This is a genomic window from Streptomyces sp. GESEQ-35, from assembly GCF_017948485.1.
GTDB lineage: Bacteria > Actinomycetota > Actinomycetes > Streptomycetales > Streptomycetaceae > Streptomyces.
Window position 1 is genome coordinate 1 of the sequence record NZ_JAFFSX010000030.1, and the last position, 57,671, is coordinate 57,671.

Consider the following 57,671-nt stretch of genomic DNA (forward strand, 5'->3'; position numbering starts at 1 on the left):
CTGGTCGGAGTTCTTCAGGTCGTCCGGCACCCGCTCGGGGTTCCGCACGCCGACCACGACATTGTGACCGCCGGCCAGAGCGGCACGGGCGATTTCCGCACCGATACCGCGGGAAGCGCCGGTGACAAACCACGTAGCCATGAGAAAGCCTCTTTCGTCGATTCCCCATTTCGGGGAATTCCTGTTGACGTGTTTGAGTCTGCCTGTCGGCTACTGCGCTATGAAGGCCGCGATTTTCCTGGGAGTCCCATACCTAGGAACGCGAGGTGCCGTCCGCGGGATTCTGCTGATGAGGGATCTCAGGTGCGCTGATGGAGCCCAGCAGGGCGAGGCCGTCCGCGGAGGGGGAGCCCGGCTCTGCCTGGAGGATGACGAGCTGCTGTCCCGGAGCGCTGCGGATGGTGAGAGCCTCGTGCCGCAACTCCAGGTCGCCCACGACGGAGTGGCACATCTGCTTGACGTCGTAATGCGGGACCCGGGTGTACTCGCGTGCCCACAGGGAGCGGAACTCGCCGCTGCGCACCGACAGTTCGCCGACGAGCTCCAGGACGCGGGGATCATCGGGGGTACTCGCGGCGGTCTGCTGAAGGTCGGCGACCGCGCGATGCTTGGCCGGCTCCGCGTTCCGGTAGAAGGACTTCGCCGCGGGATCCAGGAAGAGCATGCGCAGTACGTTGTCGTGGAGCGCGAAGTCACGGTAGAGGGCGTCGGCCAGTGCGTTGGTGGCCAGCAGATCCTGGGCGTGGCCGACGATGAAGGCCGGCGTCCTGGTCCAGCTCTCGATCAGTCGCCGCAGATGCGGGCGGACACGCTCGACCCGGCCGGGGGACCTGGTGCGGCGGCGACCCGCCGGCCGGGCCAGCCGGAAGAGTTCCCGCTTGTCCTCTTCCCCGAATCGCAGCACGCGGGCCATGGCTTCCAGCACCCGGAGCGAGGGGCCGAGTTCGCGGCCCTGCTCGAGTCGGCTGTAGTAGCTCACGCTGACACCGGCCAGCGCCGCGACCTCGTCGCGCCGCAAGCCGGGCACCCTTCGGCGTCCGGCGCTGGGCAGGCCCGCGTCCGCGGGACTGAGGCGTTCCCGGCGGGAGCGGAGGAACTGACCCAGCCCTTCAACCGGGTCAGGGCGCGCGTCGTCGTCCATGCTGCTGAGGCTAGGCGGAAAACGCCCGGAAAGGCTCGGCCGACGGTGGGTGCGTCACACCCAGGATTACGACTCCCCTTTTACTCTGCGTGAAGGGCGTGCGTCCTCACGCAATTTTGCGCGACCGACACTACTCATCGGCCGGAAACCATCTAGTCTTGCCCCATGAGCAATGGAACGCCTTTGGGTGATTTCCTCAGAGCCCGCCGCGAGGCCCTCAAGCCTCAGGATGTCGGTCTGCCCGAATACGGCCGACGACGAGTGCCGGGGCTGCGCCGAGAGGAAGTCGCGCTGCTCGCCGGCGTCAGCTCCGACTACTACGTCAGGCTGGAGCAGGGGCGCGAGAACAGTCCGTCCCCGCAGGTCCTCGAAGCCGTTGCGCAGGCGCTGAAACTGGATGCGGAGGCCGCCGACCATCTCAACCGTCTCTGCCGTACGGCCCCGCAGCGCCCGCGCGACTGGGGCAAAGCGGACGTCAGCCCGCAACTCCTACAGCTCATGGACGGATGGGAGCACACCCCGGCCTTCGTCGTCGGCCCGGCCCTCGACATCATGGCGGCCAACTCCCTTGCCACGGCCCTCCACAGCGGGTTCGACCAGTTCGACAACCTCGCCCGCATGGTGTTCGTCGACCCGGCAGGGCGCGAGTTCTACCAGGAATGGGAGCGGGCCGCGCACTCCTGCGTCGCCGAGATCAGGGCCGCGTACGGCCACGATCCCGAATCGGCCCGCATCGCCGAGGTCGTGGCGGAACTGTCGGCCCAGAGCGAGGAGTTCGCCCAGATCTGGCGGATGCACGAGGTGAAGAGCAAGTCCCAGGAAGGGAAGCATCTCAAGCATCCTCAGGTCGGAGACCTGAACATCAAGTTCGCGGCTTTCACGGTCAACGGGGCGCCGCATCAGCAACTGGTGGTCTACCAGGCCGAACCGGCCGGCCCGACGGCGGCCGCCTTCGAGACGCTGAGGGCCATGGCCGCCGAGCCGAAGCATGCTCAGCCGGCCGATCTGGCCCGGGAGTAGCAGCGGCGCAGGCGCAGTTCCGGCAGTTCTCCGGGCGTGACCGGTGGCGGTCAGGACTTGGCCCTGACCAGCCCGGCGTCGTACGCCATGATCACGGCCTGGATGCGGTCGCGAGCCCCGATCTTGGCGAGGACCCGTCCGACGTGCTTCTTCACCGTGGACTCGGTGAGCACGAGCCGTTCGGCGATCTCCGTGTTCGTCCAGCCCTGGCCGATGGCGATCAGCACCTCACGTTCGCGAACGCTGAGGGTCCCCAGCCGGGGATCCGCCGGGGCGGGGGCGTCGGCCGGTGCGAGGACCTGGTGGGCGTAGGCGTCCAGCAGACGCCGGGTCAGGCGGGGGGCCACAACGGCGTCGCCGGTCGCGACGGCGTGGATGCCGGCCACGAGTTCCTCGGGGCGGGCGTCCTTGAGCAGGAAGCCGCTGGCTCCTGCGCGGAGGCCGTCGTAGGCGTATGCGTCGAGATCGAAGGTGGTCACGATGAGCACGCGGGTGCGGCCCCCAGCGGCGATGATGCGGCGGGTGGCCTCGATGCCGTCCATGCCGGGCATGCGGATGTCCATGAGGACGACGTCGGGGCGCAGTTGCGCGGCCATGCGGACGGCCTCGGCGCCGTGCTCGGCCTCGCCGACCGGGGTCAGGCCCGGCGTTCCCTCAAGGAGCATGCGGACGCCCATGCGCTGGAGGGGCTGGTCGTCGGCGATCAGAACGGTGGTCATGGCAGACTTTCTCCTGATGCCGACGGGGCGGGTGCGGAGGACGCGTCGAGTGCGACGTCCACCATCCAGCCATGTCCGGTGTCGCGTGGGCCGATGGTGACGGAGCCGCCGTACATGGCGGCCCGCTGACGGATGCCGACCAGGCCGTGGCCGGGGCCCTCGGTCCGTGGTTCAGCCCCTGTCCGTACGGATGCTTCCGGCGGTACACCCGTGTCGGCGACCCTGACGCGCACCGTAGTGGCGTCGACCGCTACGGAGACCTCGGCGGTGGAGCCCGTACCCGCGTGCTTGAGCGTGTTCGTCAGCGCTTCCTGAACGATGCGGTACACGGTGAGCTGCACACCGCCGCTCAGCGAGTCGAGATCGCCCACGGTCCGGTAGGCCACTCGCAGGCCCGCCGCGCGCACCCGCGCCAGGAGGGCGTCCAGATCACGGATCCCCGGCTGCGGGCTGAGCATCGTCACGTCGTCCTGCTCCTCGCGCAGGACGCCCAGCACCCGGCGCAGTTCGCTCATGGCCTGGCGGCCGGTGTCGCCGAGGATGCGCAGGGTCTCGGCGGACTGCTCGTTCCTGTTGGCGGCGAGGGTCGCGGCGCCGTCGGCGACACTGACCATGACGGAGAGGTTGTGGCCGACGATGTCGTGCATCTCGCGTGCGACCCGGGAGCGTTCGGCGGCGGCGGTGAGCCGGACGCGTTGCTCGTGCTCGATCTCCAGGCGCCTGGCACGGTCCTCCAGCGCCGCCAGATACATCTGGCGGATACGGAGCGTCAGGCCGATGGCGGTGGCCGCCGTCACCGTCCCCAGCAGGAAGAACAGGCCGCGCAGCGGATTGTCGACCGGCACCAGGACCCAGACGCACAGAATCAGGTTGGCGGCAGCTGTCGCTACGGCCCAGCCCAGCACCCGCAACGAACCCTGCCGAGCCAGGGTGTACAGGGCGATGAGGAGGCTGACGCCGGCCGGCTGCCAGACGCCCAGCGATCACTGGGCCAGGGACACCAGCGAGATCACGAAGAACGTGACGGCCGGTGCCCTGCGCCGCCACCACAGCGGAACGGCGAGTGCGGCGGTGAAGGCGAACAGGACTCCGGTCGGCACCTGGGCAGGGGAGTCCGTGTCCCCGAAGGGTGAGTTGCCGCCGCCCCCCAGCAGGTCGGGGAGGCTGACGAACACGACGAACAGCACCACCGCGGTGTCGAGCAGCCACGGATGCCGGCGGTCCAGCCGGTGCCGGTCCTGCTGGCCCCGCCACATGCGGCCCAGGACCGGGTGCGCCCAGGCGGCGTCGAAACCAGGGGGCGGCGGGAGCGCCGCCCCCTGGCGGGTGTCCGCGGCGGCTGCCGCGCGTTCCGCGCTCATGGACACCATTGTCCTCGTGCCCTGGTCAGGCGTCGGTCCGGACGAGCCGGAAGGCGGCCCCGGCGAGGGTCAGCGCCACCCAGCCGGCGAAGACCGCGAGCCCAGCGCCGGGTGAGAGGGCGTCGGAGGACTGTTGCACGGTGTAGATGGCCGACCCCGCGTTGCTGGGGAAGTAGGGGCTGAGCGTGTCGTACCACGAGTCGGGCAGCAGCGAGGCCAGGCCGGGCAGGATCAGCAGGACGCCGACCAGGGCCGCGATGGCCCCGGCGGAGGAGCGGATCAGCACGCCCAGGGCCACACCGAACACGGCCACCAGACCGAGATAGACCCCCGCGCCGGCCAGACTGCGCAGTACGCCGTCGTCGCCCAGGGTCAGCGCGATCTTCTCGCCGTCCAGACCGGGAGTGCCCAGCAGGAAGGCGGCCAGCGCGCCGACGGTGGTGAGGACCAGGGCGATGGGCCCGATCACGGCGGCCTTGGACCACAGGACCGGCAGCCGTCGCGGAACCGCGGCCAGCGTGGACCGGATCATGCCGGTGCTGTACTCGCCCGCGGACAGCAGCACCCCGAGCACGCCGATGGCCAGCGACGCGAAGGTCACGCCGGTCAGGGCCAGACTGACGGCGTCGCTGTCACCGCCGGACCCAGGGCCGGGCGGCCCGTCACCGGCGACGGCGTCCGGACTGTATGTATAGCTGGCGATCGCCCCGAACAGGATCAGCAGGAACACGGCGACGCCCAGAGTGATCCAACTGGAGCGGAGCGACCAGAACTTGGCCCACTCCGAGCGGAGCACCCGGAGGCCGGTCACTTTGTAGTTCGTCGTGCGGGCAGGGGCGGGGGCGAGGCTGGTGACAGTCATCAGGCGGCCTTTCGCTCGGCGTCGGCCGGAGCACTCTGGTACTCGACGGCGTCGCGGGTGAGGTCCATGAAGGCCGCCTCCAGGGACACTGACTGCGGGGTGAGTTCGTACAACGCCACCCCGTGCTGAGCGGCGATCGCTCCGATCTCACGGGAGTCACGTCCGCTGACCAGCAGTTCCTCGTCGGAGGACGAGCTGATCGTGACGTCCGGGCCGGCCAGCAGCGAACGCAGCCTCACGGCCTCGGCGGTGGCGACCCGCACACCTCCGCCGCCGGCCTCCCTGGTGAAGTCGTCGACCGTGGTGTCCGCGAGCAGCCGGCCGCGCCCGATGATCACCAAGTGGTCGGCGATCAGCGCGGTCTCGCTCATCAGGTGCGAGGACAGCATCACGGCACGGCCCTCGTCGGCCAGTTGACGCAGCAGGTTGCGCACCCACAACACACCTTCGGGGTCGAGGCCGTTGACCGGTTCGTCGAGCATGACGATCGCCGGGTCGCCGAGAAGGGCCGAGGCGATGCCGAGCCGCTGGCCCATGCCGAGCGAGAAGGCGCCCACGCGCTTGCCGGCCACGCTGGTCAGTCCGGCCAGTTCGATGACCTCGTCCACCCGGCGCCGCGGAATGCCGTGGGTGTACGCGAGCGCCATCAGGTGGTTGAACGCGCTGCGCCCGGGGTGGACGGACTTGGCCTCCAGCAGGGTGCCGACCTCGTGCAACGGTGCGGCGTGCTGGGCGTAGGACCGGCCGCCCACGGTGACCGAGCCCTTGGTGGGGGAGTCCAGGCCGACGATCATGCGCATGGTCGTGGACTTGCCCGCGCCGTTGGGGCCGAGGAAGCCGGTCACCTCACCGGGCTTGACGGTGAAGCTCAGGTGGTCGACGACCGTCTTGTCGCCGTACCGCTTCGTCAGCTCACGCGCTTCGATCATGGAAGTGGGCCCTTCTCGCCTCGAACTCGGCCGCGGACGTACCGCGGTGTCTGCATTCGAAGCTAAGAGCGCCACACGTCAGGACTCTGGGACCACAGGGGAATCCTCGGCGCCCGAGTGGTACCCCGGTACCACTGGGACCACGTCAGCGCTGCCCGAGCGGAGCCGGCGCCTCCTGGACCACCCAGCCGTTGCCGTCGGGGTCGTTGAAGAAGAGGAAGGAGTTCCAGGTCTCCCCGCCCCTGCCGTCCTCCCAGCCGGACGACCCCACATGCTGGACCGCGCTCACGACTACCTCAAGGGTCCATTCCATACCCGGCACGCTACAACGCGCCCCAAAGGGGCGCGGGGAACTGCGCGACCAGCCACGACGGCGCCGCAGCGACCCGACGGCCTCTCGCGGCACTACCCAGCGGAGCGATCCGGCATCGCCGCGACCTCCTCCACCGCCCGCGTCAGCCACCCCGTCCAGAAGGTCTCCAGGTCGATCCCGGCCCGCAGCACCAGATGCCGCAACCGGTCCTCGGGACTGTCCTTACCCGGAGGGAAGTCGCGCCGCTCGATATCCTCGTACTCGGCCAACTGCCGCCGGTGCAGCGCGAGATGGCGGCGCAGGTCGGCCTCAAGCCCCTCCGTTCCGACCACGGCCGCGGCGCGCAGCCGCAGCAGCAGCGCGTCGCGGTGCGGCTTGGGGTCCTGGGCGGCGGCCGTCCAGCGCGCCAGCTCGGCGCGACCGGCGGGCAGGACCTCGTAGCTCTTCTTCTGCCCGCGGGTCGGCTGCGCGGAGGCCAGCGCGCGGATCTGGCCGTCGGCCTCGAGTTTTCCCAGCTCGCGATAGATCTGCTGATGCGTCGCCGACCAGAAGTAGCCGATCGACCGGTCGAACCGCCGGGTCAGCTCCAGCCCCGAGGAGGGCCTTTCCAGCAGGGCGGTCAGGATCGCGTGCGGCAGGGACATGCCGCACATCCTAAGGACGGCCGTACGACCGTCAGAGCGCCGCCGCCAGCTCCGTGCCCTGCTTGATGGCCCGCTTGGCGTCCAGTTCGGCGGCAACGTCGGCGCCGCCGATGAGGTGCACGCTGCGTCCGGCGGCGACCAGGGCGTCGTACAGCTCCCGCCGCGGCTCCTGCCCGGTGCACAGCACGATCGTGTCGACCTCCAGGACCGTGCTGGTGTCGCCGACGGTCACATGCAGTCCGGCGTCGTCGATCCGGTCGTAGCGCACGCCCGGGACCATGCGCACGCCGCGGTGCTTGAGCTCGGCGCGGTGGATCCAGCCGGTGGTCTTGCCGAGGCCCGCGCCGACCTTGGACGTCTTGCGCTGGAGCAGATGCACCGTGCGGGGCGGGGCCGGGCGTTCGGGTGCGGTGAGTCCGCCGGGGCCTTCGTACGTCATGTCGACGCCCCAGTGGCGGAAGTACGTCGCCGGGTCCTCGCTCGCCTTGTCGCCGCCGTCGGTGAGGTATTCGGCGACGTCGAAGCCGATGCCGCCCGCGCCGAGGATCGCGACGCGGTCGCCGACGGGGGCGCTGTCGCGCAGGACGTCGAGGTAGCCCACGACGCTCGGGTGGTCGGCGCCGGGGATGTCCGGGGTGCGGGGGGTGACGCCGGTGGCGACGACGATCTCGTCGTAGCCGGACAGGTCCTCGGTGGCGACGCGGGTGTTGAGGCGTACGTCGACACCGTGCGCGTCGAGCTGGTGGCGGAAGTAGCGCAGCGTCTCGTCGAACTCCTGCTTGCCGGGGACCCTGCGGGCCACGTTGAGCTGGCCGCCGACCTCGCTCGCGGCGTCGTACAGCGTCACCTCGTGGCCGCGTTCGGCGGCGCTCACGGCGCAGGCGAGTCCGGCCGGGCCCGCGCCGACGACCGCGACGCGTTTGCGCAGCCGGGTGGGGGACAGCATCAGCTCGGTCTCGTGGCAGGCGCGCGGGTTGACCAGGCAGGAGGTGATCTGCCCGCTGAAGGTGTGGTCGAGACAGGCCTGGTTGCAGCCGATGCAGGTGTTGATCGCCTCGGGGCGGCCGGCCGCGGCCTTGGCGACGAAGTCGGGGTCGGCGAGCATCGGACGGGCCATCGACACCATGTCCGCGCCGCCGTCGGCGAGCAACTCCTCGGCCAGTTCCGGGGTGTTGATGCGGTTGGTGGTGACGAGGGGGATCGAGACCTCGCCCATCAGCCGCTTGGTGACCCAGGTGTAGGCGCCGCGCGGCACGGAGGTGGCGATCGTGGGGATACGGGCCTCGTGCCAGCCGATGCCGGTGTTGATGATCGTCGCTCCGGCCGCCTCGACGGCCTTGGCCAGCGTGACCACCTCGTCGAGCGTCGAGCCGCCCGGCACCAGATCCAGCATCGACAGCCGGTAGATGACGATGAAGTCCTCGCCGACCGCCTCCCGCACCCGCCGGACGATCTCGACGGGGAGCCGCATGCGGTTCTCGTACGAGCCGCCCCAGCGGTCGGTGCGGTGGTTGGTCTGCGCCGCGATGAACTCGTTGATCAGATAGCCCTCTGAGCCCATGATCTCGACCCCGTCGTATCCCGCCTGCCGGGCGAGGCGGGCGGCCCGTGCGTAGTCGTCGATCGTCCGCTCGATGTCCTCGTCGGTGAGCTCGCGCGGCGGGAAGGGGCTGATGGGCGCCTGGAGGGGACTCGGGGCGACGAGGTCCTGGTGGTACGCGTACCGGCCGAAGTGCAGGATCTGCATCGCGATCCGCCCGCCCTCGCGGTGCACGGCCTCGGTGATCACCGTGTGCTGCGCCGCCTCGGCGTCGGTGGTCAGCTTCGCGCCGCCCTCGTACGGCCGTCCCTCGTCGTTGGGCGCGATGCCTCCGGTGACGATCAGCCCCACACCGCCGCGCGCCCGGGCGCCGTAGAACGCGGCCATCCGCTCGAACCCGCGCTCTGCCTCCTCCAGCCCGACATGCATCGAGCCCATGAGCACGCGGTTGGGAAGCGTGGTGAAGCCCAGGTCGAGCGGGCTCAGCAGGTGCGGGTAACGGCTCATTGGGGGTCTCCGGGTGCTCCGGTGCGGGGGTCGTCCTCACTGTTGTAGAGGACGGCTCCCCGATTATGCAACTAGTTGCACAAGTGGCCTCGGCCACGCACCCCGGGCTACTTGAGTGCCGCCAGGACGATCCGCTCCGCGACCGGGTTGATCGATTCGTCCTTGGCGTTCGTGTCGTTGATCGAGTAGACGATGGTCCGGCTCAGGCCGCGGGTCGCGCCGATCGCCGTGCTGTAGCCGTACCGGGCGCCGGTCTTGATCCAGTAGACCTTGCCCCCGAACTCGTACCGCTGGAGCCCCGCGCTCATCGTCGCGTCCTTGATGCGCGGCACGGTGAACATCTCCCGCAGCTGCGGCTGCGGCACGATCCGCCCCCGGAAGAGCGCGTCGATGAGCCGTTCCAGGTCGGCGGTCGTGGAGATCATGTCGCCGGCCGCCAAGCGGTCCGCCTGGTTCCACTCGGTGACGTCGACCAGCCGGGTCGTCCCGTCCGGCTGCTTCATCGCCTGGTAGCCGCGGTTGTGCGGGCCGAGGATGCGCGGATCGGTGCCGGGGAAGTACGTGTCCCGCATCCCGGCGGGGCGCAGCACAAGCCGGGATGCCTCGGCGGCGTACGAGTGTCCGGTCACCTTCTCGATCAGCAGGGCGAGGACCGTGTAGTTGATGTTGAGGTAGCGCTGCCGCTTCCCGGGGCGGAACTCCGGCCCCTTCGCCACCGCCGATGCCACCACCTGCCGCGGCGGCAGCGTGTCGAAGCGGTGCGCATACGGATCCGCGAAGCCGTCACCGGGCTGGATACCGCTGGTGTGGTTCAGCAACTGCCGTACGGTGATGGGCTCGAAGCGCCGGTCCAGCAGGCCGGGGAGGTAGTGCTGGACGGTCCGGTTCAGGTCGACCCTGTCCTTGGCCGCGAGCCGGAGGACGACCGCAGCCGTCACCACCTTCGTCGTCGAACCGGCCCGGAACCGCGCGTCCGGGTCCGCCGCCCGGCCGCTGTCCAGGTCCCGCACGCCCGCGCTCCCGCGCCAGCTGCCGTCGGTGCCGCCGATCCGGACCAGGGCCGCCGTCGCGTCCGCGTCCGGGAGCCCGGCGATCGCCGCGGACAGGGCCTTGGCGTCCGGGCTCGTCGTGGCGCGGGCGGAGGCGGACGGGGGCGCGGACAACGCGGGGGCGGCCAGCGGGCCGGCGGTCAGGGCGACGGCGAGCGAGGCGGCGAGGACAGCTGTGCGCATGGGCTGCTCCTGAGGTGAGGCCGGGGTGTTTGTGACGATCCTCCGGGTGTACGAGGGTGACCGGATCGTCAGCGAGGAGGGCGCCCACCCTGATGGAACCCCGAGCAACTCTCGTGTGTATCAAGGGAGTTGTCGGGGATCGCCCCTACGGGAGCCGCACCGGCGCCGAAAAAGTGTTATCGGTGTCGCCTCCGCCCCGTCTCCATATCTGTGATCTTCCTCATGGCGAGTCACGCGGTCGCTGCTGAGAAGGTGCGTACGGACACGGAATGACACATGAGAGGACGGATGTGGAAGGGCGGCAGTGGCGCTCCACGATCGCGGCCGCGCAGGCCGGTGACCGGCAGGCGCTGGACGAGCTGGTCTCGGGCTGGCTGCCGCTGGTCTACAACATCGTGGGCCGCGCCTTGAACGGTCACGCCGACGTCGACGACGTCGTGCAGGACACCATGCTGCGCGCCGTCGACAACCTCGGCTCGCTGCGCGACCCGGACAGCTTCCGGTCCTGGCTGGTGGCGATCGCCATGCGGCAGATACGGGACCGGGCACGCCGCAGGCAGCCCGACCGACTGGACGAGTCCGCCACGCACGAGGCCGCCGACTTCGCCGAACTCACCGTCCTGCGGCTCCAGTTGGAGGGACAGCGGCGCGAGGTCGCGGAGGCGGCGCGCTGGCTCGACGACGAGGACCGGCAGTTGCTGTCGCTGTGGTGGCTGGAGGTCGCGGGCGAACTGACCCGACGCGAGCTGGCCTCGGCCGTCGGCATCAGCCGCCGGCATGCGGCCGTGCGCGTCCAGCGGCTGAAGGAACGTGTGGAGACCGCGCGCGGCATCGTGCGCGCCCTCGACGGCGCCTGCCCCGAACTGCGCGAGCTGACCGCCCGCTGGAACGGCCGCCCCGACTCCGTCTGGCGCAAGCGGCTGGCCCGGCACCTCCGCGGTTGCGGCTACTGCGGCGACGCCCGCGAGTCCGTCGTACCGGCCGAGCGGCTCCTCGTCGGAATCGCGCTCGTGCCGCTGCCGGTCGGCTTCACGCTGTCGCTGGCCTTCGGCGGCAAGACGGCCGTGGCCGCCACCTCCGTCGGCTGGTCCGCCAAGGTGCTGGGCGCGCTGACCAAGCCCGCCGTCGCGATGACGGCCGGCGCGAGCATCGTCGCGGGCGGCGCGTACGTCGTCACCCAGCCCCCGGACGACCCGCCCCCGCGCGCGGCGGCACCGACCGCGGCGAGCACGGCCCGCCCGCCGTCCCCCTCCGCGTCCGCCTCGCCGACGCCGTCGCCCTCGCCGTCCCCGACGAAGAAGCCCGAGCTGTACGGCACCGTCGTGGACGCCGTCGACACGGCCCCCGACCCGAACACACCGCCGGGCGCCTTGCCGCACCGCCCCGAGTCGGGCATCACCAGCACGGGCGGCCGGCAGGCCGTCATGCAGCACCGCGGCGAGAGCGTGACCCTCAGCGGTCAGGGCTACGTCCTGGTGCGCTGGCAGATCGCACCGGACGACCGGTCCGGCGGGCTGGCCATGCCGACCTGGACCGGTCTGAAGGGCAAGCTCTTCCACGTCGCGTCCGGGGGAGGCCGCCGGATGGACGACGTCATCGGGGACGGTTCCGACCGCGGCTACGTCACCGGCATGGGTGGCCCCGACATCGGCTACACGGTCCTGCCCGACGGCACCCAGCAGATGTGGCAGAACGAGTACTTCTACGTCGACGGCACCGTCACCCTCAACCAGAACGAACGCGGCGCCTCCTACGGCCTGACCGTCTTCCCATCGAGCTGGGACAAGGCGAACGAGGACGTCCGCTACGGCCCTCCCCAGGGCGCCATCCGCTATGGCCTCGTCCGCGACAACGGCAAGGACACCGCCCCCGTACCGCAGTACGTCACCCGCACGACCCCGGCCGACCCGGCGACGGTGGCTCAGCGCTCGCGCGTGTAGTTCCCGCGCAGGGCACAGAGGGCGTCGACCCGGTTCGTCGTGATCGAGTCGACGCCCATGTCGAGGAGGCGGCGCATGGAGCGGCGGGTGTCGGGGGTCCAGACGGAGACCAGGTAGCCGTCCGCGTGGATGCGGGTGGCGAGATCGCGATCCACCAGTGGGAAACGGTAGTTGAGCCACCGCGGCCGCACCGCGTCCAGCAGCGCGGGGCGCGGTGGCGCCAGCGTCGTCCAGGTGAGCGCGATCTCGGCCGCCGGGTCGGCGGCGCGTACGGCGAGCATGGCGGGGGCGCCGGCGCAGTAGTACACGCGGTCGGCCGCCCCCGACTCCCGTACGACGTCCACGACCCGGCGCGCCGCCTTCTCGCTGGGCTCGCCGGGCAGGTCGAGCATGATCCGGCTGCCGTTGGTGGCGGTCAGGGCCTCCGCCAGCGTCGGCACTCCGCCGTCCGTGAGGCCGTGCACCTCGGCCGCCGACAGTGAGCCGAGCGGCCGGTCGTGCTCCCACAGCCGCTTGAGCGTGTCGTCGTGCAGCAGCACGGGCACGCCGTCCCGGGTCAGCCGTACGTCGGTCTCGACGGCGTCCGCACCTCGTCTGATCGCGGACCGCAGCGAGCCGAGCGTGTTCTCGCGGAGCCGGTAGGGGTCGCCGCGGTGGGCCACGGCGGTCACGTTCTGCATGGGCCTCATTGTTCTGGAGGTCAGGGCGCGAGCCAGGCCGAGGTGAAGGTGTCGATCTCGTCCTTGATACGGGCCTTGCCGGGCTCGTCGAGGAAGGACGCCTCGACCGCGTTCTTGGCGAGGCCGGCGAGGCCGCGCTCGTCGAGTTCGAGGAGCCGGGCGGCGACCGCGTACTCGTTGTTGAGGTCGGTGCCGAACATCGGCGGGTCGTCGGAGTTGATGGTGACGAGGACCCCGGACCGCACGAACTCCTTTATGGGGTGCTCGTCGAGGGTGCGGACCGCGCGGGTGGCGATGTTGGAGGTCGGGCACACCTCCAGCGCGATGCGGTGCTCGGCGAGATGCGCGAGCAGCTTCGCGTCCTGCGCGGAGCTGGTGCCGTGCCCGATGCGCTCGGCCCGCAGCTCGGTGAGGGCGTCCCACACCGTCTCCGGGCCGGTCGTCTCACCGGCGTGCGGCACCGAGTGCAGCCCGGCGGCCAGCGCCCGGTCGAAGAACGGCTTGAACTGCGGCCGCGGTACGCCGATTTCGGGCCCGCCGAGCCCGAACGACACCAGCCCCTCGGGGCGCAGCCGGTCGTCGGTGGCCAGCCGCGCCGTTTCCTCGGCGGCCTCCAGACCGGCCTCGCCGGGAATGTCGAAGCACCAGCGCAGCACGGTCCCGAAGTCGGCCTCGGCCGCCTTGCGTGCGTCCTCGATCGCGTCCATGAAGGCACCCTCGTCGATGCCGCGGCGGGTCGAGGAGTACGGCGTGATGGTCAGCTCGGCGTAGCGCACCTGCTGGCGGGCCATGTCCCGGGCCACCTCGTACGTCAGCAGCCGTACGTCCTCCGGTGTGCGGATCAGGTCGACGACGGACAGGTACACATCGATGAAGTGGGCGAAGTCCGTGAAGGTGAAGTAGTCGGCCAGGGCCTCGGGGTCGGTCGGGACCTTGGAGTCGGGGTGGCGGGCGGCCAGCTCCGAGACGATCCGCGGGGAGGCGGAACCGACGTGATGCACGTGCAGTTCGGCCTTGGGCAGTCCGGCGATGAAGGCGTGCAGGTCGCGTGGTGCGCCCGCGGCTTCTGCGGCTACGTGTCGGGTCAAGGTTCCTCCCCGGAACGGCGTCCCCGGCCGGTGTCCGGCGGGACGCGGGTGATCGGCTGATCGATGACTCGGGGATCATCGTAGGCCGGACCCACGCGGTCGTGGCACGGGCCGTAGCATGACGGCACGCTCGACAGAGGGGATCCCGCGCATGTCCGACGACGCGCAGACGCCGGAAGCGCGTGACAACGCCGCCGCGCACTGGCCCACGCCGCCCGACGACACCGGCGACCCCTGGGCAGCAGCGGGCGGCGCCGCGGCCGACGCCGCCGAGGTGCCGCTGGCCGAGGGCGCGGACCCCGAGGTCGACCTGAAGAAGGGGGACCGGGCGGAGTCGGGGAGCGAGACCGTTGCCGACGCCCGGCCCGAGCCGAACCCGTGGGCGCCGCCCGCGAACGACACCCCGCCCGCACCCGGACCCGGCGGTCCCGGTACCACCGTCGCGTCGGGCGAGCCCATGGCGTGGCCCGCCTCTTCGGCCTCCCCCTCTTCCCCTACGTCGTCCCCGTCCGATCCCTCCGTTCACGATCGGCAGACAGCCACCTGGACGCCGTCGACGGGCGCGCCTCCGGCGACGCCGGACGGGAACCAGGCGTGGGCGAACCCGGTAGCTCCGGACGCCGACCAGGGGCAACCGCAGGCACCCCAGCCGTCCCAGCCGTGGGCGAACCCCTTCGCACCCCCGACCCCCACGCCCCCGGCGAACGGCTCCGCCAACCCCTTCGCACCGCCCGCACCGGCGTCCCCGTACGCCGCCCATGGCGAGCCCGTCCCTCCGCCGCCCATAGCCCCCGACGGTCCCGGCCAGGTCCCGTACGGCTACCCGGCCGGTCACGGATACCCGGCAGGTCCGGGATACCCCTCCCAGTCCGGCGCGGGCTACTACGGCTGGCCCGGTGTGCAGCAGACGCCGGCCAACGGAATGGGCACGGCGGGCCTGGTGCTCGGCATCCTGGCGGCCGTCGTCTTCTGTCTGTGGCCGGTGGCCATCGTCCTGGGCATCCTCGCCGTGATCTTCGGCGCGCTCGGCCGCGGAAAGGCCCGCAGAGGCGAGGCCACGAACCCGGGCCAGGCCCTCGGCGGCATCATCTGCGGTGCGGTCGGCATCGTCCTGGCCATCGGCGTGTTCGCCCTGGTGCTGGCAATCTGACCGGACGACGAATCCGAGGGCCGCCGTCTCCGGGCCACCGGCCCCCAGGTGCTTTCCGGGTCGCCGGGTTCGGGTGCTTTCCGGTCACCGGCTTCAGGTGCTTTCCGGGTCGCCGCGTTCGGGTGCTTTCCGGGTCGCCGCCCTCAGGTGCCTCCCGGTCACCGCCCCCACGCGCCTTCCGGTTCACCGCCCCCGGCGCCCCTGGCCGCCACCCCCGCCGCCCCCAGGGCCGCCGCCCCCCCCTGGCCCCACCCCCTTGCCGCCCCCACGTCACCCCCCGCCCGCCACCAACCTCTCCCGCGCCCCCATCAACGCAAACCCGAGCAGATTCGGCCCCCGCCACCGCTCCGGATCCATCGCAGCCTGATCGTCCGCCGCCAGCCCGATCCCCCACACCCGATCCACCGGGCTCGCCTCGACCAGCACCCGGTCGCCCGTGGCCAGCAGAAACTCACGCAGCTCGGTATGCGTGGCGAACTTGTGCACGCTGCCCGTGCGGACGATCTCGAACCGCTCGCGCTCCCATGTCGCCTCGTCGAAGCCACGCACGAGACGCCCGGCCTTCTTGGCCTGGGCCGGACTCCCTGCGGCCAGCACCTGCCGCTCCGCCTCCGCGTCCCCGAACAGCCGTGCCTTACCGGCCATCATCCAGTGCTCGGCGGTCGCATAGGTCACGCCGTCCACCACGAAGGGCGACGGCCACCACTGACTCAGACAGCTCGCGTCGACCCGGCCGTCCCGCCGCGCCCGGTGCCCCCAGAAGTGCAGGTACTTCACCCTCGCCCCCGCGCGGACCTCCCTGACCAGGGCTTCCCAAGAATCGATCTTCCCCATACATGCGAGTCTGGCAGCCACCACTGACAACCCGTCCCCCGTTTTCCATGCCGACTCGACACCTGGTCGACAGATTCCGTCGCGTAACCAAAAGGAAACAACGGAATCACTTGTTGGACGCCCTTAGCTCTGTCAGGATCGGCACTCAAATCGAGCTGAAGCTACGCCACCCACCCCTTGTCACCGGGGACGACGGCGGAAGAGAGCGACGACATGCACAACCCGGGAACCCCGGACCGATTCCCCGCACAGGAGCGCCTCGCGGCCGGCGCGCAGTACATCGCGGGCCGTCTGACGAAGGGCACCTCCGGCCGTACGCATGCGGTCGTCGACCCGGCCACCGGGGAAGACGTCTACACGTACGAGCTGGCCGGCGCGGACGACGTCGACGCGGCTGTAGCTGCCGCCCGCGCAGCCTTCCCGGGCTGGGCAGCGACCACCCCCGGTGAGCGTTCCGACGCGCTGCACCGCTTCGCCGCCGTGCTCGCCGACCGCGCCGAGGAGTTCGCCCGCGCCGAGTCCCTCCAGTGCGGCAAGCCGCTGAAGCTCACGCGCGAATTCGACGTTCCCGGCACCATCGACAACACCGCGTTCTTCGCGGGCGCGGCCCGGCATCTCCAGGGGCAGTCGGCGGGCGAGTACTCCGGTGACCACACGTCGTACATCCGCCGTGAACCCATCGGCGTCGTCGGTTCCATCGCGCCCTGGAACTACCCCCTCCAGATGGCGGCCTGGAAGGTCCTCCCGGCGATCGCCGCGGGCAACACGATCGTCCTGAAGCCCGCCGAGCTCACCCCGCTGACCTCGCTGCTGTTCGCCGAGGCCGCCACCGAGGCGGGCATCCCGGACGGTGTCATCAACATCGTCACCGGGACGGGCAAGGAAGCCGGCGAGCGCCTCGTCGGCCATCCCGACGTGGCGATGACCTCCTTCACCGGCTCCACCGCCGTCGGCAAGCGCGTCGCCGAGATCGCCACCGCGACCGTCAAGCGCATCCACCTGGAGCTGGGCGGCAAGGCACCCTTCGTCGTGTTCGACGACGCCGACCTGGAGGCGGCCGTCAACGGCGCCGTCGCGGGCGCGCTCATCAACACCGGCCAGGACTGCACGGCCGCCACGCGCGCGTACGTGCAACGGCCCCTCTACGAAGCGTTCGTGGAGCGGACCGCCGCCCTCATGGACACCGTTCGGCTCGGCGACCCCTTCGCCCCGGGCACGGACCTAGGCCCCCTCATCTCGCACGTCCAGCGCGACCGCGTCGCCGGATTCGTCGACCGGGCGCGTGCCTACGCGCGCGTGGTCACCGGCGGCGAGGCACCACAGGGGGAGCTCAAGAACGGCGCGTACTATCGCCCCACCCTGGTCGCGGACGCCGCGCAGGACAGCGAGATCGTGCAGTCCGAGATCTTCGGACCGGTCCTCGTGGTCCTCCCCTTCGACAGTGACGACGAAGGCATCCGGCTGGCCAACGACACCCCGTACGGACTGGCCGCCTCGGCGTGGAGCCGGGACGTCTACCGCGCGAACCGCGCCACCCGCGAGATCAAGGCCGGCTGCGTCTGGATCAACGACCACATCCCGATCATCAGCGAGATGCCGCACGGCGGCTACAAGGCCTCCGGCTACGGCAAGGACATGTCAACCTACTCCTTCGATGAGTACACCCAGATCAAGCACGTCATGTTCGACAACACGGCGGTGTCCAGGAAGGACTGGCACCGCACGATCTTCGGGGACCGATAGCACGCAGGCCGTCCGACCGCGGCCGCCCATCCTCCCGAAAGGGCACCAAGCGCATGGAGCAGTACGAGCCCGAACCGCTGACTCCGGTCCAGCTGGCCGCCATGCGGCGCAGCCTCCGGAACGGCAGGGGCGCCCTCACCCGTCGTTCGCTGCTGCGCGCCTCCGCGGGCGGCGCGCTCGCGGTGGGCGGCCTCGGGGCGCTGAGCGCCTGCGGGATCCCCGCGGCGGGCAAGACGGAGGGCGGCACCTCCGAAGAGGACCACTCGGCCAAGGAGAAGGAGATCAACTTCTCCAACTGGACCGAGTACATCGACATCGACGAGAGCGAGAAGCACCACCCCACGCTCGAGGCGTTCACCAAGCGGACCGGCATCAAGGTCAACTACACCGAGGACATCAACGACAACAACGAGTTCTTCGGCAAGATCAAGCCGCAGCTCGCCGCGGGCCAGGACACCGGCCGCGACATCATCGTCCTCACCGACTGGCTGGCCGGCCGGCTGATCCGCCTGGGGTGGGTCCAGAAACTGGACCCGGCCAACCTGCCGCACGCGTACGCCAATCTGTCCAGCCAGTTCCGCAGCCCGGACTGGGACCCCGGCCGCGCCTACTCGTACCCCTGGCAGGGCATCTCGACCGTCATCGCGTACAACAAGAAGGCGCTTGACGGCATCGAGGTCAAGTCGGTCTCCGACATGCTCGACAACCCCAAGCTCAAGGGCCGCATCGGCTTCCTCACCGAGATGCGCGACAGCATCGGCATGACGCTGCTGGACATGGGCAAGGACCCGGCGAAGTTCACGGACGACGACTACGACGCGGCGATCGCCCGCCTCCAGAAGGCCGTCGACCAGGGCCAGATCCGCCGCTTCACCGGCAACGACTACACGTCCGACATCACCAGCGGTGACTTCGCGGCCTGTATCGCGTGGGCCGGTGACGTCGTCCAGCTCAAGGCGGACAGCCCGGACATCGACTTCATCATCCCGGACAGCGGCTACATGACGTCGACCGACAACATGCTGATCCCCAGCAAGGCGCGCCACAAGACGAACGCCGAGCGGCTCATGGACTACTACTACGAGCTCGAACCGGCCGCCGAACTGGCCGCCTACATCAACTACGTCTGTCCCGTGGACGGGGTGAAGCCCTACCTCGCGAAGATCGACGAGAGCGCGGCGGACAACCCGCTGATCATCCCGGACAAGGAAATGGCCGCGAAGTCCCACTCCTTCCGCTCCCTGAGCTCGAAGGAAGAGACGGCCTATGAAGAGAAGTTCGCGAAGCTGACAGGGGCGTGACGACCATGACGAACGACAGCAGCGGCGACGTCCGCCTCTCCGGGATCAGCAAGACCTACGGCTCCTTCACCGCCGTACACCCGCTCGACCTGACCGTGCCGCAGGGCTCCTTCTTCGCCCTGCTCGGCGCCTCCGGCTGTGGCAAGACCACAACTCTGCGCATGATCGCGGGACTCGAGGAGCCGACGAGCGGCACCGTCTTCCTCGGCGACCAGGAGGTCACCAACCTGCCGCCGTACAAGCGGCCGGTGAACACGGTCTTCCAGTCGTACGCCCTCTTCCCGCACCTCGACATCTTCGAGAACGTCGCCTTCGGTCTGCGCCGGCGCGGCATCAAGTCGGTGAAGAAGCAGGTCGGGGACATGCTCGACCTGGTCCAGCTCGGCGAGCAGGCGCGCAAGAAGCCGCACCAGCTCTCCGGCGGCCAGCAGCAGCGTGTCGCGGTCGCCCGCGCGCTGATCAACACCCCCAAGGTGCTGCTCCTCGACGAGCCCCTAGGCGCCCTCGACCTCAAGCTGCGCCGCCAGATGCAGCTGGAGCTCAAGCGCATCCAGACCGAGGTCGGCATCACCTTCGTCCATGTCACGCACGACCAGGAGGAGGCCATGACGATGGCCGACACGGTCGCCGTGATGAACGCGGGCCGCGTAGAACAGCTCGGCTCGCCGACCGACCTCTACGAGAACCCGAACACCACGTTCGTCGCCAACTTCCTCGGCACCTCCAACCTCATCGAGGCCGAGGTGGACGCCAAGAGCGGCGACGACATCGTCCTCAAGGCAGGCGGCGGCAAGCTGGTCCTGCCCGAGGCCCGCTGTGCCGCGCCCACGGCGACCGGCGGCAAGGTCCTGGTGGGCGTCCGCCCGGAGAAGATCTCCCTCACCCACGCCGACGACGCGGGCTCCATCCCGGAGGGCCGCAACCGCATCACCGGCAAGATCACGAACGGCAGTTTCATCGGGGTCTCCACGCAGTACGTGATCGACAGCGCCGTCTGCCCCGAGTTCGAGGTCTACGTCCAGAACGTCGACCGCGACGCCCGGCTGGTTCCCGGTGCGGACGTCGTCCTGCACTGGAGCCCGGCGCACACCTTCGGCCTGGACGCGGACCAGGACATCGACGCCGGAGTCGAGACCGTCGACGAGGAGGCGGCCTGATGGCGGCCGTCACCGAGGCGCCGCCCCTGGCGCCCGCACCGGAAGAGAAGAAGCCTCCACGCAAGCGGGGCCGCTGGACGCCGTACTGGCTGCTCCTGCCCGGCATCCTCTGGCTGCTGGTCTTCTTCGCTCTGCCGATGATCTACCAGGCCTCCACGTCCGTGCAGACGGGCTCCCTGGAGGAGGGCTACAAGGTCACCTGGCACTTCGCGACCTACTGGGACGCGCTGTCCGAGTACTACCCGCAGTTCCTGCGCTCGGTGCTGTACGCCGGCGCCGCGACGATCCTCTGTCTGATCCTCGGCTACCCGCTCGCGTACCTGATCGCGTTCCGCGCGGGCCGCTGGCGGAACCTGATCATGATCCTGGTGATCGCGCCGTTCTTCACCAGCTTCCTGATCCGTACGCTCGCCTGGAAGACGATCCTCGCGGACGGCGGCCCGGTCGTCGGCGCCCTCAACACGCTGCACGTCCTGGACGTCACCAGCTGGCTCGGCTGGACCGCCGGGGACCGGGTGCTGGCGACTCCGCTGGCGGTCGTGTGCGGTCTGACGTACAACTTCCTGCCGTTCATGGTCCTGCCGCTCTACTCCTCGCTGGAGCGCATCGACGGACGGCTGCACGAGGCGGCGGGCGATCTGTACGCCAGGCCGGTCACGACCTTCCGGAAGGTCACCTTCCCGCTGTCGATGCCGGGTGTCGTCTCCGGCACGCTGCTGACCTTCATCCCGGCGGCCGGTGACTACGTCAACGCCGATCTGCTCGGCTCCACCGACACCCGCATGGTCGGCAACGTCATCCAGACCCAGTTCCTGCGGATTCTCGACTATCCGACGGCCGCGGCCCTCTCCTTCATCCTGATGGCCGCGATCCTCATCATGGTCACCCTCTACATCCGCAGGTCCGGAACGGAGGATCTGGTTTAAATGGCCTTCGTCAACTGGCTCAAGCGTCATTTCGTCGTCATCGCGGGACTGGTGACCCTCGGCTATCTCCTGCTGCCGAACGTCGTCGTCACGGTGTTCTCCTTCAACAACCCGAAGGGGCGCTTCAACTACCAGTGGCAGGAGTTCTCCACCGACGCCTGGAAGGACCCGTGCGGTGTCGCCGACATGTGCGGCTCCCTTTCGGTCAGCCTCCAGATCGCGTTCTGGGCGACGCTCGGCGCCACCGCCCTGGGCACCATGATCGCCTTCGCACTGGTCCGCTACCGCTTCCGCGCGCGGGGCTCCGTCAACTCGCTGATCTTCCTGCCCATGGCGATGCCCGAGGTCGTCATGGCGGCCTCGCTGCTCACCCTGTTCCTCAACATGGGTGCACAGTTGGGATTCTGGACGATCCTGATCGCCCACATCATGTTCTGCCTCAGCTTCGTCGTGACGGCCGTCAAGGCGCGCGTCATGTCGATGGACCCGAAGCTGGAGCAGGCGGCGCAGGATCTGTACGCCGGACCGTTCCAGACGTTCGTCCGGGTCACCCTGCCGATCGCCGCCCCGGGAATCGCGGCGGGCGCGCTGCTCGCCTTCGCGCTCTCCTTCGACGATTTCATCATCACCAATTTCAACGCGGGCTCGACCGTCACCTTCCCCATGTTCGTCTGGGGCTCGGCGCAGCGCGGAACACCCGTTCAGATCAATGTCATCGGTACGGCCATGTTCCTCGTCGCCGTACTTTTGGTGCTGGCCTCCATGGTCATCAGCAATCGCCGCAACAAGCAAAAGGCATAACCGAAAAACCCTGTAGGGAGTTGAAATCATGGCCCCAAGCGCCATGAGCCGTGGCAGTGATTGGACAAAGGCACTCATCGAAGCCCAGCCGGTCTCGTACTGGCTGGACGACCCCGGCAAGCCCCACCCCGAGCCCGCCCTCACCGGCGCCGAGACCTGTGATCTGCTGGTCGTCGGCGGTGGCTACAGCGGACTGTGGACCGCGCTGATCGCCAAGGAGCGCGATCCGCAGCGGGACGTGGTGCTGGTGGAGGGCCACGAGGCGGGCTGGGCCGCCTCGGGCCGCAACGGCGGCTTCTGCGCCGCGTCGATCACGCACGGTCTGGCGAACGGGCTCGCCCGCTGGCCGGACGAGATCCACAAGCTGGAGCAGCTGGGCGCCCGCAACCTCGACGAGATCGAGGCGGCGGTCGCCCGCTACGACCTCGACTGCGACTTCGAGCGCACCGGCGAGATCGATGTCGCCACCGAGACGTACCAGGCGTCGGAACTGCGCGACTGGTACGAGGAGACGGAGCGCCTGGGCCTTGCCGGCGGTGTCGAGTTCCTGGACGCCGAAGCGCTACGGGAACAAGTCGACTCACCGACTTTCCAGGCGGGCCTCTACGACCGCCGCGGCGTCGCCATGCTCAACCCCGCCAAGCTGGCCTGGGGCCTCAAGCGGGCGTGCCTCCGACTCGGCGTCCGCGTCTACGAGCACACCCCCGCGCTCACCCTGAAGCCGTACGGCGCCGGCATGGCCGTACGCACCCCCTACGGCTCCATCCACGCCCGCAACGTCGCGCTCGGCACCAACATCTTCCCCAGCCTGGTCAGGCGGGTACGGGCGTACACGGTCCCGGTCTACGACTACGCGCTGATGACCGAGCCGCTCACCGCCGACCAGCTGGCGGCCGTCGGCTGGAAGAACCGCCAGGGCCTCGGGGACTCGGCGAACCAGTTCCACTACTTCCGGCTGTCCGCCGACAACCGCATCCTCTGGGGCGGCTACGACGCCATCTACCCGTACGGCGGCCGGGTGCGCGCCGAGTACGACGACCGCCCGGAGACGTACGCCAAGCTCGCCGGCCACTTCTTCACCTGCTTCCCGCAGCTGGAGGGCGTGCGGTTCACGCACGCGTGGGGCGGCGCGATCGACACCTGCTCGCGCTTCTCGGCGTTCTTCGGCACCGCGCACCAGGGCAAGGTGGCGTACGCGGCCGGTTTCACGGGCCTGGGCGTCGGCGCCACCCGCTTCGGGGCCGATGTGATGCTGGACCTGCTGGCGGGGGAGCGCTCGGAGCGCACGGAGCTCGAGATGGTGCGCAAGAAGCCGCTGCCGTTTCCGCCGGAGCCCTTCGCCTGGACCGGGATCGCGCTCACGAAGTGGTCGCTGGCCCGCGCCGACGCGCACGGCGGGCGGCGCAACCTGTGGCTGAAGACCATGGACAAGCTGGGGCTCGGCTTCGACAGCTGACCGTGAGGCAGACACATGGCTGTGATTCAGTTCACTCCGACGGGTTGAGCGAACCCGCGTAATGCTGCCGGGCGACCTCCCTCTCCCTCGTGACGCGACTGCGTCGACGAGAGACAGGGAGGACCCCTCATGACAGGGGCGAAGACGGCGGTCGAGTGGCTCGCGTCCGTCGCACCGGATCCCGAGGCCTGCCGCTGGGAGTGGGAGCGCAACCCCCTCGGGGTCGCGCTGCTCCCGGCCGGCAAAGCCTGGGACGTCCTGATCCTGCCGGGTGAACTCGGCTACCCCACCCTCGACGTACTGACCCGCATCATCGACCAACTGGGGCCCGTGCTGGCCGACTTCGGCGACGCGCGGATGGGCTTCTTCGTGCCGCCGGGCACGGCCGCCCGCTGGCTCGGCACGGGTATCCGCACGGCGGGGGCGGGGACGTGGATCGTCGTGCCGTACCCCGGACGCGCCACCGGGGGAGTCCGATGGCTGGTCCCACCGGACGGCTCCGGCACGCTCACAGACCCGGCGCTGCTGGAACTGGCTATGCATGAGGCCGCCGCCGGCTTGGCCGATTCCGACTGAGCAAGGTGCCGCGGTGGGTTGTGTGTCGGCTGCGGCAGCGTCGTGGCTGGTCGCGCAGTTCCCCGCGCCCCTTGGGGGCGTTGCGGGAGCCGGTGAGGGGTCTTGACAAGCTGATTGGTCTGGACCAAATTGTGGGCGCTCCACCCCTCCAATTCCCCCATGCTCGGAGGCCCTTGTGGATCGCCCCAGACCCTTCGTCGCCGTAGTCACGGCCGCCGTCCTGGCCGTGCCCGGCGTCACCGCACTCTCGTCGGCCGCCCGTGCGGCCGACGCGGATCTCGCGCGCAACGGAGGTTTCGAATCCGGCCTCGACGGCTGGACCTGCGCCTCCGGTACGACGGTCAACTCGCCCGTGCGCAGCGGAAGTTCAGCGCTCCAGGCAACCCCGGCCGGCAGCGACAACGCACGGTGCGCCCAGACGGTGACCGTGAAACCCGACTCCCAGTACACGCTCTCCGGTTACGTCCGCGGCGCCTACGTCTATCTGGGTGCGACCGGCACCGGTACCACCGACGTCTCCGCCTGGACCCAGTCCGCCCCCGACTGGCAGCAGCTCACCACGACCTTCCGCACCGGCGCCTCGACGACCAAGGTCACGATCTACACGCACGGCTGGTACGGCACCGGCGCCTACCAGGCCGACGACATATCACTCACCGGACCGGGCGTGGACGCGGGCCAGCCGCCGGCCGCGCCCAACGAACCGCAGGTCGGCGCGGTCACCTCCACCAGCGTCGCGCTGTCCTGGTCGGCGGTCGCCGGAGCCTCCGGCTACGCCGTCTACCGCGACGGCGTCAAGGTCCGGACGGCGAGCGGCACTTCGGCCACCGTGACCGGCCTGTCGCCGTCCACGGCGTACAGCTTCCAGGTGGCCGCGGTGAACGACGCGGGCGAGTCCGCCAAGTCGGCCACGGTGACCACGACGACGACCGCGGGAACCGGCACTCCGGTGGAGCTCCCGGCCCACGCCCTGGTCGGCTACCTGCACGCCAGTTTCGCCAACGGCTCCGGCTACACACGCATGGCCGACGTCCCCGACAGCTGGGACGTCATCGACCTTGCCTTCGGCGAGCCGACGTCGGTGACCTCCGGCGACATCCGCTTCAACCGCTGCCCCGTCGCAGAGTGCCCGAACGTGGAGAGCGACGCCGACTTCAAGGCGGCGATCAAGGCCAAGCAGGCGGCGGGCAAGAAGGTGCTGATCTCGATCGGCGGCCAGAACGGCCAGGTGCAGCTGACCACGACAGCGGCGCGCGACGCCTTCGTCTCCTCCGTCTCGAAGATCATCGACGAGTACGGCCTCGACGGCCTGGACATCGACTTCGAGGGCCATTCGCTGTCCCTGAACGCCAACGACACGGACTTCAAGAACCCCACCACGCCGGTGATCGTGAACCTGATCTCGGCCGTGAAGACCCTGAAGGCCAAGTACGGCGACGACTTCGTGCTGACGATGGCCCCGGAGACGTTCTTCGTCCAGCTCGGCTACCAGTACTACGGCACGGGCCAGTGGGGCGGCCAGGACCCGAGGGCGGGCGCGTACCTCCCGGTGATCCACGCCCTGCGCGACGACCTCACCCTGCTCCACGTCCAGGACTACAACTCGGGCCCGATCATGGGCCTCGACAACCAGTACCACTCCATGGGCGGCGCCGACTTCCACATCGCGATGACCGACATGCTGCTCACCGGCTTCCCGGTCGCGGGCAACGCGAGCAACGTCTTCCCGCCCCTGCGCCCGGACCAGGTCGCCATCGGCATGCCGGCCTCCACGAACGCGGGCAACGGATACGTCCCGCCGGCCGAGGTCACCAAGACCCTGGACTGTCTGACGAAGAAGACGAACTGCGGCTCGTACGCCACCCACGGCACCTGGCCCGCCCTGCGCGGCCTGATGACGTGGTCGATCAACTGGGACCGCTACTCGAACTGGGAGTTCCAGCGGACGTTCGACGGCTACTTCGGCTGACGAACAGCGCGAGCACTTCGCTCGACGAACAGCACGAACGTCGTCAGCAGCACCGTACAGAGGCACCAACTGGCCACCACGTCCAGTGGCCAGTGGTAGCCGCGGCGGACCAGTCCGAACCCGACGCCGAGGTTGAGCGCGGCGCAGACGAGGACCAGGGCGCGGCGGGCCGGGGCGGTGCGGAGCCAGGGGAGGAGGAGCAGGGCCGCGCAGCCGTAGGCGATGGCGGCCGTGGCCGTGTGGCCGGAGGGGTAGTAGCCGGTGGCGGGCGGCACGGCCGGGGTGCCCGGGCGGTCCGTGAGTTCCTTCAGCGGGACGATCAAGGCCGGAACCAGTGCCATCAGGACGGCAGCCGCGGTGGCCGGCAGCCACCAGCGGTCTGTACCACTGCGGCGGGTGCGCCGGCCGACGTACCCCAGGGCGGCGGCGAGCACCGGGATCGCGACCGGGGCATTGCCCAGGTCAGCGAGGAGTTCGGAGAACCGGTCCGGGTGGACGAGGGCCCGGCTGACGCGTTCGTCGACGCGCAGCAGCGGGCCGTCGACGACGACCTGCCAGGTGATCAGCGCGAAGAGAAGGGCCGGAAGCCCGAGGAGGAGAAAGAAGGAGGTCGGCCGCCCCGGAACAGGGGGGGTGGTTCCGGGGCGGCCGATCAGATCGGATGGTCGGCCGCCCCGGGGGGTTTGGGGCGGGCGACTGTCCGATCGGTGAGGAGATCCGGAGCCGGAAGCTCCGGGTGTGTGCGCGAGGGCACGACCAGGTCGAAGCTGGGGAGGCCCCGGCCTGTTACCGCCCACAGTCCCCTGTGGGCGGGGTGTATCTCTCATCTGGGTAGAACCTACGGCAGGGGGTGGGCCTACGACAGGCGGAATCGCGTCCCGTCATCCACCTCGCACACCTTCTTCACACGCTCTGACGGCCGCCGCCCCGGCCCTGGAATCACGGCGGACGTCAGGGCTGGGGCGGGTGGGACTCATGAGGTGATCCATGGATCAACCAGCTATGAGGCCGCTGTGGCTGAACTGCGCTTTTGGGCGCGTCGGAGCAGCTGCGGGTGAAGCTGCTGTGCGTCGGCTCAGATGCGGGCGAAGGCCTGCTCGATGATGTCGAGGCCCTCGTTCAGCAGGTCCTCGCCGATGACGAGCGGGGGCAGGAAGCGCAGCACGTTGCCGTAGGTGCCACAGGTCAGGACCAGCAGGCCCTCCTGGTGGCAGGCCTTGGCGAGCGCGGCGGTGGCCTCGGGGTTCGGCTCCTTGGTGGCGCGGTCCTTGACCAGCTCGATGGCGATCATGGCGCCACGGCCACGCACCTCGCCGACGATGTCGAACTTCTCCGCCATGGCCGAGAGCCGGGCCTTCATCGTCGCCTCGATCGCCTTCGCCCTGGCGTTGAGGTCGAGCTCCTTCATGGTCTCGATCGAACCGAGCGCACCGGCGCAGGCGACCGGGTTACCGCCGTAGGTGCCGCCCAGCCCACCTGCGTGCGCGGCGTCCATGATCTCGGCGCGACCGGTCACGGCGGCGAGCGGGAGGCCGCCGGCGATGCCCTTGGCGGTGGTGATCAGGTCCGGGACGATGCCCTCGTCCTCGCAGGCGAACCACTGACCGGTACGGCAGAAGCCCGACTGGATCTCGTCGGCGACGAAGACGATGCCGTTGTCGGCGGCGAACTGGCGGACGGCCGGCAGGAAGCCCTTCGCGGGCTCGATGAAGCCGCCCTCGCCGAGCACCGGCTCGATGATGATCGCGGCGATGTTGTCCGCGCCGACCTGCTTCGACATCTGGTCGATGGCCTGCGCGGCGGCCTCGGGCCCCGCGTTCCCCGGGCCGGTCGGCCAGCGGTAGCCGTACGCCACCGGCACGCGGTAGACCTCGGGTGCGAAGGGCCCGAAGCCGTGCTTGTACGGCATGTTCTTGGCGGTCAGCGCCATCGTGAGGTTCGTACGGCCGTGGTAGCCGTGGTCGAAGACGACGACGGCCTGCCGCTTGGTGTACGCACGCGCGATCTTGACGGCGTTCTCGACGGCCTCGGCGCCGCTGTTGAACAGGGCGGACTTCTTGGCGTGGTCGCCCGGCGTCAGCTCGGCGAGGGCCTCGGCGACCTCGACGTACCCCTCGTACGGCGTGACCATGAAACAGGTGTGGGTGAAGTCGGCGAGCTGAGCGGACGCCCGGCGTACGACGGCCTCGGCGGACGCGCCGACGGACGTCACGGCGATACCCGACCCGAAGTCGATCAGCCGGTTCCCGTCGACGTCCTCGATGATCCCGCCGCCCGCCCGCGCGGTGAACACCGGCAGCACGGAGCCCACGCCCTGCGCGACCGCGGCGGTACGGCGGGCCTGAAGCTCCTGCGACTTGGGGCCGGGGATGGCGGTGACGATGCGGCGCTCCTGCGGGATTGCGGTCATGAGGGGCTCCTGGGGGTTTTACGGAAGCTTGCGTTCTCTTCTTTTCTCGCAGGCTAGGACCGGGAGAGGGGGGTGGGCATGCTCCATGTGGGCGTTGTCAGCGGGTGCGGTTGTCCTTGGTGGACATAGCGACGCCGATCGGGCGGGCACCGCCGGGTACCGAAACGACGCAGCGCGTGTGCGGATCGCCCGCCATCCACAGCCGGGTGGCGGTCGAGTCCACGTACACCCGGAACGGGCTCGGCGTCAGGATCCGGCCGTCCACGGTGATCACCTGCTGCCTGCCGCGCAGGCGGACCTCGGAGTCGACCAGGCGCCAGGGGTGCGCGGCCAGCGTGCGCGCCATGCGGCGCGTGGCCACGATCACGTAGATGTGGAAGGGGAGGACCATCACCTCGAGCATCAAGGCCACGACGAAGACCCCGATCTTGTCGTGATCCTGGTCGGCGACCACCTCGGCGATCTGGACCGCCAGCAGCGCGGGCCAGAGGACGGACAGCAGCGCGATGCGGATGAACAGCCGGCGGCGCAGTGTGCGCCGGGTGGGGGGATGGGACAGGGCGTCGAGGGAGGGGTCGGGGGCCTCCACGTCCGGTCGGGCGGGGTTCTCCGGCATCGTGCCGTAGCGCAGGTAGCGGTGGCGCAGGCGGTGCGGGGCCTTCTCGTCGGCGCGCGAGGCGGCGATGACCATCTGGTCGCCGGGGGTGCCGCTGTACCAGAGGCGGGCGATCTGGGCCCTGCGGTCGGGGCGGGCGGTGGGGCTCATGCGGCCGCGCCACCACATCGGTACGGAGCCGAGGACCAAGGGAAGCCGGCGTTCGGGGGCGGCGGGGTCCGGGACCTCGAACCACGCGCTGTGGGCGTCCTTCGCCTTCGAGTGGCCGCCGACGCCGCGCCGCGGGTTCTCCGCGAGGTGCCAGGGATGGGCGCGCAGGACGCGGCGGACGCGATACGCGTTGGGGAGCTCACCGAGCAGCTCGACGGGGACGCGGAAGCCCGTGAGGAGGAGGAACACGACATTCAGCCAGACCACCCGCTCGCGCACGGGGATGCCGACGCCGGAGTACCAGATCCACCAGGCGGCACAGCAGGCGATGAGCAGAAGACCGCGCCCCACCTGTCGCCACCACGCCCGCCGAGTCGCCGGATCGGCCCACGCGACCGCCCCCGCCCCCGGCCCGGACCCCGCGAAATCGCCCTCGCCGACGGCCACTTGATCCGTCACCTGTGCATCCCCGTTTCGTTCGCCGCGTGCGATATGAAGGGACGACGATATCCGGGGCGTCTTGGTCCGCTCCGCGTGCCGGACGGCGCAAGCGGTGAACTCCCCTTGCCGGGGCATTAGATTGACTCGCTGACGGTGGACGGAACGGCTGCTCAGGGGGCAAGCGCGATGGACAGCGACGGGACGCAGGACGCGCGGGGTACGCATGCGAACCCTGTGCCGCGTCCAGCGGGGCCGCCCCCCGCGATGCCGCCCCTCCCGGCGCAGGCACCCGGTGTGCCCGCGCGCCCGGACGGCTCGGCCTTCCTGGCCTGGCTGCGGACGCCCCGGCCGGAGGCGGCGCCCGGGGTGTGGCGGTTCGGGCACCGGCCGCGGCCGGAGGAGGAGCCGGAGGTCATTCCCGGGCGGCAGCTGATCAGCGGGGCCGTGATCGCGTTCCTGGTCGGCTGGCTCATCTGGTCGCTGCTGTGGAACGGCTATCTCGGCGGCTGGTGGCTGCTGCCGCTCTACGCGATGATCCCCGAGTCCTGGGTCGAACCGCACAGCTTCGCCGCCGTCGTGGTCGTCTACGCCTACTACCTGCTGATCGCGCTGGTCATCATGGTCGGTGTCGGGCGGCTCGGCCGCTGGTCGGAGATCTGGCGCCGCTACGGCCCGCCCGCCTGGCGCCGGACCCCCCGGACGAACGAGCGCCCCCTTGCCGCCGAAGACGACCCCGCCCAGTGGAACCAGCTCCGCGCCGCCGGTGCCGCCGACGCCGCCGAGCGGCTCGCCGCCGAGGCGCGCGACGGGCTGATGCGGGACGTGGACCATGCCCGGATCGCCCGTGCCTGGCAGGGTGTACGGAACGGCCGGCACAGCCTCGCCACCTTCACCGGTGCCGTGCTGAAGGACGGTGCCGCCGCCTGTCTGCACCCCTCCGGGGCGCGCGATCTGCCGGCCCGGCTCGCCCGGCACGACCTCCTCGCCGGCCAGGTGCGGCTCGGTACGACGGCCGACGACGCCCGCAACCCGTACGCCTACCGGGGCGCCGGCCTCGGCCTCGGCCCCGATCTGCTCGGCACCTCGCTGCTCGCCGTCGGACCGGCGGGCTCCGGCAAGACCGGCAGCCTCGTCCGTCCGCTCGCCGAGTCGCTGTGCCTGCACGCTCTCGCCGGGCGGGCAGCCGTCGTCGTGGTCGGCGGAGCGGGCGCGGGGCTCGGTCCGGCCGACGCGTATGACGTCGTCGTACGGATCGGGAATCCGGAATCCGTGTACGACCTGGACCTGTACGGCGGCACCACGGACCCCGATGAAGCCGCGGCCGTGCTGGCCGAGGGGCTCGTCGGGGATCTCGCCGATCCGCATCCGGGCAGTGACAGCCGCCGGTCCACGACCGTGCTCGCGCAGTTGCTCGGGCCGTTCCGGGCGGTGCACGGGCGCTTCCCGTCGGTACCGGAGCTGCGGCAGCTGCTCGACGGGTCGCCCGGTCCGCTCGGCGTGTTGCGCCAGGGCCTCGCAGGCTCCGACCAGGAGTCGCTGCTGCGTGAACTGGACGCGCGGGAGCGGCAGATGGGGCAGCCGAGTGATGTGGGCGGGATCCTCGCGGACCGGGTGGCGCTGCTGGACCGGCCGGCGTTCGCGGGGTTCTTCGACACGTCGGGCCAGTCGCGGCCGTTCTCGCTCAAGGCCCTCGACCATCCGGTGCGGGTACGGATCGACCTGCCCGAGCGCGGACACGCGGACGCCTCGCGGATGCTGGCGCGGCTGGTGCTCGCGCAGTTCACGGCGAGTGTGGCGGTGCGGGAGGACCGTTCGCTGTTCGCCTGTCTGATCCTGGACGACGCCTCGGGTGTCGTCACCCCCGAAGCCGTACGGGGGATTCAGCGGCTGCGGTCCGCGCATGCCGGAGTCGTCCTGACCCTGCGCACCCTCGACGACGTACCGAGGCCGTTGCGCGGTCCGCTGCTCGGGGCCGCCGGATGCCGGATGGCGCTGTCCGGGCTGACGCCGTGGGACGGGCAGGACTTCGCCGAGGTGTGGGGCAAGGAGTGGACCGAGGCACGGGACGTCACCGACCGGCAGATCATCGCCGAGACCCCGGCCGGGAAGGCCGTGCACATGCTGCGGCGCGTGATCACCGGGAAAGCGCCGACCGCGCGGGCGGTGACCGTGCGGCAGGTCGAGCGGGAGCGGTGGTCCGCGTCCGAGCTGGCGCACGGGGTGCCGCCGGGGCATGCGGTGCTGTCGTTGACGACCGTGCAGGGTGAGCACGCGCCGCCGCTGCTGGTGGATCTGCGGGACTGACGTCCGGACGGTGGGGAGTACGGCGACCGTACGGTGAGGCAGAATCTGCATAGGCCGTTCATACGTGGCGGCCAAAGGATCGCAATGATCACGCAACCCTCACCGACCTGAAGGCTCCATGCCCCCTACGCTCGCCTCGCTCGTCCACCATTCCGCGCTCAAGCTCACCGTGCGCGCGGGCGAGGACCGGCTGGACGTGCCCGTCCGCTGGGCACACGTCAGCGAGCTGGCCGACCCCGTGCCGTACATGGAGGGCGGGGAGCTGCTGCTGATCACCGCGCTGAAGCTGGACGCGGAGGATCCGGAGGCGATGCGGCGGTATGTGAAGCGGCTGGCGGGGGCAGGGGTCGTCGGGCTCGGCTTCGCCGTCGGCGTCAACTACGAGGAGACCCCCAAGGCCCTGGTCGACGCGGCCGGGAAAGAGGGCCTGCCGCTGCTGGAGGTGCCGCGCCGCACGCCGTTCCTCGCCATCAGCAAGGCCGTCTCGGCGGCGATCGCCGCCGACCAGTACCGGGCGGTGACGGCGGGGTTCGCGGCACAACGCGAGCTCACCAAGCAGGCGTTGACGGACGGACCCGAGGGGCTGCTCTCCGCGCTCGCCTCGCAGGTCGACGGATGGGCGGCGCTCTACGACGCCTCGGGCGCCGTCGTCGCCACCGCCCCGGAGTGGGCGGGACGCCGGGCCGCAAAGCTGACGGCGGACGTGGAACGGCTGCGGGAGCGGCCCGCGCCCGCCTCGTCGGTGGTGGGCGGGCCGGAGCACGAGGACCGGGTCGAGCTGCACTCCCTGGGCACCGGCCGCCGCCCGCGTGCGGCGCTCGCGGTGGGCACGGCGGCGGCTCTGGGCACCGCCGAGCGGTACGCCGTCCACTCGGCCATCGCCCTGCTGACCCTGACCACCGAACGCTCCCGCTCCCTGCACGCCGCCGAGCAGCGGCTCGGGGCGGCGGTGCTCCGCATGTTGCTCGCCGGGGAGCCGGACCATGCCCGCACGGTGGCCGGGGACCTGTACGGCGGTCTCCTCGACGCCCCCTTCCGCGTGATCGTCGCCGAGCCTGCCACCGCGAACGGGGACCCGCTGGCCGGCCTTGCGGAGGCCATCGAGTCGGCGGGCGCGCGGTCGGGGGAGGCCGTGCTGGTGGTGCCCGAGGGGGAGCGGTTGGTGGCGCTGGCCGCGGACGGCGGGGCCGCGGTCGAGGCGTGCGCGGCCTACGCGGCGGCCCTGGAGGCGGCGCGGACCAACGCGCCGGAGCAGCCGCTGACCGACGAGAACGAACTGGTCGTCGGCCTGTCGGCCCCCGTAGGGCCCATCGCCGCGGCGGCCGCCTACAAGCAGGCCGAACAGGCACTGTCCGTGGCCCGGCGGCGGGGGCGGGTGGCCGTCGAGCACGAGCAGCTGGCCGCGGGGTCCGTGCTGCCGCTGCTCGCGGACGACGCGGTGAAGGCGTTCGCGGACGGCTTGCTGCGGCCGCTGTACGAGCACGACGCCACCGGGCGGGGAGACCTGGTCGCCTCGCTGCGGGCCTGGCTCTCCCGGCACGGTCAATGGGACGCGGCGGCGGCCGACCTGGGCGTCCACCGGCACACGCTCCGCTACCGGATGCGGCGCGTGGAGGAGATCCTCGGGCGGTCGCTGGACGATCCGGACACGCGGATGGAGCTGTGGCTGGCGCTGAAGGCGACGTCGGCGGAGTAGGCCTCTTCTTCGTGCCGGAAATCCGCCAATCCGGCGCACCCGACCCGCCGACCACTACGCCCCGGACAAACACCTCTCCTCCTCCCCACCCCTACCGTGGACCCCGAACACCGAGAACCATCACCCCCAACGCGGAAGGGCCGGACTCCCTATGACTTCCACCCACGCCTTCTGGCTCGCCGGCCGCCAGGTCGCCGGTGACGCCACCTTCGATGTCACCTCCCCGTGGGACGGACGCCTCGTCGGCAAGGCCGGTGTGCCGAGCGACGCGCAGGTCGAGGAGGCCGTGGCCGCCGCGTATGCCGTACGGGACGAGTTCGCGGCGACCCCCGCTCACGTCCGCGCCGCCGCCCTCGACCACGTCAGCCGGCGTCTCGTCGAGCGCACCGAGGAGATCGCGCAGCTCATCTCCGCCGAGAACGGCAAGCCGGTCAAGTGGGCCCGGGGCGAGGTCGGCCGTGCGGTGTCCGTGTTCCGGTTCGCCGCCGAGGAGGCCCGGCGCTTCAACGGCGGCGAGGCCCAGCGCCTCGACACCGACCTCGGCGGCCAGGGGCGCCTCGCGCTCACCCGCCGCTTCCCGAAGGGCGTCGTCCTCGGCATCGCGCCCTTCAACTTCCCGCTGAACCTCTGCGCCCACAAGATCGCCCCGGCGATCGCGGCAGGCGTGCCGATCATCCTGAAGCCGGCCCCGGCCACCCCGCTCTCCGGCCTGATCATCGGCGACCTGCTCGCCGAGACCACCGGCCTCCCGGCCGGCTCCTGGAGCATCCTCCCGGTCGCCAACGACAAGATGCCCGCCCTCGTCCAGGACGAGCGCCTCCCGGTCATCTCCTTCACCGGTTCCGAGAAGGTCGGCTACGCGATCATGGACTCGGTGCCGCGCAAGCACTGCACGCTGGAGCTGGGCGGCAACGGCGCGGCCGTGGTGCTCGGCGACTACGCCTCCGACGCCGACCTCGACTGGGCGGCCACCCGGATCGCCACCTTCTCCAACTACCAGGGCGGCCAGTCCTGCATCTCCGTGCAGCGGGTCATCGCCGACGCGTCCGTATACGACCGCCTGCTCCCGCGCATCGTCGCCGCCGTGGAGGCCCAGGTCACCGGCGACCCGTCCGACGCCACGACCGATGTCGGCCCGCTGGTCAGCGAAGAGGCCGCCAAGCGCGTGGAGACCTGGGTCCAGGAGGCCGTCGACGCCGGCGCCACTCTCCTCACCGGTGGCAAGCGCGACGGCGCCTCGTACGCGCCGACCGTCCTGACCGACGTACCGGCCGACACCACGATCTCCTGCGAGGAGGTCTTCGGCCCCGTCCTGACCGTGCAGAAGGTGGACGGCGAGGCGGCGGCCTTCGCCGCCGCCAACGACTCCAAGTACGGCCTCCAGGCAGGTGTGTTCACCCATGACCTCCAGGTCGCCTTCCGGGCCCACCGCGCCCTGGAGGTCGGCGGCGTCGTCATCGGCGACGTGCCCTCCTACCGTGCCGACCAGATGCCGTACGGCGGCGCCAAGCAGTCCGGCGTGGGCCGTGAGGGTGTGAAGTTCGCGATGGACGACTACACCTACGAGCGGGTGCTGGTGCTCACCGGCCTCACCCTCTAGCTCATGGGAACCATTTTCATATAGAGTTCTCGAAGGGGTCCGGCACCGATGCCTTCCGGTGCCGGGCCCCTTCTCTGTGCCGGACTCCTCCGGACCCTCAGCCGGAGAAGCCGACATGCGCGAGCCGCAGCGGGCCGCGCAGCCTGAGGTACACGTCGTGCACACCTGCGGCGACCAGACCGGCGCCGAGGGTGGTGTAGTCGTACGGCCCCGATCCCGATGCATCCAGGACGGCCGGCGCGGGGCCGCCGTCCAGCGACACCTCCACCGCACCCTCGCCCGCCACTGTCACGCTCACCTGTGTGACACCCGCGCCGAAGTCGCAGGCGCGATAGACGAGTTCGGCCGTCCCGTCGCCCACCGACGTCACCGCGTCGCCCGCCACCTTCGTACGGTCGACGATCTCGATACCGCTCTGCTCGTCGAAGTCGGCGGCGTCCAGGCCGTACCGGGCGACCGGGCGGGGCACGGCGGGTTCGCCGTCGAGGACGACGGTCGTGCGTAGCCGGATGTCCTCGCTGGACGCGCCGGCCAGTACGTCGTACGGGCCCGGCTCTCGCCGCCACCTCCCGAGCGCGACGTCCCAGAACTCGAAGGCGGACAGCGGGACTTCGAAGGACAGCCGCTCGCTCGACCCCGGCGCGAGCGTGAGGCGGCGGTGCGCCACCAGCTCGCGGCGCGGGCGCGGGACCGACGGGTCCACGGCGCGGGTGTAGAGCTGGGCGACCTCGTCCGCCGTCACATCACCGGTGTTGGTGACGCTGAACGAGACGTGCACCGCCTCGCCCTCGGCCCGGACCGACAGATCGCCGTACGAGAAGGACGCGTACGACAGGCCGTGGCCGAAGGGGAACAGCGGCGTGCCCTCGAAGTAGAGGTACGTCTGACGGCCGCCGATCACGTCGTAGTCGAGGAGGTCGGGCAGGTCGGCGTCGTCGGCGTACCAGGTCTGCGGGAGGCGGCCCGCGGGGGAGACGTCACCCGCCAGGACCCGGGCCAGCGCGGTGCCGGCCGCCTGGCCGCCGTGCGCGGTCCAGAGCAGCGCGGGGAGGGCGGCCGGCTCGACCGCGTACGAGTACGCGGAAACCAGTGCAAGCACCGTGCTGGGGTTCGCGGCACGGGCCGCCTCCAGCAGGCGTTCCTGGTGGGCGGGGAGCCGCAGCGTCGTACGGTCCTCGGTCTCGCGGCCGTTGATGTGCGGGTCGTTGCCCGCGACGACCAGGACGACGTCCGCCTGGGCGGCGACACGCGCCACCGCGTCCTCGCCGCGCTCGACGATCTCCACCCGGAAGATTTCCGGGTTCTCCTCGGCAACCTTCACGCCGTCGGCGGCGACAGAGACGTGGCGACCCGTACCGACGTGCTGGAGGAGGTGTCCGTTCTCGTGGGATTCCAGGCGGAATGTTTCCTGGACGACCCAGCCTCCGGGCTGGTCGGCGGAGGCCCGAACGTAGCCGTCGTCGGCGACCGAGAGGTAGCGGCCGTCGGGAGCGCGCAGGGTCAGCACGCCCTCGCCCCAGTCGACGAGCGCGAGTTCGGTGCCCGTGGCGTCGGTGGTGAGCGGCGGGAGATCCGTGCGGCCCGCGAGGAGCGCGGGGTCCAGCGCGCCCTCGGTGCCGCGGACTTCGTCGACGCCGTCGGCGGGCGGCACGGACAGGCAGGAACCGTCCGACGTCCGCAGCCGTACCCGGTCCACCCCCTCCGCGAACTCCACGCGCTCGGCGCCGAACCGCTCGTACAGGCCCTCCAGCGGTGTCGAGCGATGGAGGAGTGTGCCGCTGTACCAGTCGAGCTTGCACTCGTCGGCGAGCAGGCCGACGACGGCGAGGCGGGTGTCGTGGGCGAGGGGCAGCAGGCCGTCGTTCCTGAGCAGGACGACCGCCTGCTCGGCCGCCTCCTGGGCGAGCGCGCGGTGCTCCGGGGTGTCGAATGCGCCCGTCTCGTCGTACGCGTCGAACTCGCCGAGCCGGAAGCGGACGGAGAGCTGGCGGCGTACGGCGGCATCGAGGTCGGCCTCCGTCAACAGGCCGCGCTCCAGGGCACCCTGGACACGGGCGACGATCTGCGAACTGTCCGTGCCGTGGTCGGTGAAGCTGTCGACGCCGGCGAGGAGCGCGGCCGCGGTCGCCTCCTCGTGGGTGTCGAAGTAGTGCTCGGAGTCGACCAGGTTGGAGGGCGCGCCCGCGTCCGAGCAGACCAGCAGCTCGTCGTCGCTCCAGGCGCGCAGCTGCTCGCGGAGGTAGGGCGAGACGTGGTTCGGGCGGCCGTTGACCAGGTTGTACGCCGGCATGACCCCGGCCACCGCGCCCGCAAGAACCGTCTCGCGGAAGGCGCGCAGGTCGTACTCGTGCAGGACGCGCGGGCGGACGGAGGACGATGTGACGTCGCGGCCCGTCTCGTTGTTGTGCGCGAGCCAGTGCTTGAGGACGGGGGCGGTGCGCCAGTACGCCGGGTGGTCGCCGCGCAGGCCGTGCGTGTACGCCGTGGCGATCGTCGAGGTGAGCTTCGGGTCCTCCGAGTAGCCCTCCTCGTTACGCCCCCACAGGGGGTTGCGCAGCAGGTTCACGGTCGGGGACCAGACGTTGAGACCGACGCGGTCGTCGCGGACACGCATGGCACGGGTCTCCTTGGACACCGCGTCGCCGACCCGTCGTACGAGATCCGGGTTCCAGGTCGCGCCCAGACCCACCGCCTGCGGGAACACCGTCGCCGGGCCCATCCACGCCACACCGTGCAGCGCCTCCTGGCCGGTGCGGAAGGCCTCGACGCCGAGCCGTTCGACGGCCGGCGTGAACTGGTGCAGGAATCCGATCTTCTCGTCCGGGGTCAGCCGCGACAGCAGATCGTCGATGCGCTTCGCGAACGGCAGGTGCGGATCGCGGAAAGGCGGCGTGTACGGCGTGGGTGCGGTCACGTTGGGATCCCCTTGCGATGGATCGGTCCGATGCTTTCGAAGCGCTTCGATGCTCATTCGACTCAGGGGCAGGTGTCAAGAGATCAACACCCTCACTTCAAGCAGTGCATAAGGAAAGGTCACCTCTCATACCTCGGAGGAATCTTGGAGGCGACCCTTGTGCACCCCCCGGTGTTCACTTAACCTCGCAGCAACATCGAAGCGCTTCGACTACTGATCGCCCCGGTATGGGGCGGAGGATCGCTTCCGCTCAGCCAGTTCCACTCAAGACACCGCAGCCGACGGCCCCCGCCGGGTGTCCTGGTGCGCCATGAAGGGTTGACGCAATGACGCCGAACGCCGCTTCCGCCTCCGCTCCCAGTCGGAGAAGCTTCCTCGCCTCCACGGCGGTCGCCGCCGCGGCGGTGGGTGGGGGGATGCCGCTGCTTGCCGCGTGCGGCGGGTCGGGCAGCGACTCGCGTGACGGCACCACGTCGGACAAGGACGCGAAGAAGATCCTGCCGGCCTACGTGGCGAGCAATGTGGTGACGCCGGACATCCCGGCCAAGAACGGCTCCGCGATCGGGTTCACGAGCAAGCTGGACCTCGCCACCCTGAAGACCTCGGTCACCAAGAAGCTCGGCAAGGGCGGCAAGGTCACCATCATGTCGCCGTTCTGGGGGTCGCCGCCGAAGAGCGGCAACCCCTACTACCAGGGCATGAACGACCTGATCGGCGTCGACGTCGTCTGGCAGAACCAGGACGGCAACACCTACGAGCAGAAGCTCGGCGCGGTGCTCGCCTCCAGTGACGTCCCGGACGTGGTGGTGGTGCCCGGGTGGAACATGAGCGGCAAGATACCCTCCGCCATCATCGGCAAGTTCGCCGACCTCGGCCCCTACCTGTCCGGCGACGCGGTCAAGGAGTACCCGAACCTCGCGGCGATCCCCACGGACGCCTGGCGGCGCTCCATCTTCGGCGGCAAGCTGCGCGGCCTGCCGATGCCGGCGCCATGGGCCCCCAGCATGGTGCCCCTGTACCGGCAGGACATCTTCGAGAAGGAAGGGTACGAAATACCCAAGTCCTGCGACGAGTTCACGGCCCTGGCCAAGGAGATCACCAACGCCAAGGCCAAACGCTGGGCGTGCCTGGACATGAAGTGGACCGCCTTCCAGGCCTTCGGTGTGTTGTCGGGCAGCGAGAAACCGCTCGGCTGGAACCTCGTCGACGGCAAGCTGGTCTACCGCGTCGAGACCGACGAGTACCTCGAAGCGCTGGAGTGGTCCCGCAAGCTGTTCGAGGCGGGAGTGGTCCACCCCGACTCCGAGATGGGCAAGAACGCCCCCGACCCGGGACCCAAGTTCGCGGCGGGCGAGTTCCTGATCTACCCCAACAACATCACCCAGTGGTGGGGCCGCACCGCCGAACAGGCCACCCAGAACCCGGAGTTCAAGATCTGGGGCATGGACGTCTGGGGCCACGACGGCGGCAACCCCACCATGTGGGCCGAACAGCCCGCCGGCATCTTCGCCTTCGTCAACAAGAAGGCCTCCGAGTCGGTCATCCGCGACGTGCTGGCCGTCGCCAACGTCACCGCGGCGCCGTACGGCACCAAGGAGTACATGATGACCAACTACGGCGTGGAGGGCACCCACTACACCGTCAAGGACGGCGTCCCCACCAAGACCGACCAGGGCAACCTCGATGTGCTGAACGCCTATGTCATGGTCGCGAGCCCCGCCGCGACCATCGCACACCCCGACTTCCCCGAGGTCGCCAAGGGCCAGGTCGAGTGGCAGCAGCGGATGGGCGCCTTCACCAAGAAGTCCTCCTTCTACGGCATGCAGATCACCGAGCCGAGCCGCTACACCAACCTCTCCAACGACTTCGAGCAGCTGGAGGACGACATCGTCCGCGGTCGCAAGAAGATCGGCGACATGCAGCAGGCCGTCTCCGACTGGAAGAGCAAGGGCGGCGACAAACTGCGCGACTGGTACAAGCAGCTGCTCGACGAGAACGGCTCCGCGGCCAACTGACCGGGCACCGAGGCAAGGAGAACGGCCGTGTCCCACAGCACGGTGCCTCGGAGCAGGGCCGAGGCCGACACGACGGACAAGACCCCGGTGGCGTCCGGCGGCGCCACCGGACGCCGTAGGAAACCACCCTCGGGAAAGCTGAGTCTGCGGCTCAGGCTCAGACGAGACCGCGTCCTGCTCCTGATGACGCTGCCGGCCGTCGCCCTGGTCCTGCTCTTCAACTATGTGCCGATCCTCGGCAATGTGGTCGCCTTCCAGGACTACGACCCCTACATCAGCGACAACGGCGTCGTGTCCATGCTGAACAGCCCCTGGGTGGGTCTGGAGAACTTCCAGCGGATCTTCGAGGACTCCTCCTTCTGGCAGGCCCTCGAGAACACCCTGGTGCTGTTCTTCCTCCAGCTCGTGTTGTTCTTCCCGATCCCGATCCTGCTCGCGCTGCTCATCAACAGCGTGGTCAGGCCCCGGGTGCGGGCGATCGCGCAGGCCGTTCTCTACCTGCCGCACTTCTTCTCGTGGGTGCTGGTGATCGCGGTCTTCCAGCAGCTGCTCGGCGGCGCCGGGCTGCTCTCGACACTGCTGCGCGACCACGGGTACGACGGCCTGAGCGTCATGACCGACCCGGAGACCTTCAAGTTCCTGGTCACCGCGCAGACCGTGTGGAAGGACGCCGGCTGGGGGATCATCGTCTTCCTCGCCGCGCTGGCCGCCGTCAGCCCCGATCTGTACGAGGCCGCCGCGATGGACGGCGCCAACCGCTGGAGACGCATGTGGCACGTCACGCTGCCCGCGCTGCGGCCGGTGATCGCGCTGCTGCTGGTGCTGCGCGTCGGCGACGCCCTCACCGTCGGCTTCGAGCAGATCCTGCTGCAACGCGACGCGGTGGGGCCGGGCGCCGCGGAAGTCCTCGACACCTTCGTGTGGTGGAACGGCGTCCGCAACCAGGACTTCGGTTACGCGGCCGCCGCCGGACTCGTCAAGGGCGTCGTCAGCATCGGACTGGTCCTCGCCGCGAACAAGGTGGCCCATCTCATGGGCGAGCAGGGGGTGTACAAGAAGTGACCGCCGTCATCGACAAACCCGTGCGAAGGCCCGGGCTCTGGGCCGCACCTCCCCGACCCGTGTGGGAGGAAGAACCCACCAAGGTGGGGGCGGCGGGCAAGGGGCTGGTCCTGGCGCTTGCCTGCTTCGCGATTCTCTTTCCGCTGTGGATCGTGGTGGTGACCAGCCTGTCCACGCGCAAGACCATCGACCAGGCCGGTGGGCTGGTGATGATCCCCAAGGACATCACCTTCATCGCCTACCAGGAGCTGCTCAGCGGCGGTCAGGTCACGCGGGCCGCGATCGTCAGCGTTCTGGTCACGCTGGTCGGTACGGCGTTCTCGATGACCGTGTCCGTGCTGTGTGCGTACGGGTTGTCCCGGACCGGGTCGCTGGGGCACCGGTGGATTCTGATGGTGCTGCTGGCGACCATGTTCTTCAGCGCCGGGCTCATTCCCACGTATCTGCTGGTGCAGACCCTTGGGCTGACCGACACGTATCTCGCGCTGATCCTGCCCAGTGCGATCAGTGTCTTCAACATCCTGGTGCTGCGGGGGTTCTTCATGGAGATCTCGCAGGAGCTGACCGACAGTGCGCGGATTGACGGGGCGGGGGATTTCCGGATTCTCTGGCAGATCGTGATGCCGCTGTCGCGGGCCGTCATCGCGGTGATCACGTTGTTCTACGCGGTGGGGTACTGGAGTGCCTGGTTCAACGCGTCGCTGTATCTGAACGACCAGGACATGATGCCGTTGCAGAACGTCATGATTCAGCTGGTGCAGAAGCAGGAGGCGCCGGTGGGGCTGGGGCAGGCCATCAAGACGGGGCAGCTGTCCGGGCTTGCCGTGCAGATGGCTGTGATGGTGATGGCTCTGTTGCCGGTGGCTGTGTTGTCGCCGTTCGTGCAGCGGCACTTCAAGAAGGGCATGTTGACCGGGGCGGTGAAGGGTTGACGGGGGGAGCTCGGGGGTGCGCGTTGTTCCCTGGCTGCAGGTGATCCGTGGCTGGTCGCGCAGTTCCCCGCGCCCCTAGGTGGGTCCACTTCTCGCAACTTTCATGGAACGAGGTCTGTCATGCGCATGCCTGGACTGAGCCGGAGGGCCGTCCTTGCCGGGGCTGCGGTCGCCGGTACGGTCACTGCCGTTCCCTCCCTGCAAGGGCGCGCGCAAGCTGCCGAAGCCGCTCCCCCCTACCGCTGGCGCACCGCCGTCATCGGTGGCACCGGATTCGTCACCGGTGTGCTCTTCCATCCGTCCGTCCCCGGGCTCGCCTACGCACGTACCGACATCGGCGGCGCCTACCGGTGGGACGATCGAAGTGCCCGCTGGATACCCCTCACCGATCACATCGGGTGGGACGACTGGAACCTCCTCGGTGTGGAAGCCATGGCCGTCGACCCCGCCCACCCGGACCGGCTGTATCTCGCCCTCGGCACCTACGCACAGTCCTGGGCCGGCAACGGCGCCGTCCTGCGCTCCGATGATCGCGGTGCCACCTGGACGCGTGGCGACCTCACCGTGAAGCTCGGGGCCAACGAGGACGGGCGGGGGACCGGTGAGCGGTTGCTGGTCGATCCGCGGGACAGCGACACCCTGTGGCTGGGGACCCGGCATGACGGGTTGCTCAAGTCGACCGACCGGGGGGCTGGTTGGGCAGCCGTGAGCGGGTTTCCGGCCGGCCCGAGCGCCACCGGGCAGGGTGTCACCTTCCTCCTCGCCGTCGGACGCCATGTCTATGCGGGATGGGGCGACTCGGACGGCACATCCGCCAACCTGTACCGCACCGCCGACGGAACAACCTGGGAAGCCGTCCCCGGCCGGCCCTCCGGCACCTCCGCCCAGGTCCCGATCCGCGCCGCCTACGACCGCCACACCCGCGCGCTGTACGTGACGTACGCCAACGCCCCCGGGCCCAACGGCCAGTCCGACGGCAGTGTGCACAAGCTGGCCGTCACCACCGGCACATGGGCCGACGTCACCCCGGTCCGGCCCGGCGGCAGCGACACCTTCGGGTACGGAGGCGTCGCCGTCGATGCCCGCCGCCCCGGGACCGTCGTCGTGTCCACCAACAACCGCTGGGCCGACATCGACACCCTCTTCCGCTCCACCGACGGCGGTCGCACCTGGACGTCCCTGAAGGACACCGCCGTCTTCGACGTGTCCGAGACTCCCTTCCTCAAGTGGGGTGGCGAGCAGCCCAAGTTCGGCTGGTGGATCCAGGCGCTGGCGCTCGACCCGTACGACTCGAAGCACCTGGTCCACGGCACCGGCGCGACCCTCTACGGAACGCGGGACCTGAAGAACTGGGCCCCGCAGATCCGTGGGCTGGAGGAGAGCTCCGTGCGGCAGCTGATCTCGCCCCCGGCCGGAGAGGCGCATCTGCTCAGCGGGCTCGGGGACATCGGCGTGATGTACCACGAGCGGCTCACGGCGTCCCCGTTGCGCGGCATGGCGGCGAACCCCGTGTTCGGGACGGCGACGGGACTCGCACAGGCCCCGGGCAGAACGGAGTACGTCGTGCGCACCGGGTGGGGCGACAACGGCAACGGGGCGTTCTCCCACGACGGCGGGCGGACCTGGGCGCCCTTCACGGCCCAGCCCGGCATCGCCAAGGACGCACCGGGGCCGATCGCCACCAACGCCGACGGCAGCGTGCTGCTGTGGACCTTCGTGCACTGGGACGGCACGAAGTACGCGGCTCACCGCTCGACGGACAACGGCGCGACCTGGTCCGAGGTCTCCTCCTTCCCGAAGGGCGCCACGCCGGTCGCCGACCCGGCCGACCCGACGCTCTTCTACGCGTACGACACCGACACAGGAACGCTGTACGCCAGCACTGACAGTGGCCGGACCTTCACGGCCCGTGCGGGTGGACTCCCCTCCGGCGACAGCCAGTTCAAGCTCGTCGCCGCACCCGGTAGATCCGGCGACCTGTGGCTGAGCACCAAATGGAACGGGCTGTACAGGTCCGGCGACGGCGGCGTCACCTTCGCCAAGGCCGACAGCTGCTGGGCCTCGTACACCCTCGGGTTCGGCAGGGCCGCCGACGGCGCCGACTACCCGGCGATCTACCAGGTCGGCGCCACCGAGACCATCACCGCCGTCTACCGCTCCGACGACCAGGCGAAGACGTGGGTGCGTATCAACGACGACGCCCACCAGTGGGGCTGGACCGGCGAGGTCATCGTCGGTGATCCGCGGATTTACGGTCGCGTCTACCTCGCCACCAACGGGCGCGGCATCCAGTACGGGGAGCCCGTCTGATGCCCCGACACACGATGCCTCAGCTCAGCGATGCCACCCGCGGTCGCATCCTCTACGGCGGCGACTACAACCCCGAGCAGTGGCCGGAGGAAGTCTGGCTCGACGACGTACGCCTGATGAAAGAGGCCCGCGTCAACTCCGTCACCCTCGGCGTCTTCTCCTGGGCGAAGCTCGAACCCCGGCCAGGCGTACGGGACTTCGGCTGGCTCGACCGGCTGATGGACCTGATGCACGACAACGGCATCGGCGTAGTCCTCGCCACCCCCACCGCCTCGCCCCCGCCCTGGCTCGGCCGTCTCCACCCCGAGACCCTGCCCCGCGACGAGGACGGCCGTGTCGAATGGTGGGGCGGGCGTCAGCACTTCTCGCACTCCAGTGAGGCGTATCGCCGTTACGCCGCCGCGATCACCGAGGACCTCGCCGGCCGATACGGCAGCCACCCCGCCCTCACCATGTGGCACATCAACAACGAGTACTGCACCTTCGACTGGGGCGACGAGGCCGCCGGCCGCTTCCGTCGGTGGCTCCACCACAAGTACGGCACGCTCGACGCCCTCAACACCGCCTGGGGCACGGCCTTCTGGAGTCAGGGCTATGGCGACTGGGAAGAGGTTCTGCCGCCCCGCCACGCCCACTACTTCAAGAACCCGACCCACGTACTGGACTTCAAGCGCTTCACGTCCGACATGCTCCTGGAGTGCTACGCCGCCGAACGGGACATCGTCCGGCGGCACACGCCCCATGCCCCGGTCACCAGCAACTTCATGCCGCTGTGGGTGGGGCAGGACGCCTGGCGCTGGGCGGACGAGGAGGACGTCGTCTCCGTCGACCTCTACCCCGACCCGCGCGATCCGCTCGGCGCCCAGAGCGGCGCGCTCGTCCAGGACATGACCCGTTCGCAGGCCCGCGGCCCCTGGGTGCTGATGGAGCAGGCGGCCGGACCCGTCAACTGGCGGGGCGTCAACCACCCCAAGCCGCGCGGACTGAACCGCCTCTGGTCCCTCCAGGCCGTGGCCCGCGGCGCCGACGCCGTCTGCTACTTCCAGTGGCGTCAGTCGCGGCAGGGCGCGGAGAAGTTCCACTCCGGGATGGTCAGCCACGCGGGGGAGGAGGGCCGTACCTATCAGGAGGTCAAACAGCTCGGCGCCGAACTGCACACCATCGGCGCCGAGGTGACGGGCAGTCACAGCACGTCCGACATCGCGATCCTGCACGACTGGCACTCCTGGTGGGCCGGCGCCCAGGACGGCCGTCTCTCCACCCACGTCGACCACCCCGACATCCTCCGCGCCTGGCACCGCGCGCTGTGGGAGGCCCACCTCACCACCGACTTCGCCCACCCCGAGCACGACCTCACCCGGTACCGGCTCGTGGTGGCCCCGCAGCTCTACCTCCTCACGGACGCGGCGATCGAGAACCTCCTCGCGTACGTCCGCGGCGGCGGCACCCTTGTCTGCGGCTTCCTGACCGGCATCGCCGACGAGGACGACCGGGTGCGTCCCGGCGGCATGGACGCCCGGCTGCGCGAGCTGTTCGGCATCCGCACCCTGCACGAGTGGTGGCCGCTGGACGCCGGGGAGACCGCCCAGTGCGACGGATTCCGCGGGACGCTGTGGTCGGAGGAGATCGAGGCCGAGAGCGCCGCTACGACCGTCCCGTACAAGGGCGGTGAACTCGACGGCCTGCCTGCCGTGCTCCACAAGGGCCGCGCCTGGTACGTCTCCACCCTCCCCGAGCCGGAGGCGCTCCGCGAGCTGCTTCTCCGGATCGCCGGCGACGCGGGCGCCCGGCCCGTGCTCGACGGGCTGCCCGAGCGGGTCGAGGCGGTCCGCCGCGGTGACCTGCTCTTCGTCCTCAACCACGGTCGCGAGGCGGTGACCGTCGACGTTCCCGGCACCCATCGCGACCTGCTGACCGGCGAGACCGTCACCGGCCGGCTCACCCTCGCCCGCTACGGAGTGGCGGTGCTCCGCCCATGACGGCCCATGCAGTCAACACAGTCGCCGGCCCCGTCCACGGCACCTGGGAACCCGCCCCCGCCACCCGCTGGGAGGACGGTTTCCTCAGCGGCAACGGCCACCACGGCGCCCTCGCGTTCGGTGATCCGAACGACGAGCGGCTGGTCGTCACCCATCACACCCTCGTCCGCCCCAACGGCGCCGAGCGCGCCCGCCCGCCCGAACTGGCCTCCCGACTACCCGAACTCCAGGACCGGTTGCTCGCCGGAGAGCTGCGGGCGGCGGAAACATTCACGGACGGGCGCGACCTCCAGTGGGTGCAGCCCTTCCACCCGGCCTTCCACATACGGCTGCGAAGGGCGTCCGGCGCGCACACGCGCTACCGCCGCTCCGTCGACTTCACCACCGGCGTCGCCCGGTCGGAGAGCGACGGCTGGGACAGCCGCGTCTTCGTCTCCCGCGCCGACGACGTGATCGTCCAGCGGGTCACCGCCTCCGACCTGACCATCGACCTCGACCACCGCCTCCCCGGCGCCCCGCACGACCTCGCCGTCGGCCACGGCGCGGTCCTCACCCCCGACGGCGCCCTGCTGAACCTGCGCGCCCGATACCCGGGCAGCGACCGCGCGTACACGGGCATCACACTGGTCAAGATCACGGGCGGCCGTACGACGCTCACACCTCCCGGCCTCCGGGTCACCGGCGCCGACTCGGTCCTGCTGCTGACCCGCGTGCTGCGCCACACCGGCGAGCCCGACGTGCAGGCGCAGTCCCGAGCCCTGCGCGACCTGGCACCGGAAGGCGACGACCCGTACACCCGGCTCCTGGACCGTCACACCGCCCTCCACCGCACGGCCTACGCGCGCGTGACGCTCGACCTGGACGCGAACCCGGCCGAACGCGCACTGCCGGGCTCGGAGTTGCTCGAACACCCCGAGAGCCCGGCCCTCCTGGAACGCCTCTTCGCCGCCGGCCGCTACCACCTGCTCTCCGCCGCAGGCCTGCTCCCGCCCCGGCTCACCGGCCTGTGGACCGGCGACTGGAACACCGCGTGGTCAGGGGCGTTCACCAACGACGCCAACGTCAACCTCCAGACCGCGTCGGCCGCGGCCGCCGCACTCCCCGAAGTCACCGAAGCCCTCGCCGCCCTGGTCCACCGTCAGCTACCGGACTGGCGTGACAACGCCCGCGCGATCTTCGGCGCCCGGGGTGTCGTGGCCCCGGCCCACAGCGACGGCGAGTCCGGGCTGACGTACCACTACAGCCGCGCATACCCGCTGCACCTGTGGACCGCCGGCGCCGACTGGCTGCTCAAGCCGCTCGTCGACCACGACGAGACACACGGCGAGCGCGACCCGCGCACGGCGGACGCACTCGCCGAAGTCGCCCTGTTCTACGAGGACTTCCTCACCCGTACCGACGACGACGGGCACATCGTCGTCGTCCCCTCCTACTCGCCCGAGAACCGGCCCGCCAACGCCGGCTGGGGCGCCATCAACGCGGCGATGGATCTTTCGGCGGCCCGGCACGCCCTGCGTACGGCTGCCGAGTACCACCCCGAGCACGCCGATCGCTGGCGCGCGCTCGCCGACAGGCTGCCACCGCACCGGATCAACAAGGACGGCGCACTCGCGGAATGGGCTTGGCCCGGCCTCGACGACACCTACGACCACCGCCACCTCAGCCACCTCTACGGCGTCTGGCCGCTCGACGAGATCGCCCCCTACGAAACCCCGGACTTTGCAGCGCCCCAAAGGGGCGCGGGGCTGCAATCGATTTGCGACTACCGCCGCGCGTGCGCGACCAGCCACGACGGTGCCGCAGACGAGCGACGGCCGACGGCGGCACAGCCCGCGGAGCGCCTCGCGGCCGCCGCCCACCGCGCGCTCGAACTGCGCGGCGCCGAGAACGACTCGGCGCACGGCCACCTCCACCACGCGCTCGTCGCCGCCCGTCTGCGCGACGCCGAACGCGTGGCGCACGCCCTCGGCCAGGTACTCAAGGGCGACTTCTTCCACGCCTCGCTGATGAGCTCGCACTACCCGAACCTCGACGTCTACAACGCGGACGCCGCCCACACCCTGCCCGCCGTGGTCATCGAGATGCTCGTGCAGTCGACCCCTGACCGGCTGGTGCTGCTGCCCGCACTTCCGGCGGCGTACCCGAAGGGCGAACTCCGGGGCATCCGCACGAGGTTCGGGGCGGAACTCGACCTCAGCTGGAGACCGCACCGGGCGCTCGCCGTCCTGCGTCCCACCCGCACCCTGCGCGTCGAACTCCGGACTTCCTCCGGCGCACGGCCGCTCGACCTCGTAGCCGGAGAAGACCACGTCCTCACCCTGGAGACGTGGTGAATCACCCGCACCTCCCGTGCAACTCCCCCCCACCCATGGAAGGGACACCATGGCAACAACCCGCACGCTGAACAGAATCACCAAGGCCCTGCTGGCCCCGGCCCTCGCGCTCGGTGCCACCGTCGGCCTCGCATCCGCACCCGCCCAGGCCGCCGTCTGGAACTCCTGCGACCAGTGGGGCAACACCAGCCTGAACGGCTACACCCTCTACAACAACATCTGGGGCTCCGGCGCCGGCAGCCAGTGCATCTGGGCCAACTCCGGCACCAACTGGGGAGTCTGGGCCAATCACCCCAACACGGGCGGCATCAAGTCCTACCCGAACTCCAAGAAGGTGATCAACAAGACGATCGCCTCCCTGGGCTCGCTCACCAGCAGCTACAACGTCACCGTGCCGTCGTCCGGCGCGTACAACACGTCGTACGACATCTGGGACACCGACTACGACTACGAGATCATGCTCTGGGTCAACTACAACGGCGCCGTCGGCCCGCTCGGCACCTCGCAGGGCAACGTCACGCTCGGCGGTCACACCTGGACCGTCTACAAGGGCAACAACGGAGCGAACGAGGTGTTCTCGTTCCTGCGGACGTCCGACTCCAGTTCGGGCAACGTGGACATCAAGCCGATCCTCGGTTGGATTGCCAACACCAAGGGCTGGATGTCCAGCAGCGAGACCATCGGCGACGTCCAGTTCGGCTACGAGGTCACCTCGTCGTCCGGCGGACTCGACTTCGTCACCAACAACCTGACGGTCAGCAGCAGTTGACCTGCCGGGCCGGGGCCGGTCCGTGCCGTCAGGTGCGGTCGACCTCGGCCCGCAGCGCGTTGTAGCCGGTGAAGGCGGACTCGATGTCGGCGTGGGTCAGGCCGTAGCGGGACAGGTCGTACCGGTGGGGGCGGCTGCCCTTGAGGCGGGTGGCGACCTCGGGGAGCCGGGCGGCGTCGGCGTCGGTCCAGCGGGCGCCGACCGCGTCGTAGAGCTTCGGGGCGCCGGTGGCAGGGTCGGAGCCGAGCCAGGAGTACGGCACGTCCACCAGCGCCTCGCGGGGGATGTCGGCACGGGCCGCGAGCCCGCGGTGCACGGAGCGGCTCAGCAGGTCCAGCCAGGTGGCGCCGAGGGTGTGCAGGTCGACGTTGCGACGTGCGAGGGCCATCCCGCACTCGACCAGGCTACAGAACGAGGCGACGGCGGTCGCCGGGTCGCGATGGGTCCACACGAGTGTGGCGTCGGGGAACACGTCGAGCAGCGCGTCGAGATTCCCGGTGTGCATGGGGGACTTGAGGATCCAGCGGCGGCGCGGGCGGCCGTACTGGAGCACCTGGAAGCACTGCTTGAGGTGGCGGTAGTCGGGGACGAAGTCCCGCTCGAACTGCCAGGCGTGGTACTCCGGCAGGTGGGCCTGGGACAGCGGCACCAGGGCGTGCGGCAGGAGGAACGTGCACTCCTCGGGGCCCTCGGCGGTCATGAGGTGGATGTCGCGGAAGCGCGGGCTGAGCAGGAAGACGCCGTCGACCGTCCGGCGCGCGGACGTGATCGCCTTCTGCCGCTCGCGGGGCGACGGTTCCAGGCCCGGGGCCAGCAGCTCCCACAGCCGGGGGCAGCGGTGCTCGCCGGAGAGGGACAGCACGCTGTGGGTGAGCGTGGTGGCGGTGCGCGGGAGACCCACCACGAACACCGGCTTCTCGACGGTCTCCTGCTCGATGGCGGGGTGCTCGGCGATCAGCCGCCGGATCCTGGCCCGGTTGGTGAGATGCCTGCGGACGTGGGCCTGCCCGGACTGCCACCCGACCGGCGACAGCTCCTCGTCGGCCGCCCACTCCCGCAGCAGCAGCCGGAAGCCGTCGGTGAACCACTCGTCCCCGTCCGCCTGCCCTGCCTTGCCGGCGATTCGGTCGAAGACCCGGTCCGGGTCGCGCCGGGAACCGAACGCGGGCCGCAGCAGCAGATTGGCCAGCGTCAGAGGGAGGGGAGCGGAGGACACGAGGCGGGGTTCCTTTCTCCGGTACCTGACGGCACGATCACCGAACAAGTGTGCAAGACAAGGAAGTTGGCGAGACCACCGGCCCTCCTATTCGGCTATCGGGAGGCTCACCCCGTCCCGCAGGAACAGCGGGATGCGGTCCAGCGGGGCGTCGACCGTGACCGCCGCACCGCCCTCGTACGTCGCACCCGTCCACGCGTCCGTCCAGGTGGCGCCCGCCGGGAGGTACGCCGTGCGGGCCGTGGCGCCCGCCGTGAGCACCGGGGCGACAAGGAGGTCCCGGCCGAACAGGTAGGAGTCGTCCACCGACCAGGCCGCCTGGTCCTCGGGGAACTCCAGGAACAGCGGGCGCATGGTCGGCAGTCCCTCCTCGTGGGCCTCGCGCATGACCTGAAGGACGTACGGCTTCAGGCGCTCGCGCAGCCGCAGGTACCGCTCCAGGATCGCGCCGGCCTCCTCGCCGTAGGACCAGACCTCGTTCGGGCCGCCGGTCATGTCGGGTCCCAGCGGCATGCCCGGGTCGCGGAAGCCGTGCAGTCGCATCAGCGGGGACAGCGCGCCGAACTGGAACCAGCGGACCATGACTTCCCGGTACGCGGGATCGGTCGGGTCGCCGCCGTGGAAGCCGCCGATGTCCGTGTTCCACCAAGGGATGCCGGAGAGCGCCGTGTTGAGGCCCGCGGCGATCTGGCGGCGCAGGGTCGGGAAGTCGGTGCCGATGTCGCCGGACCACAGGGCGGCGCCGTAGCGCTGGCTGCCCGCCCAGGCCGAGCGGTTGAGGGTGACGATCTCGGACTCGCCCTCCGCGAGCAGACCCTCGTGGAAGGCGCGGGAGTTCTCGGCCGGGTACATGTTCCCGACCTCCAGGCCCGGGCCCGCCCAGTAGCGCAGGTTCTCCTGGAAGCCCGGCTTCAGCTCCGGCTCGCAGGCGTCCAGCCAGAAGGCCGTGATGCCGTACGGATCCAGGTAGTTCGCCTTCACCTTCGACCACATGAACTCACGCGCGTCGGGGTTCGTGGCGTCGTAGAAGGAGACCTGGACGGTCGACGCGACGTCCTTGTCGGGCCAGTCGGCGTGGGCCATCGGGCCGTACTGGGTGCCGATGAAGTAGCCGCGCTGCTCCATGACCGGGTGGTTCTCGCTCAGCGGGGACACCGACGGCCAGACCGACACGACGAGCTTGATGCCCAGCTCCGCCAGCTCCCGCACCATTGCCGCCGGGTCGGGCCACTCCTTCGGGTCGAACTTCCACTCGCCCAGGTGGGTCCAGTGGAAGAAGTCGCAGACGATGGCGGAGATGGGCAGCCCCCGGCGCTTGTACTCCCTTGCCACCGCCAGGAGTTCGTCCTGTGTGCGGTAGCGCAGCTTGCACTGCCAGAAGCCCGCCGCCCACTCCGGCAGCATCGGGGTGCGGCCGGTCACCGCGCTGTAGCGGCGCTGGGCGTCGGCCGGGTCGCCCGCGGTGATCCAGTAGTCGATCTGGCGGGCCGAGTCGGCCACCCAGCGGGTGCCGTTGCCCGCCAGCTCGACGCGGCCGATCGCCGGGTTGTTCCACAGCAGGGTGTAGCCGCGGCTGGAGGTCAGCACCGGGATGCCGACCTCGGCGTTGCGCTGGACCAGATCCAGGACCAGGCCCTTCTGGTCGAGGCGTCCGTGCTGGTGCTGGCCGAGGCCGAACAGTTTCTCGCCCTCGTAGGCGGCGAAGCGCTGCTCCAGGCGGTGGTGGCCGTTGCCGACGGCCGTGTAGAGGCGAGGTCCTGGCCACCAGAAGTGGGCGCGTTCCTCGGCGAGGATCTCGGAGAGGTCGTCCGTCCGCAGGAACCGGATCATCCCCTCCGCGTCGACCTCGACGGTCAGCGCCCCGACCGTCAACCGGCCTTCGCCGTCCCCGATCTTGACCGTGGCCTCGGTCACCGGCGCCTCGTCGAGCAGCGCGCCCGGCAGTCCGTCGAGGACCGGACCGCCGAGCCGGGCGCGGACCCGCACCGCGTCCGGGCCCCAGGGCTCGATGCGGACGGTCTCCTGGCGGCCGCTCCACTCCAGCGCACCGCCCCGCTCGCGGAACGTGCCGACGGTGGGGGACGACTGCGCGAGGCTGACCGCGCCGGTCGGGGTCGGGTTTTCGGCAGGCTGAGACACGAGGCGTACTCCTCAGGACATGGGGGAGCCCCGGTGGGGGCCGACACGTGGAAGGGGCAGGGGTCAGGACGCGGCCGGGGCCGGGCCCGTGCTCGCCCGTACCGTCAACTCGGGTGCGATCAGCAGGACTTCATCGGTTCCGCGCCCGTCGAGCTTGGCGACCAGGTGCGCCACGGCGTGCCGGCCCATCTCCTGGGCGGGGATGGCGACCGACGTGAGCCGCACCGAGGCCTGGACGGCGACCTGGTCGGGGCAGATCGCGACCACCGACACGTCCTCGGGGATGGCGCGGCCCTGCTGGCGGAGGAGAGCGAGGAGCGGTTCGACCGCCGACTCGTTCTGTACGACGAACCCCGTGGTGCCGGGGCGCTCGTCGAGGATGCGGGCGAGGGTCACGGTCATCGCGTCGTACCCGCCGTCGCAGGGCCGGTGCAGCAGTCGTACGCCCAACTCCTGGGCGCGGCCGCGCAGTCCGTCGAGGGTCCGTTCGGCGAAGCCGGTGTGCCGCTCGTAGACCGCGGGCGCCTCGCCGATGACAGCGATGTCGCGGTGCCCCAGCATCGCCAGGTGCTCCACGCACAGCGCGCCCGTCGCTCTGAAGTCCAGGTCGACACAGGTCAGTCCGGTGGTGTCGGCGGGCAGCCCGATCAGCACGGACGGCTGGTCGGTACCGCGCAGCAACGGCAGCCGCTCGTCGTCGAGTTCGACGTCCATCAGGATCATCGCGTCGGCGAGCCCGCTGCCGGTGACGCGGCGGACGGCGTCCGGGCCCTCCTCGCCGGTGAGCAGCAGCACGTCGTACCCGTGCGTACGGGCCGTGGTGGCCACCGCGATGGCGATCTCCATCATCACCGGCACATACATGTCGGTGCGCAGCGGGATCATCAGCGCGATGATGTTCGACCTGCTGCTGGCCAGGGCGCGTGCCCCCGCGTTCGGGTGGTAGCCGAGCTGCTGGATGCTCTGCTCGACCCGCTGCCGGGTGCCCGTCGAGATGGACCGCTTGCCACTGAGGACATAGCTCACCGTGCTCGCCGAGACTCCGGCGTGCTGGGCGACCTCGGCGAGGGTGACCATCCAGCTCTCCAAGTTTTGTGAAGCGCTTCGACAGTGCGCACTGCGAATACGGGCGGGTGAGGGTGGTTCGACAGTAGCTCCACCGGGAGTGGGTGTCCATAGGTTGTCGAAGCGCTTCGACTCGGACTTGCGGAAAGGGGCGGCGACTGGGCTGGTTCGTGCCTGGTGGGCCTTCCCGGGGTGCGGGTTCCTGCCTACCATGACCGGCCGTGGGGGGCCATGGAACGGGGACGGAGGAGCCCGTCCGGCGGATCGGGCCGTACCGGATCGTCGCGCCGCTCGGCGAGGGCGGGATGGGCGCCGTCCACCTGGGACGGGACCGGCGCGGGCGACCGGCGGCCGTGAAGGTGCTGCGCGCCGAACTGGCGCAGGACGCGGAGATGGTGCGGCGCTTCCGGCGCGAGGCGGACGCGGCCTCGGCCGTGCGCGGGCCGGGGGTGGCGCAGGTCCTGGGGTACGACCTCGACGGGCCCGTGCCGTGGATCGCCGCCGCCTATCTCGCGGGGCCGACGCTCCAGGAAGCGGTGGCGGCATGCGGGCCGTTCGCCGAGGACGCGGCGCGGGCACTGGTGGCCGAGCTCGCCCGGACCGTCGCCGTGATCCACGACGCCGGACTCGTCCACCGCGACCTCAAGCCGTCCAACATCGTCCTCACCGGTTCCGGCGCGCGGATCATCGACTTCGGCATCGCCCGCCCCGAGTACGGTCTCACCCTCACCCAGCCCGGCGTGGCCCCCGCGACCCCCGGCTACGCACCCCCGGAGCAGATCACCAGCCGCCGTGCCGGACCGCCGGCCGACGTGTTCGCCCTGGGCGCGGTGCTCGCCTTCGCCTGCACAGGGGAAGGGCCCTTCGGCTCGGGGCACCCGGCGGCGGTGGGCTACCGCGTCGTCCACGAGGAACCCCCGCTGGACGGAGTGCCCGAGGCGCTGCTGCCGGTGGTGCGGGCGTGTCTACAGAAGGAGCCGACGCGGCGGCCGACGCCCGGGGTGGTGGCGGGCTGGGTGGCCCGGACGGAAGGTTCGTCGGCCGGCCCTGCCTGGCTCACCGCCCCCCTCACCACCGAGATCACCCGCCGGGCCGAGGAAGCCGACCGCCTCCTCCGTGCGGCCGCTCCTTCCCGCCGGCGCGTGCTGACCGCAGCCGCCGCCGTCCCGGTCGCCGGGATCGCGACCGGTGCCTGGTGGCTCACCCGCGACCCGGCCACCCCGGCCGAAGACCCTCGCACCGAGAACGGCGTCCCCGTGGCCACCCCCCTCACCGCACCCACCGCCGACACCGTCCCCGCCCCCCTCTGGCGCATCGAAGGCCTCCACCCGGACGGCCCCGGCCCGGTCACCGTCGGCCCGGTCGTCGCCGCGGGCACGGCCGACGGAGTCGCCGCCTGGACCCAGCACACCGGCCGAGGGGCCTGGACCTGGACGGGCCGGACGGCACCCGACCGGCACGGCGACCTCCTCGTCAGCGGCACCGCCATCCTCGTCGTCACCGCCGACGGCCGCCTCGCCGCCCTCGACTCCCGTACCGGCGCCCCGCGTTGGCAGACCGGCGACATCGGCGCCGTACAGACACTCGCCGTCGACGACGGGTCGGCGTACGTCCTCGACGGCGAACGGCGCGTGAAAGCCGTGGGCCTGACCGGCCACCGGTCACGCTGGACCTCGCCCCGCCCGGTCGGCGGCACCGGTACCGCCCGCGCGGCCGTGACCCGGCAGCGGCTCATGGTCAGCACCGACGACGGCACCGCCCAGGTCTTCGACACCCGTGACGGATCGGCGAGTTGGCGCTGGACCGTCGGCAAACCGGTCCTGTGGAACGACGGACAGGCCGGTGCCCCCGCCCCCGCCGTGCACGGCGGCGCCTTCTGCGTCGGCGGCGACTCGCTCGCCCTCCTCGACGCGCACAGCCGCCGGGTGCGCTGGTCGCACGAGCCGGAGTCCGGCTGGTACGGCGCCCCGACCGTGGCCGACGGGCGGGTGTACGCCGGACTGCCCACCGACCTGTGGTGCAGGGACGCCGGCACGGGGGACGCCGAGTGGACCGCACCCGTGACGTACAGCGGCATACCGATGCGGTCCGACGTCGTCGTCGGTCACGCGCTGTACGGGCTGATGGGCAGTCCGGCTGATTCCACGGACGGCACGGGCGCGGACGAGGGCGTGTTCACCGTCGACATCCGCTCCGGCCGGCTGCTGTGGACCTTCGACGACCAGGCAGAGCAGCCCGGTTGGCGGCTCGCGGGCGCCGCCGGACGGGTCTTCGTCGCCCGCGGCACGACCCTGCGCGCCATGCCGACGCTGTGAAACGGCCGACCCCGGCGCGAGCGTCGTACTGCACGCCGTGGAGCGCGATGGGGGGATCGCATGGAGGAGCTGCGCGCCGACGACCTGCGTCTGCTGGGACCGTACGTCCTGCTGGCCGCCCTGACACCGGCGGGCGGCGAGCCACGTCTGCTGGCCCGGCGGTCCGCGGGGGACGGCCTCGCCGAGATCACGCTCGTCCGCGGGGAGGGGGTACGGGCATCGGCGGCCGCCCTGCGCGCCGCCGCCGGACCGGGGTTCCCGGAGCTGCTGGAGGACGGCAGCGCGGCCCGGCCGCCCTGGCTGGCCTGGCGGTTCGTGCCCGCGCTCACGCTCGCCGAGGCCGGCGCCCTGATGTACGGCGGGCTGCCCCGCGCGACCCTGCGCGCCCTCGGCGCACGCCTCGCGGTGCCGCTGGCCCGGCTGCACGCGCACGGCACCACGCACGGGGCTCTCACCCCCGACGCCGTGCTCGTCGCCCCCGACGGCCCCCGCCTGGTACGCCCCCGAGGCACCGGCACCCCGCAGGACGACATCGCCGCCCTCGGCGCCGTCCTCACCCACGCCGGCGCGGGCCGCGCCCCCGACGATCCGCTGCTGCGCCGCTGCTCCCACGAGGACCCCGAACAGCGGCCCACGGCACGCGAGTTGGCGCAGGAGCTGGCGGACGCCCCGTTCGAGCTGCCCGCCCGGCTCGTCGGCGCCCTCGCCCGCGAGGCCGACCGCGCGCTGGCCCTGGAGTCCGCCACCGACGCACCTCCGCCCGCCCGCGCCGCCCGTACCACCCGCCGTACGCTGCTCACCGCCGGCGGAGCCGGGCTGCTGCTCGGCGCTGGCGGGGTGGCCGGATGGGTGGCCGGGCGGGGCGGCACCGACGCGTTGACCTCACCGGCCGCGTCGACCCGTCGGACGACACCTCGGGCGACGGCCGTACGCGGCACCGCTCCCGCCGTGCTGTGGCGGTACGACGCCCAGGACCCGCGCCTGACCGAGCGCAACCGCTCGCTGGCCCACTCCTCCGGCCGGGTGCACCTCCTGGAGTACCCCGAGCTGACCACGCTGAGCCTGGCCGACGGGCGGCCGGTGTGGCGGACCGGCGGGCTGGGGCCGCGGGACTCGCTGGAGTCCGCCGAGCCCGGCACGCTGATCCTCCACCGCGAGGACCGATTCCAGGCCGTCTCCGCCGAGGACGGCTCCCAGCTGTGGACGGAGCCGATCGACCTGCGCGGCCTCACCTTCGGCCAGTTCATCGGCTACGAGCGGAAGTACGGCCTCCTGCACTACAGCGCCACCGGCTCCGAGGACTCCGTCCCGGGCGCCACCGGGCGGACGTATCTCATCTCCTTCGACGTGCGCCGCCGCACCGAGGCCTGGCGGCTGCCGGTGCCCGCGGACAAGGCCGGGGAGTTCCTGCCCGTCTTCGACGAGAAGGACGCCCTGCACGTGCTGTACGCGGCCGACGGCGTCCTCAACCTCGTCGAGGTCGACCGGCGCACGGGCAGGGCGGGCCGTCCCTTCC

Annotated in this window: 41 protein-coding genes and 2 pseudogenes (1 of these 43 running past the window's edge); 23 read left to right on the forward strand and 20 right to left on the reverse strand. The window is 70.8% G+C overall.

Going from position 1 to position 57,671, the window contains the following annotated elements:
- Positions 1–253 precede the first annotated feature (253 nt).
- Positions 254–1,141, reverse strand: coding sequence for a helix-turn-helix transcriptional regulator (locus KCH87_RS39850; protein ID WP_210592788.1), 888 nt, complete (start codon positions 1,139–1,141; stop codon positions 254–256).
- Between the two features lie 165 nt (positions 1,142–1,306).
- On the opposite strand from KCH87_RS39850, the gene KCH87_RS39855 reads away from it, so the two are divergent.
- A complete protein-coding gene (locus tag KCH87_RS39855) occupies positions 1,307–2,161 on the forward strand; it encodes a helix-turn-helix transcriptional regulator (RefSeq protein ID WP_210592789.1) in 855 nt (284 codons plus the stop codon).
- A 50-nt stretch (positions 2,162–2,211) separates the two neighbouring features.
- Here the strand turns inward: KCH87_RS39855 and KCH87_RS39860 are convergent, their stop codons facing one another.
- The 9 genes and pseudogenes from KCH87_RS39860 to KCH87_RS39895 all read right to left on the reverse strand — a co-directional run bounded on the left by KCH87_RS39860 (position 2,212) and on the right by KCH87_RS39895 (position 10,268).
- Positions 2,212–2,880: a response regulator transcription factor gene (locus tag KCH87_RS39860; protein ID WP_210592790.1), complete on the reverse strand. Its 669-nt coding sequence runs from the start codon at positions 2,878–2,880 to the stop codon at positions 2,212–2,214.
- Complete coding sequence (locus tag KCH87_RS39865) at positions 2,877–3,785, reverse strand: histidine kinase (protein ID WP_308299031.1); 909 nt, start codon at positions 3,783–3,785, stop codon at positions 2,877–2,879. Before KCH87_RS39865 ends, KCH87_RS39860 begins: the two co-directional genes overlap by 4 nt.
- A 78-nt stretch (positions 3,786–3,863) precedes the next feature.
- Positions 3,864–4,241: a hypothetical protein gene (locus KCH87_RS50575; RefSeq protein ID WP_308299032.1), complete on the reverse strand. Its 378-nt coding sequence runs from the start codon at positions 4,239–4,241 to the stop codon at positions 3,864–3,866.
- A gap of 25 nt (positions 4,242–4,266) precedes the next feature.
- Positions 4,267–5,103, reverse strand: coding sequence for an ABC transporter permease (locus KCH87_RS39870; RefSeq protein WP_210592791.1), 837 nt, complete (start codon positions 5,101–5,103; stop codon positions 4,267–4,269).
- The gene (locus tag KCH87_RS39875; RefSeq protein ID WP_210592792.1) at positions 5,103–6,032 is read right to left on the reverse strand and encodes an ABC transporter ATP-binding protein; all 930 of its coding nucleotides are present in this window, start codon (positions 6,030–6,032) and stop codon (positions 5,103–5,105) included. Before KCH87_RS39875 ends, KCH87_RS39870 begins: the two co-directional genes overlap by 1 nt.
- Positions 6,033–6,177: 145 nt before the next feature.
- Positions 6,178–6,327: pseudogene (locus KCH87_RS39880) on the reverse strand (VOC family protein); the annotation flags it as partial.
- Between the two features lie 110 nt (positions 6,328–6,437).
- Positions 6,438–6,989, reverse strand: a complete 552-nt coding sequence (locus KCH87_RS39885; protein ID WP_210592793.1) for a PadR family transcriptional regulator — start codon at positions 6,987–6,989, stop codon at positions 6,438–6,440.
- Between the two features lie 31 nt (positions 6,990–7,020).
- On the reverse strand, positions 7,021–9,036 hold the full coding sequence (locus KCH87_RS39890; protein ID WP_210592794.1) for an NADPH-dependent 2,4-dienoyl-CoA reductase: 2,016 nt from the start codon (positions 9,034–9,036) through the stop codon (positions 7,021–7,023).
- Positions 9,037–9,143: 107 nt separating this feature from the next.
- Positions 9,144–10,268, reverse strand: coding sequence for a serine hydrolase (locus KCH87_RS39895; protein ID WP_210592795.1), 1,125 nt, complete (start codon positions 10,266–10,268; stop codon positions 9,144–9,146).
- 269 nt (positions 10,269–10,537) lie between these two features.
- Here KCH87_RS39895 and KCH87_RS39900 point away from each other — a divergent pair, with 269 nt between their 5' ends.
- The gene (locus KCH87_RS39900; RefSeq protein WP_210592796.1) at positions 10,538–12,208 is read left to right on the forward strand and encodes a sigma-70 family RNA polymerase sigma factor; all 1,671 of its coding nucleotides are present in this window, start codon (positions 10,538–10,540) and stop codon (positions 12,206–12,208) included.
- Here KCH87_RS39900 and KCH87_RS39905 read toward each other — a convergent pair.
- On the reverse strand, positions 12,190–12,888 hold the full coding sequence (locus KCH87_RS39905) for a glycerophosphodiester phosphodiesterase (protein ID WP_210592797.1): 699 nt from the start codon (positions 12,886–12,888) through the stop codon (positions 12,190–12,192). The genes KCH87_RS39900 and KCH87_RS39905 overlap by 19 nt on opposite strands.
- Before the next feature lie 20 nt (positions 12,889–12,908).
- Positions 12,909–14,071: pseudogene (locus tag KCH87_RS39910) on the reverse strand (adenosine deaminase).
- Between the two features lie 56 nt (positions 14,072–14,127).
- On the opposite strand from KCH87_RS39910, the gene KCH87_RS49700 reads away from it, so the two are divergent.
- Complete coding sequence (locus KCH87_RS49700) at positions 14,128–15,126, forward strand: DUF4190 domain-containing protein (RefSeq protein ID WP_247197506.1); 999 nt, start codon at positions 14,128–14,130, stop codon at positions 15,124–15,126.
- A gap of 270 nt (positions 15,127–15,396) precedes the next feature.
- On the opposite strand, the gene KCH87_RS39920 is transcribed toward KCH87_RS49700, so the two are convergent.
- Positions 15,397–15,960: an NADAR family protein gene (locus KCH87_RS39920; RefSeq protein ID WP_210592799.1), complete on the reverse strand. Its 564-nt coding sequence runs from the start codon at positions 15,958–15,960 to the stop codon at positions 15,397–15,399.
- Positions 15,961–16,173: 213 nt separating this feature from the next.
- Between KCH87_RS39920 and KCH87_RS39925 the strand changes: the two genes are divergently transcribed.
- The 8 genes from KCH87_RS39925 (at position 16,174) to KCH87_RS39960 (ending at position 25,889) form a co-directional block, all read left to right on the forward strand.
- Positions 16,174–17,703 (forward strand): gamma-aminobutyraldehyde dehydrogenase, encoded by a 1,530-nt coding sequence (locus KCH87_RS39925; RefSeq protein WP_210592800.1) that lies wholly within the window; start codon positions 16,174–16,176, stop codon positions 17,701–17,703.
- Positions 17,704–17,756: 53 nt separating this feature from the next.
- Entirely contained in the window at positions 17,757–19,004 is a 1,248-nt protein-coding gene (locus KCH87_RS39930) for a spermidine/putrescine ABC transporter substrate-binding protein (RefSeq protein WP_210592801.1), read from the forward strand.
- 5 nt (positions 19,005–19,009) lie between these two features.
- The gene (locus KCH87_RS39935) at positions 19,010–20,161 is read left to right on the forward strand and encodes an ABC transporter ATP-binding protein (protein WP_247197507.1); all 1,152 of its coding nucleotides are present in this window, start codon (positions 19,010–19,012) and stop codon (positions 20,159–20,161) included.
- Positions 20,161–21,087 (forward strand): ABC transporter permease, encoded by a 927-nt coding sequence (locus KCH87_RS39940; RefSeq protein ID WP_210592803.1) that lies wholly within the window; start codon positions 20,161–20,163, stop codon positions 21,085–21,087. Before KCH87_RS39935 ends, KCH87_RS39940 begins: the two co-directional genes overlap by 1 nt.
- The gene (locus KCH87_RS39945; RefSeq protein WP_210592804.1) at positions 21,088–21,888 is read left to right on the forward strand and encodes an ABC transporter permease; all 801 of its coding nucleotides are present in this window, start codon (positions 21,088–21,090) and stop codon (positions 21,886–21,888) included.
- Positions 21,889–21,916: 28 nt separating this feature from the next.
- Positions 21,917–23,344: an FAD-binding oxidoreductase gene (locus tag KCH87_RS39950; protein ID WP_210592805.1), complete on the forward strand. Its 1,428-nt coding sequence runs from the start codon at positions 21,917–21,919 to the stop codon at positions 23,342–23,344.
- 129 nt (positions 23,345–23,473) lie between these two features.
- Entirely contained in the window at positions 23,474–23,920 is a 447-nt protein-coding gene (locus KCH87_RS39955) for a hypothetical protein (protein WP_210592806.1), read from the forward strand.
- A 175-nt stretch (positions 23,921–24,095) separates the two neighbouring features.
- The gene (locus KCH87_RS39960) at positions 24,096–25,889 is read left to right on the forward strand and encodes a chitinase (protein ID WP_210592807.1); all 1,794 of its coding nucleotides are present in this window, start codon (positions 24,096–24,098) and stop codon (positions 25,887–25,889) included.
- On the opposite strand, the gene KCH87_RS39965 is transcribed toward KCH87_RS39960, so the two are convergent.
- From KCH87_RS39965 to KCH87_RS39975, 3 genes are all read right to left on the reverse strand, one after another.
- On the reverse strand, positions 25,877–26,686 hold the full coding sequence (locus KCH87_RS39965) for a phosphatase PAP2 family protein (protein ID WP_210592808.1): 810 nt from the start codon (positions 26,684–26,686) through the stop codon (positions 25,877–25,879). The two genes, KCH87_RS39960 and KCH87_RS39965, sit on opposite strands and share 13 nt — an antisense overlap.
- Positions 26,687–26,964: 278 nt before the next feature.
- Complete coding sequence (gabT, locus tag KCH87_RS39970) at positions 26,965–28,299, reverse strand: 4-aminobutyrate--2-oxoglutarate transaminase (protein WP_210592809.1); 1,335 nt, start codon at positions 28,297–28,299, stop codon at positions 26,965–26,967.
- Between the two features lie 97 nt (positions 28,300–28,396).
- Positions 28,397–29,524 carry a hypothetical protein gene (locus tag KCH87_RS39975; RefSeq protein ID WP_210592810.1) on the reverse strand — a complete coding sequence of 376 codons (1,128 nt, stop codon included), beginning with the start codon at positions 29,522–29,524 and terminating at the stop codon, positions 28,397–28,399.
- 168 nt (positions 29,525–29,692) lie between these two features.
- On the opposite strand from KCH87_RS39975, the gene KCH87_RS39980 reads away from it, so the two are divergent.
- The 3 genes from KCH87_RS39980 (at position 29,693) to KCH87_RS39990 (ending at position 35,106) form a co-directional block, all read left to right on the forward strand.
- A complete protein-coding gene (locus KCH87_RS39980; protein WP_210592811.1) occupies positions 29,693–31,810 on the forward strand; it encodes an ATP-binding protein in 2,118 nt (705 codons plus the stop codon).
- A gap of 118 nt (positions 31,811–31,928) precedes the next feature.
- Positions 31,929–33,506, forward strand: a complete 1,578-nt coding sequence (locus tag KCH87_RS39985) for a PucR family transcriptional regulator (protein ID WP_210592812.1) — start codon at positions 31,929–31,931, stop codon at positions 33,504–33,506.
- A gap of 151 nt (positions 33,507–33,657) precedes the next feature.
- Positions 33,658–35,106: an aldehyde dehydrogenase family protein gene (locus KCH87_RS39990; RefSeq protein ID WP_210592813.1), complete on the forward strand. Its 1,449-nt coding sequence runs from the start codon at positions 33,658–33,660 to the stop codon at positions 35,104–35,106.
- Between the two features lie 97 nt (positions 35,107–35,203).
- Here KCH87_RS39990 and KCH87_RS39995 read toward each other — a convergent pair whose 3' ends face one another.
- On the reverse strand, positions 35,204–38,020 hold the full coding sequence (locus KCH87_RS39995) for a glycoside hydrolase family 3 C-terminal domain-containing protein (RefSeq protein WP_210592814.1): 2,817 nt from the start codon (positions 38,018–38,020) through the stop codon (positions 35,204–35,206).
- Positions 38,021–38,346: 326 nt separating this feature from the next.
- Between KCH87_RS39995 and KCH87_RS40000 the strand changes: the two genes are divergently transcribed.
- From KCH87_RS40000 to KCH87_RS40030, 7 genes are all read left to right on the forward strand, one after another.
- Positions 38,347–40,035 carry an extracellular solute-binding protein gene (locus KCH87_RS40000; protein ID WP_210592815.1) on the forward strand — a complete coding sequence of 563 codons (1,689 nt, stop codon included), beginning with the start codon at positions 38,347–38,349 and terminating at the stop codon, positions 40,033–40,035.
- Between the two features lie 27 nt (positions 40,036–40,062).
- Positions 40,063–41,097: a sugar ABC transporter permease gene (locus KCH87_RS40005; RefSeq protein WP_210592816.1), complete on the forward strand. Its 1,035-nt coding sequence runs from the start codon at positions 40,063–40,065 to the stop codon at positions 41,095–41,097.
- Positions 41,094–42,029: a carbohydrate ABC transporter permease gene (locus KCH87_RS40010; protein WP_210592817.1), complete on the forward strand. Its 936-nt coding sequence runs from the start codon at positions 41,094–41,096 to the stop codon at positions 42,027–42,029. The genes KCH87_RS40005 and KCH87_RS40010 overlap by 4 nt, the downstream gene beginning before the upstream one ends.
- 120 nt (positions 42,030–42,149) lie before the next feature.
- Positions 42,150–44,339: a sialidase family protein gene (locus KCH87_RS40015; protein WP_210592818.1), complete on the forward strand. Its 2,190-nt coding sequence runs from the start codon at positions 42,150–42,152 to the stop codon at positions 44,337–44,339.
- A 14-nt stretch (positions 44,340–44,353) separates the two neighbouring features.
- Positions 44,354–46,318, forward strand: coding sequence for a beta-galactosidase (locus KCH87_RS40020; RefSeq protein WP_210592903.1), 1,965 nt, complete (start codon positions 44,354–44,356; stop codon positions 46,316–46,318).
- The gene (locus tag KCH87_RS40025; protein WP_210592819.1) at positions 46,315–48,651 is read left to right on the forward strand and encodes a glycoside hydrolase N-terminal domain-containing protein; all 2,337 of its coding nucleotides are present in this window, start codon (positions 46,315–46,317) and stop codon (positions 48,649–48,651) included. The genes KCH87_RS40020 and KCH87_RS40025 overlap by 4 nt, the downstream gene beginning before the upstream one ends.
- 49 nt (positions 48,652–48,700) lie before the next feature.
- A complete protein-coding gene (locus KCH87_RS40030) occupies positions 48,701–49,420 on the forward strand; it encodes a hypothetical protein (RefSeq protein WP_210592820.1) in 720 nt (239 codons plus the stop codon).
- A gap of 28 nt (positions 49,421–49,448) precedes the next feature.
- Here KCH87_RS40030 and KCH87_RS40035 read toward each other — a convergent pair whose 3' ends face one another.
- From KCH87_RS40035 to KCH87_RS40045, 3 genes are all read right to left on the reverse strand, one after another.
- Complete coding sequence (locus KCH87_RS40035; protein WP_210592821.1) at positions 49,449–50,636, reverse strand: sulfotransferase; 1,188 nt, start codon at positions 50,634–50,636, stop codon at positions 49,449–49,451.
- An 87-nt stretch (positions 50,637–50,723) separates the two neighbouring features.
- Positions 50,724–52,775 (reverse strand): glycoside hydrolase family 31 protein, encoded by a 2,052-nt coding sequence (locus tag KCH87_RS40040; protein WP_210592822.1) that lies wholly within the window; start codon positions 52,773–52,775, stop codon positions 50,724–50,726.
- A gap of 63 nt (positions 52,776–52,838) precedes the next feature.
- Positions 52,839–53,852, reverse strand: coding sequence for a LacI family DNA-binding transcriptional regulator (locus tag KCH87_RS40045; protein ID WP_210592823.1), 1,014 nt, complete (start codon positions 53,850–53,852; stop codon positions 52,839–52,841).
- 209 nt (positions 53,853–54,061) lie between these two features.
- Between KCH87_RS40045 and KCH87_RS50580 the strand changes: the two genes are divergently transcribed.
- Positions 54,062–56,155 (forward strand): protein kinase, encoded by a 2,094-nt coding sequence (locus tag KCH87_RS50580; protein ID WP_210592824.1) that lies wholly within the window; start codon positions 54,062–54,064, stop codon positions 56,153–56,155.
- Positions 56,156–56,215: 60 nt separating this feature from the next.
- Positions 56,216–57,671, forward strand: partial view of a PQQ-binding-like beta-propeller repeat protein gene (locus KCH87_RS50275; RefSeq protein ID WP_210592825.1) — the 5' portion only. It continues 548 nt past the right edge of the window; the window shows 1,456 of its 2,004 coding nt (coding positions 1–1,456); its start codon is at positions 56,216–56,218; its stop codon lies off the right edge, out of view.

Bases quoted from the DNA above. Each gene is read 5' to 3' on its own strand.
- KCH87_RS40015 (WP_210592818.1), top strand. From the start codon at position 42,150: ATGCGCATGCCTGGACTGAGCCGGAGGGCCGTCCTTGCCGGGGCTGCG.
- KCH87_RS39855 (WP_210592789.1), top strand. From the start codon at position 1,307: ATGAGCAATGGAACGCCTTTGGGTGATTTCCTCAGAGCCCGCCGCGAG.
- KCH87_RS39900 (WP_210592796.1), top strand. From the start codon at position 10,538: ATGACACATGAGAGGACGGATGTGGAAGGGCGGCAGTGGCGCTCCACG.
- KCH87_RS39935 (WP_247197507.1), top strand. From the start codon at position 19,010: ATGACGAACGACAGCAGCGGCGACGTCCGCCTCTCCGGGATCAGCAAG.
- KCH87_RS39955 (WP_210592806.1), top strand. From the start codon at position 23,474: ATGACAGGGGCGAAGACGGCGGTCGAGTGGCTCGCGTCCGTCGCACCG.
- KCH87_RS39905 (WP_210592797.1), bottom strand. From the start codon at position 12,888: ATGCAGAACGTGACCGCCGTGGCCCACCGCGGCGACCCCTACCGGCTC.
- KCH87_RS39945 (WP_210592804.1), top strand. From the start codon at position 21,088: ATGGCCTTCGTCAACTGGCTCAAGCGTCATTTCGTCGTCATCGCGGGA.
- KCH87_RS40000 (WP_210592815.1), top strand. From the start codon at position 38,347: ATGACGCCGAACGCCGCTTCCGCCTCCGCTCCCAGTCGGAGAAGCTTC.
- KCH87_RS39930 (WP_210592801.1), top strand. From the start codon at position 17,757: ATGGAGCAGTACGAGCCCGAACCGCTGACTCCGGTCCAGCTGGCCGCC.
- KCH87_RS49700 (WP_247197506.1), top strand. From the start codon at position 14,128: ATGTCCGACGACGCGCAGACGCCGGAAGCGCGTGACAACGCCGCCGCG.
- KCH87_RS39940 (WP_210592803.1), top strand. From the start codon at position 20,161: ATGGCGGCCGTCACCGAGGCGCCGCCCCTGGCGCCCGCACCGGAAGAG.
- KCH87_RS39990 (WP_210592813.1), top strand. From the start codon at position 33,658: ATGACTTCCACCCACGCCTTCTGGCTCGCCGGCCGCCAGGTCGCCGGT.
- KCH87_RS39860 (WP_210592790.1), bottom strand. From the start codon at position 2,880: ATGACCACCGTTCTGATCGCCGACGACCAGCCCCTCCAGCGCATGGGC.
- KCH87_RS39870 (WP_210592791.1), bottom strand. From the start codon at position 5,103: ATGACTGTCACCAGCCTCGCCCCCGCCCCTGCCCGCACGACGAACTAC.
- KCH87_RS39890 (WP_210592794.1), bottom strand. From the start codon at position 9,036: ATGAGCCGTTACCCGCACCTGCTGAGCCCGCTCGACCTGGGCTTCACC.
- KCH87_RS39885 (WP_210592793.1), bottom strand. From the start codon at position 6,989: ATGTCCCTGCCGCACGCGATCCTGACCGCCCTGCTGGAAAGGCCCTCC.
- KCH87_RS40045 (WP_210592823.1), bottom strand. From the start codon at position 53,852: ATGGTCACCCTCGCCGAGGTCGCCCAGCACGCCGGAGTCTCGGCGAGC.
- KCH87_RS50575 (WP_308299032.1), bottom strand. From the start codon at position 4,241: ATGAGCGCGGAACGCGCGGCAGCCGCCGCGGACACCCGCCAGGGGGCG.
- KCH87_RS39985 (WP_210592812.1), top strand. From the start codon at position 31,929: ATGCCCCCTACGCTCGCCTCGCTCGTCCACCATTCCGCGCTCAAGCTC.
- KCH87_RS40020 (WP_210592903.1), top strand. From the start codon at position 44,354: ATGCCTCAGCTCAGCGATGCCACCCGCGGTCGCATCCTCTACGGCGGC.
- gabT (WP_210592809.1), bottom strand. From the start codon at position 28,299: ATGACCGCAATCCCGCAGGAGCGCCGCATCGTCACCGCCATCCCCGGC.
- KCH87_RS39925 (WP_210592800.1), top strand. From the start codon at position 16,174: ATGCACAACCCGGGAACCCCGGACCGATTCCCCGCACAGGAGCGCCTC.
- KCH87_RS39875 (WP_210592792.1), bottom strand. From the start codon at position 6,032: ATGATCGAAGCGCGTGAGCTGACGAAGCGGTACGGCGACAAGACGGTC.
- KCH87_RS39895 (WP_210592795.1), bottom strand. From the start codon at position 10,268: ATGCGCACAGCTGTCCTCGCCGCCTCGCTCGCCGTCGCCCTGACCGCC.
- KCH87_RS39920 (WP_210592799.1), bottom strand. From the start codon at position 15,960: ATGGGGAAGATCGATTCTTGGGAAGCCCTGGTCAGGGAGGTCCGCGCG.
- KCH87_RS39980 (WP_210592811.1), top strand. From the start codon at position 29,693: ATGGACAGCGACGGGACGCAGGACGCGCGGGGTACGCATGCGAACCCT.
- KCH87_RS40025 (WP_210592819.1), top strand. From the start codon at position 46,315: ATGACGGCCCATGCAGTCAACACAGTCGCCGGCCCCGTCCACGGCACC.
- KCH87_RS39850 (WP_210592788.1), bottom strand. From the start codon at position 1,141: ATGGACGACGACGCGCGCCCTGACCCGGTTGAAGGGCTGGGTCAGTTC.
- KCH87_RS39950 (WP_210592805.1), top strand. From the start codon at position 21,917: ATGGCCCCAAGCGCCATGAGCCGTGGCAGTGATTGGACAAAGGCACTC.
- KCH87_RS40030 (WP_210592820.1), top strand. From the start codon at position 48,701: ATGGCAACAACCCGCACGCTGAACAGAATCACCAAGGCCCTGCTGGCC.